This is a genomic window from Sediminicoccus sp. BL-A-41-H5, assembly GCF_050632405.1.
Taxonomy (GTDB): Bacteria; Pseudomonadota; Alphaproteobacteria; order Acetobacterales; family Acetobacteraceae; genus Roseococcus.
This window is the reverse complement of record NZ_CP192601.1, coordinates 4,387,070-4,440,951: the sequence shown is the minus strand read 5'-3', so window position 1 is coordinate 4,440,951 and position 53,882 is coordinate 4,387,070. Positions and strand designations below refer to the sequence as shown.

59 protein-coding genes, 1 tRNA gene and 1 pseudogene (2 of these 61 running past the window's edge) are annotated in these 53,882 nt (G+C 70.1%); 48 read left to right on the top strand and 13 right to left on the bottom strand.

Annotated elements, in window-relative coordinates; translation table 11 throughout:
• Positions 1–279, bottom strand: partial view of an NAD(P)H-hydrate dehydratase gene (locus ACQ860_RS21815; protein ID WP_431305412.1) — the 5' portion only. It extends 1,155 nt beyond the left edge of the window; 279 of the gene's 1,434 nt are visible here — the first part of the coding sequence; it begins with the start codon at positions 277–279; its stop codon lies off the left edge, out of view.
• 35 nt (positions 280–314) lie between these two features.
• Here ACQ860_RS21815 and ACQ860_RS21810 point away from each other — a divergent pair, with 35 nt between their 5' ends.
• Positions 315–1,631 (top strand): sulfite oxidase, encoded by a 1,317-nt coding sequence (locus tag ACQ860_RS21810; protein WP_431305411.1) that lies wholly within the window; start codon positions 315–317, stop codon positions 1,629–1,631.
• On the top strand, positions 1,631–1,963 hold the full coding sequence (locus tag ACQ860_RS21805; protein WP_431305410.1) for a hypothetical protein: 333 nt from the start codon (positions 1,631–1,633) through the stop codon (positions 1,961–1,963). Before ACQ860_RS21810 ends, ACQ860_RS21805 begins: the two co-directional genes overlap by 1 nt.
• A 40-nt stretch (positions 1,964–2,003) precedes the next feature.
• Here ACQ860_RS21805 and ACQ860_RS21800 read toward each other — a convergent pair whose 3' ends face one another.
• Complete coding sequence (locus tag ACQ860_RS21800; RefSeq protein ID WP_431305409.1) at positions 2,004–2,462, bottom strand: CBS domain-containing protein; 459 nt, start codon at positions 2,460–2,462, stop codon at positions 2,004–2,006.
• 140 nt (positions 2,463–2,602) lie between these two features.
• Between ACQ860_RS21800 and ACQ860_RS21795 the strand changes: the two genes are divergently transcribed.
• The 15 genes from ACQ860_RS21795 (at position 2,603) to ACQ860_RS21725 (ending at position 15,453) form a co-directional block, all read left to right on the top strand.
• Complete coding sequence (locus ACQ860_RS21795; protein ID WP_431305408.1) at positions 2,603–3,247, top strand: hypothetical protein; 645 nt, start codon at positions 2,603–2,605, stop codon at positions 3,245–3,247.
• Between the two features lie 112 nt (positions 3,248–3,359).
• Positions 3,360–4,001, top strand: coding sequence for a ParA family partition ATPase (parA, locus tag ACQ860_RS21790; protein ID WP_431305407.1), 642 nt, complete (start codon positions 3,360–3,362; stop codon positions 3,999–4,001).
• The gene (locus tag ACQ860_RS21785; RefSeq protein ID WP_431305802.1) at positions 4,001–4,456 is read left to right on the top strand and encodes a CopD family protein; all 456 of its coding nucleotides are present in this window, start codon (positions 4,001–4,003) and stop codon (positions 4,454–4,456) included. The genes parA and ACQ860_RS21785 overlap by 1 nt, the downstream gene beginning before the upstream one ends.
• Complete coding sequence (locus ACQ860_RS21780) at positions 4,453–4,881, top strand: GNAT family N-acetyltransferase (RefSeq protein ID WP_431305406.1); 429 nt, start codon at positions 4,453–4,455, stop codon at positions 4,879–4,881. The genes ACQ860_RS21785 and ACQ860_RS21780 overlap by 4 nt, the downstream gene beginning before the upstream one ends.
• Positions 4,882–5,150: 269 nt before the next feature.
• Positions 5,151–5,705 (top strand): dCTP deaminase, encoded by a 555-nt coding sequence (gene dcd / locus ACQ860_RS21775; protein WP_431305405.1) that lies wholly within the window; start codon positions 5,151–5,153, stop codon positions 5,703–5,705.
• A gap of 21 nt (positions 5,706–5,726) precedes the next feature.
• On the top strand, positions 5,727–6,530 hold the full coding sequence (locus tag ACQ860_RS21770; RefSeq protein ID WP_431305404.1) for an SDR family NAD(P)-dependent oxidoreductase: 804 nt from the start codon (positions 5,727–5,729) through the stop codon (positions 6,528–6,530).
• Positions 6,531–6,593: 63 nt separating this feature from the next.
• Positions 6,594–7,010 (top strand): hypothetical protein, encoded by a 417-nt coding sequence (locus ACQ860_RS21765; RefSeq protein ID WP_431305403.1) that lies wholly within the window; start codon positions 6,594–6,596, stop codon positions 7,008–7,010.
• Positions 7,011–7,013: 3 nt separating this feature from the next.
• Positions 7,014–8,240, top strand: a complete 1,227-nt coding sequence (locus tag ACQ860_RS21760; RefSeq protein ID WP_431305402.1) for an HlyD family secretion protein — start codon at positions 7,014–7,016, stop codon at positions 8,238–8,240.
• A gap of 122 nt (positions 8,241–8,362) precedes the next feature.
• Positions 8,363–9,625 carry a UDP-N-acetylglucosamine 1-carboxyvinyltransferase gene (gene murA, locus ACQ860_RS21755; protein WP_431305401.1) on the top strand — a complete coding sequence of 421 codons (1,263 nt, stop codon included), beginning with the start codon at positions 8,363–8,365 and terminating at the stop codon, positions 9,623–9,625.
• Between the two features lie 11 nt (positions 9,626–9,636).
• A complete protein-coding gene (gene hisG / locus ACQ860_RS21750) occupies positions 9,637–10,308 on the top strand; it encodes an ATP phosphoribosyltransferase (RefSeq protein ID WP_431305400.1) in 672 nt (223 codons plus the stop codon).
• A 64-nt stretch (positions 10,309–10,372) separates the two neighbouring features.
• Positions 10,373–11,659 (top strand): histidinol dehydrogenase, encoded by a 1,287-nt coding sequence (gene hisD, locus ACQ860_RS21745; protein ID WP_431305399.1) that lies wholly within the window; start codon positions 10,373–10,375, stop codon positions 11,657–11,659.
• Positions 11,660–11,761: 102 nt separating this feature from the next.
• Positions 11,762–12,130, top strand: a complete 369-nt coding sequence (locus tag ACQ860_RS21740) for a hypothetical protein (RefSeq protein WP_431305398.1) — start codon at positions 11,762–11,764, stop codon at positions 12,128–12,130.
• Positions 12,131–12,299: 169 nt separating this feature from the next.
• Positions 12,300–13,652 carry an NAD(P)H-dependent oxidoreductase gene (locus ACQ860_RS21735; protein ID WP_431305397.1) on the top strand — a complete coding sequence of 451 codons (1,353 nt, stop codon included), beginning with the start codon at positions 12,300–12,302 and terminating at the stop codon, positions 13,650–13,652.
• Between the two features lie 40 nt (positions 13,653–13,692).
• Positions 13,693–14,475, top strand: coding sequence for an SDR family NAD(P)-dependent oxidoreductase (locus ACQ860_RS21730; protein ID WP_431305396.1), 783 nt, complete (start codon positions 13,693–13,695; stop codon positions 14,473–14,475).
• A gap of 6 nt (positions 14,476–14,481) precedes the next feature.
• Positions 14,482–15,453, top strand: a complete 972-nt coding sequence (locus tag ACQ860_RS21725) for a Bug family tripartite tricarboxylate transporter substrate binding protein (protein ID WP_431305395.1) — start codon at positions 14,482–14,484, stop codon at positions 15,451–15,453.
• Between the two features lie 36 nt (positions 15,454–15,489).
• Here the strand turns inward: ACQ860_RS21725 and ACQ860_RS21720 are convergent, their stop codons facing one another.
• A complete protein-coding gene (locus ACQ860_RS21720) occupies positions 15,490–16,533 on the bottom strand; it encodes a C-terminal binding protein (protein WP_431305394.1) in 1,044 nt (347 codons plus the stop codon).
• Positions 16,534–16,660: 127 nt separating this feature from the next.
• Between ACQ860_RS21720 and ACQ860_RS21715 the strand changes: the two genes are divergently transcribed.
• A complete protein-coding gene (locus tag ACQ860_RS21715; protein WP_431305393.1) occupies positions 16,661–17,410 on the top strand; it encodes an SDR family oxidoreductase in 750 nt (249 codons plus the stop codon).
• Between the two features lie 233 nt (positions 17,411–17,643).
• On the opposite strand, the gene ACQ860_RS21710 is transcribed toward ACQ860_RS21715, so the two are convergent.
• On the bottom strand, positions 17,644–19,455 hold the full coding sequence (locus tag ACQ860_RS21710) for a gamma-glutamyltransferase family protein (protein ID WP_431305392.1): 1,812 nt from the start codon (positions 19,453–19,455) through the stop codon (positions 17,644–17,646).
• Between ACQ860_RS21710 and ACQ860_RS21705 the strand changes: the two genes are divergently transcribed.
• The 16 genes from ACQ860_RS21705 to gloA all read left to right on the top strand — a co-directional run bounded on the left by ACQ860_RS21705 (position 19,449) and on the right by gloA (position 34,085).
• On the top strand, positions 19,449–20,045 hold the full coding sequence (locus ACQ860_RS21705) for a phosphonate metabolism protein/1,5-bisphosphokinase (PRPP-forming) PhnN (RefSeq protein WP_431305391.1): 597 nt from the start codon (positions 19,449–19,451) through the stop codon (positions 20,043–20,045). The two genes, ACQ860_RS21710 and ACQ860_RS21705, sit on opposite strands and share 7 nt — an antisense overlap.
• A gap of 137 nt (positions 20,046–20,182) precedes the next feature.
• On the top strand, positions 20,183–20,971 hold the full coding sequence (gene rpsB, locus ACQ860_RS21700) for a 30S ribosomal protein S2 (RefSeq protein ID WP_318648045.1): 789 nt from the start codon (positions 20,183–20,185) through the stop codon (positions 20,969–20,971).
• Between the two features lie 24 nt (positions 20,972–20,995).
• Positions 20,996–21,907, top strand: coding sequence for a translation elongation factor Ts (tsf, locus tag ACQ860_RS21695; RefSeq protein WP_431305390.1), 912 nt, complete (start codon positions 20,996–20,998; stop codon positions 21,905–21,907).
• 137 nt (positions 21,908–22,044) lie between these two features.
• Positions 22,045–22,770, top strand: coding sequence for a UMP kinase (gene pyrH, locus ACQ860_RS21690; RefSeq protein ID WP_431305389.1), 726 nt, complete (start codon positions 22,045–22,047; stop codon positions 22,768–22,770).
• Between the two features lie 12 nt (positions 22,771–22,782).
• Positions 22,783–23,358: a ribosome recycling factor gene (frr, locus tag ACQ860_RS21685; protein ID WP_213612619.1), complete on the top strand. Its 576-nt coding sequence runs from the start codon at positions 22,783–22,785 to the stop codon at positions 23,356–23,358.
• On the top strand, positions 23,358–24,098 hold the full coding sequence (uppS, locus tag ACQ860_RS21680; protein WP_431305388.1) for a polyprenyl diphosphate synthase: 741 nt from the start codon (positions 23,358–23,360) through the stop codon (positions 24,096–24,098). The genes frr and uppS overlap by 1 nt, the downstream gene beginning before the upstream one ends.
• Positions 24,098–24,910, top strand: a complete 813-nt coding sequence (locus ACQ860_RS21675; protein ID WP_431305387.1) for a phosphatidate cytidylyltransferase — start codon at positions 24,098–24,100, stop codon at positions 24,908–24,910. The genes uppS and ACQ860_RS21675 overlap by 1 nt, the downstream gene beginning before the upstream one ends.
• A complete protein-coding gene (gene dxr, locus ACQ860_RS21670; RefSeq protein WP_431305386.1) occupies positions 24,901–26,085 on the top strand; it encodes a 1-deoxy-D-xylulose-5-phosphate reductoisomerase in 1,185 nt (394 codons plus the stop codon). Before ACQ860_RS21675 ends, dxr begins: the two co-directional genes overlap by 10 nt.
• Positions 26,086–26,097: 12 nt before the next feature.
• On the top strand, positions 26,098–27,213 hold the full coding sequence (gene rseP, locus ACQ860_RS21665; protein ID WP_431305385.1) for an RIP metalloprotease RseP: 1,116 nt from the start codon (positions 26,098–26,100) through the stop codon (positions 27,211–27,213).
• A gap of 95 nt (positions 27,214–27,308) precedes the next feature.
• Complete coding sequence (gene bamA / locus ACQ860_RS21660) at positions 27,309–29,636, top strand: outer membrane protein assembly factor BamA (protein ID WP_431305384.1); 2,328 nt, start codon at positions 27,309–27,311, stop codon at positions 29,634–29,636.
• Positions 29,637–29,657: 21 nt separating this feature from the next.
• Complete coding sequence (locus ACQ860_RS21655) at positions 29,658–30,437, top strand: OmpH family outer membrane protein (protein ID WP_431305383.1); 780 nt, start codon at positions 29,658–29,660, stop codon at positions 30,435–30,437.
• Between the two features lie 22 nt (positions 30,438–30,459).
• Positions 30,460–31,506 carry a UDP-3-O-(3-hydroxymyristoyl)glucosamine N-acyltransferase gene (lpxD, locus tag ACQ860_RS21650; protein WP_431305382.1) on the top strand — a complete coding sequence of 349 codons (1,047 nt, stop codon included), beginning with the start codon at positions 30,460–30,462 and terminating at the stop codon, positions 31,504–31,506.
• A complete protein-coding gene (fabZ, locus tag ACQ860_RS21645; RefSeq protein ID WP_431305381.1) occupies positions 31,506–31,982 on the top strand; it encodes a 3-hydroxyacyl-ACP dehydratase FabZ in 477 nt (158 codons plus the stop codon). The genes lpxD and fabZ overlap by 1 nt, the downstream gene beginning before the upstream one ends.
• Positions 31,979–32,833 carry an acyl-ACP--UDP-N-acetylglucosamine O-acyltransferase gene (gene lpxA, locus ACQ860_RS21640; protein ID WP_431305380.1) on the top strand — a complete coding sequence of 285 codons (855 nt, stop codon included), beginning with the start codon at positions 31,979–31,981 and terminating at the stop codon, positions 32,831–32,833. Before fabZ ends, lpxA begins: the two co-directional genes overlap by 4 nt.
• Positions 32,830–33,663, top strand: a complete 834-nt coding sequence (locus ACQ860_RS21635) for an LpxI family protein (RefSeq protein WP_431305379.1) — start codon at positions 32,830–32,832, stop codon at positions 33,661–33,663. Before lpxA ends, ACQ860_RS21635 begins: the two co-directional genes overlap by 4 nt.
• Before the next feature lie 26 nt (positions 33,664–33,689).
• A complete protein-coding gene (gene gloA, locus ACQ860_RS21630) occupies positions 33,690–34,085 on the top strand; it encodes a lactoylglutathione lyase (protein WP_431305378.1) in 396 nt (131 codons plus the stop codon).
• Positions 34,086–34,125: 40 nt separating this feature from the next.
• On the opposite strand, the gene ACQ860_RS21625 is transcribed toward gloA, so the two are convergent.
• Positions 34,126–34,827, bottom strand: coding sequence for a dienelactone hydrolase family protein (locus ACQ860_RS21625; protein ID WP_431305377.1), 702 nt, complete (start codon positions 34,825–34,827; stop codon positions 34,126–34,128).
• A gap of 49 nt (positions 34,828–34,876) precedes the next feature.
• Between ACQ860_RS21625 and ACQ860_RS21620 the strand changes: the two genes are divergently transcribed.
• From ACQ860_RS21620 to ACQ860_RS21610, 3 genes are read left to right on the top strand one after another with little or no spacing between them, the layout of a single operon-like run.
• Positions 34,877–35,167 (top strand): hypothetical protein, encoded by a 291-nt coding sequence (locus ACQ860_RS21620; RefSeq protein ID WP_431305376.1) that lies wholly within the window; start codon positions 34,877–34,879, stop codon positions 35,165–35,167.
• A complete protein-coding gene (locus tag ACQ860_RS21615) occupies positions 35,118–35,561 on the top strand; it encodes a DUF3047 domain-containing protein (RefSeq protein WP_431305375.1) in 444 nt (147 codons plus the stop codon). Before ACQ860_RS21620 ends, ACQ860_RS21615 begins: the two co-directional genes overlap by 50 nt.
• A gap of 8 nt (positions 35,562–35,569) precedes the next feature.
• Positions 35,570–36,067 carry a flavin reductase gene (locus ACQ860_RS21610; RefSeq protein ID WP_431305374.1) on the top strand — a complete coding sequence of 166 codons (498 nt, stop codon included), beginning with the start codon at positions 35,570–35,572 and terminating at the stop codon, positions 36,065–36,067.
• 64 nt (positions 36,068–36,131) lie between these two features.
• On the opposite strand, the gene ACQ860_RS21605 is transcribed toward ACQ860_RS21610, so the two are convergent.
• On the bottom strand, positions 36,132–37,694 hold the full coding sequence (locus ACQ860_RS21605; RefSeq protein WP_431305373.1) for a sulfatase-like hydrolase/transferase: 1,563 nt from the start codon (positions 37,692–37,694) through the stop codon (positions 36,132–36,134).
• A gap of 55 nt (positions 37,695–37,749) precedes the next feature.
• Here ACQ860_RS21605 and ACQ860_RS21600 point away from each other — a divergent pair, with 55 nt between their 5' ends.
• Positions 37,750–38,301 carry a carboxymuconolactone decarboxylase family protein gene (locus tag ACQ860_RS21600; protein WP_431305372.1) on the top strand — a complete coding sequence of 184 codons (552 nt, stop codon included), beginning with the start codon at positions 37,750–37,752 and terminating at the stop codon, positions 38,299–38,301.
• A 43-nt stretch (positions 38,302–38,344) separates the two neighbouring features.
• Positions 38,345–38,421, top strand: a tRNA-Arg gene (locus ACQ860_RS21595).
• 136 nt (positions 38,422–38,557) lie between these two features.
• Here the strand turns inward: ACQ860_RS21595 and ACQ860_RS21590 are convergent.
• Positions 38,558–40,963 (bottom strand): sensor histidine kinase, encoded by a 2,406-nt coding sequence (locus tag ACQ860_RS21590; protein WP_431305371.1) that lies wholly within the window; start codon positions 40,961–40,963, stop codon positions 38,558–38,560.
• 332 nt (positions 40,964–41,295) lie between these two features.
• Complete coding sequence (locus tag ACQ860_RS21585; protein WP_431305370.1) at positions 41,296–41,844, bottom strand: ferritin-like domain-containing protein; 549 nt, start codon at positions 41,842–41,844, stop codon at positions 41,296–41,298.
• Positions 41,845–41,989: 145 nt separating this feature from the next.
• On the opposite strand from ACQ860_RS21585, the gene ACQ860_RS21580 reads away from it, so the two are divergent.
• Together ACQ860_RS21580 and ACQ860_RS21575 are read left to right on the top strand one after the other, a co-directional pair.
• The gene (locus ACQ860_RS21580) at positions 41,990–42,292 is read left to right on the top strand and encodes a SemiSWEET family sugar transporter (RefSeq protein ID WP_431305369.1); all 303 of its coding nucleotides are present in this window, start codon (positions 41,990–41,992) and stop codon (positions 42,290–42,292) included.
• 126 nt (positions 42,293–42,418) lie between these two features.
• Positions 42,419–42,589 (top strand): DUF1328 domain-containing protein, encoded by a 171-nt coding sequence (locus ACQ860_RS21575; RefSeq protein ID WP_431305368.1) that lies wholly within the window; start codon positions 42,419–42,421, stop codon positions 42,587–42,589.
• 43 nt (positions 42,590–42,632) lie between these two features.
• On the opposite strand, the gene ACQ860_RS21570 is transcribed toward ACQ860_RS21575, so the two are convergent.
• Positions 42,633–43,520 carry a hypothetical protein gene (locus tag ACQ860_RS21570; protein WP_431305367.1) on the bottom strand — a complete coding sequence of 296 codons (888 nt, stop codon included), beginning with the start codon at positions 43,518–43,520 and terminating at the stop codon, positions 42,633–42,635.
• Between the two features lie 251 nt (positions 43,521–43,771).
• On the opposite strand from ACQ860_RS21570, the gene ACQ860_RS21565 reads away from it, so the two are divergent.
• From ACQ860_RS21565 to ACQ860_RS21540, 6 genes and pseudogenes are all read left to right on the top strand, one after another.
• The gene (locus tag ACQ860_RS21565) at positions 43,772–44,281 is read left to right on the top strand and encodes a sigma-70 family RNA polymerase sigma factor (RefSeq protein ID WP_431305366.1); all 510 of its coding nucleotides are present in this window, start codon (positions 43,772–43,774) and stop codon (positions 44,279–44,281) included.
• Positions 44,282–44,365: 84 nt separating this feature from the next.
• Positions 44,366–44,635 (top strand): annotated as a pseudogene (locus tag ACQ860_RS21560) (PRC-barrel domain-containing protein); the annotation flags it as partial.
• A 346-nt stretch (positions 44,636–44,981) separates the two neighbouring features.
• Positions 44,982–47,261: a UDP-galactopyranose mutase gene (gene glf / locus ACQ860_RS21555; protein WP_431305365.1), complete on the top strand. Its 2,280-nt coding sequence runs from the start codon at positions 44,982–44,984 to the stop codon at positions 47,259–47,261.
• Positions 47,262–47,271: 10 nt separating this feature from the next.
• Positions 47,272–48,354: a family 1 glycosylhydrolase gene (locus ACQ860_RS21550; protein WP_431305364.1), complete on the top strand. Its 1,083-nt coding sequence runs from the start codon at positions 47,272–47,274 to the stop codon at positions 48,352–48,354.
• An 11-nt stretch (positions 48,355–48,365) separates the two neighbouring features.
• Positions 48,366–49,031, top strand: coding sequence for a PIG-L deacetylase family protein (locus ACQ860_RS21545; RefSeq protein ID WP_431305363.1), 666 nt, complete (start codon positions 48,366–48,368; stop codon positions 49,029–49,031).
• Positions 49,028–49,603 (top strand): SAM-dependent methyltransferase, encoded by a 576-nt coding sequence (locus ACQ860_RS21540; protein ID WP_431305362.1) that lies wholly within the window; start codon positions 49,028–49,030, stop codon positions 49,601–49,603. Before ACQ860_RS21545 ends, ACQ860_RS21540 begins: the two co-directional genes overlap by 4 nt.
• 6 nt (positions 49,604–49,609) lie before the next feature.
• Here the strand turns inward: ACQ860_RS21540 and ACQ860_RS21535 are convergent, their stop codons facing one another.
• A complete protein-coding gene (locus ACQ860_RS21535) occupies positions 49,610–50,752 on the bottom strand; it encodes a glycosyltransferase (protein WP_431305361.1) in 1,143 nt (380 codons plus the stop codon).
• Positions 50,753–50,977: 225 nt separating this feature from the next.
• Between ACQ860_RS21535 and ACQ860_RS21530 the strand changes: the two genes are divergently transcribed.
• On the top strand, positions 50,978–52,243 hold the full coding sequence (locus ACQ860_RS21530; RefSeq protein ID WP_431305360.1) for a Zn-dependent hydrolase: 1,266 nt from the start codon (positions 50,978–50,980) through the stop codon (positions 52,241–52,243).
• 6 nt (positions 52,244–52,249) lie between these two features.
• Here ACQ860_RS21530 and ychF read toward each other — a convergent pair whose 3' ends face one another.
• The 3 genes in view from ychF to pth are tightly spaced (at most 24 nt apart) and all read right to left on the bottom strand, a layout consistent with a single transcriptional unit that may run on beyond the window.
• A complete protein-coding gene (gene ychF / locus ACQ860_RS21525; protein ID WP_431305359.1) occupies positions 52,250–53,344 on the bottom strand; it encodes a redox-regulated ATPase YchF in 1,095 nt (364 codons plus the stop codon).
• 24 nt (positions 53,345–53,368) lie between these two features.
• Positions 53,369–53,812 carry a hypothetical protein gene (locus ACQ860_RS21520; RefSeq protein ID WP_431305358.1) on the bottom strand — a complete coding sequence of 148 codons (444 nt, stop codon included), beginning with the start codon at positions 53,810–53,812 and terminating at the stop codon, positions 53,369–53,371.
• Positions 53,812–53,882 carry the final stretch of an aminoacyl-tRNA hydrolase gene (pth, locus tag ACQ860_RS21515; RefSeq protein WP_431305801.1) on the bottom strand. 502 nt of this gene lie beyond the right edge of the window, so the window shows 71 of its 573 coding nt (coding positions 503–573); its start codon lies beyond the right edge, outside the window; it ends in the stop codon at positions 53,812–53,814. The genes ACQ860_RS21520 and pth overlap by 1 nt, the downstream gene beginning before the upstream one ends.

The window sequence follows — 53,882 nt, the reverse complement described above, 5'->3', positions numbered from 1 at the left end:
TGCCAGCGCCGCATCGCCCCTGGGCGCGGCAAGCGCTGCGACGCCCACATCCCACCCTGCGCGCTCCAGCAACCGCGCGACCACATAGCCATCGCCGCCATTATTGCCGGGCCCGGCGAGCACCAGCACGCGGCAGGGCCGGAAGCGTCGGCCGATGGCCCATGCCACAGCGCGGCCGGCCGCCGCCATCAACGCCGGGCCATTCCCGGCCAGTCGGTCCGCCTCGGCCATTTCGGTGGGCGTCAGCAACTCCGGGGGGATTGCAGGCTTGAAAGACATGGCCGACATACTCGCTCAACAAAAGGAGGAATCACATGGTCCAGAGCCGGGAACGCTCGATCCAGGAACTCTATCGCGACGACCCCGAGCGGGCCGATGCACTGGCCTGGGGCCGGCGCGGTGTGCTGAAGGGCGCGGCGCTCGCCTCGATGGGTGCCGCGCTGGGCGCCTCCATCCCCTTCGCGCGGCACATGCCGGGCGGAATGCTTCCCGCCCTCTTCGCCCGCCCTGCTTCGGCCCAGCAGGCCCCGGCCGTCTTCCGCATGGAGGGCAAGGCGGAGCTCATCCTCCAGGGCGACCGCCCGCTGGTCGGCGAGACGCCCGAGCACATGCTGGATGAGGCGGTGACCAGCTACCGCTACTTCTTCGTCCGCAACAACGGCCAGATCCCCGAGCCGCTGACGACGGACCCCAATGCCTGGCGCTTCACGCTGGATGGCGAGGTGAACACGCCGCTGACCCTCACCGTGGGCGACCTGCGCGCGCGCTTCCCCAATGTCACGCGCCAGCTCCAGATGGAATGCGGCGGCAATGGCCGCGCCTTCTTCGCACCGCAGACGCGCGGCAACCAATGGGGCAATGGCGCGATCAGCAACGGCGAATGGACGGGCGTGCGCCTGCGCGACGTGCTGGCGGCGGCCGGGCTGAAGCCGGGTGGCGCCTATACAGGGCATTTCGGCGCGGACCCGCATCTCTCGGGTGCGACGGACCGCCAGGCGATCAGCCGCGGCATGCCCATCGCCAAGGCGATGGACGAGGACACGATCATCGCCTTCGCGCTGAACGGCCAGCCGCTGCCGCACATCCATGGCGCGCCGATCCGCCTCGTCACCCCGGGCTGGCCGGGCAGCCTCAGCCAGAAGTGGCTGACGCGCATCACCATCCTCGACAAGCCGCACACCGGGGCCGGCATGGGCGGCACCAGCTACCGCGTGCCGGTGCGCCCGATCGTGCCCGGCAGCAGCAACAACGGCGCCGATTTCGTGGACATGACGAGCATGCCCGTGCGCTCGATCCTCTCCTCGCACGCGCATGGCTCGCGCCTGCCCGCCGGCACCCGCAGCCTCGACCTGCGGGGCGCCGCCTGGGCCGGCGACCTGACGGTTCGCGCGGTGGATGTGAGCGTGGATTTCGGCGCGAGCTGGACCGCGATGCAGGTCGCCGCCCCCGCCAATCGCCACGCCTGGCAGCGCTGGCAGGGCCGCGTCGCGCTGCCGTCCGATGGGTATTTCGAGATCTGGTATCGCGCGACGGACAGCCAGGGGAAGATGCAGCCGCTGGCCGCCGCGAACTGGAACCCGCAGGGCTACGGCGCCAACCCGATCAGCCGTGCGGCGATCCTGGTCGGCTGATGCGGCGCTTCCTTCTCGTCGCCACCTGCCTGGCCGGCGCGACCCTGGCCCAGGCCGCCGATGCGCCGGGCGGCGAGGATCCCTCCATCCTGCCGGCCGGCCAAGGGCAGGAGGAGGTGTTCTACGCCTGCACCGCCTGCCACAGTACGGCGATCATCCGCCGCAGCCATTTCCCGCGCGAACAATGGGACGGGCTGATGGACTGGATGACGGAAAAACATGGGATGAACCCGCTGGAGGGCGCCGAACGCACCCTCATCGTGGATTACCTGACGCAGCATTTCGGCCCGCGCGCGGCACCGGCGCGCGGCCGCAATCCCTTCCTGAACTGAGCCCCGGCCGGGCGGCCCACCCCGCCCGGCGCCCTCCCCCTCAGGCGACGCGACCGAGCCCGTAGCCCCGGCCGATCACATAGGCCTGCAGCGATTCCACATCGCTCTGCTGGCTGTTGATGCGATAGCGGACAAGGTCGCGGATCGAGACGATCCCGCACAGCCGCCGCGCGCGATCCACCACGGGCAGATGCCGGAAATAGCCGGCATCCATGACTTCCATCGCCTCATCCACGGAGGTCTCGGCCGTCACCACCTCGACCTCGCGCGTCATCAGCGCGGAGACCGGCAGCGCGAGCAGGCCCGCGCCATGCTGCGTCAGGCCGCGCACCACGTCGCGCTCGCTGAGGATGCCGACGAGCGCGCCATCCGCATCGCAGACCACGACCGCGCCGATACGCTGCCTCGCGATGATCGCCGCCGCCTCCGTCACCAGGGAATCCGGGAGGACGGAAATCACGGAGGCGCCCTTCTGGCTAAGCACGGCACCGACGGTCATGGCTGAATCCTTGCGATGGAGGAACGACGACGGAGGCTATATCCGACTCCTTAGGTCAGAGATCAGGAATTTCATGAATCTGTCCAAGACTTCATGTTCCGCTCATACAACAGGCCGCGAAGCCGCCGGTAGCATCCCGCATGCCCCTGACCCTCGCCTGCCTGCACACCGCGGAGAGCAACGCCACCCTGTTCGAGACGGCAGCCGCGGCGCTGCCCGGCGGTGCCCTCGCCCTGACCCACCGCATCCGCCCCGATCTGCTGCGCGATCCCAGCCCCGCCACGCTGGACGAGGCAGCAGCCGTGCTCCGCGAACTGGCGCGGGGGGCCGACGCGGTCCTGCTCACCTGCTCCACCATCGGCGGGGCCGCTTCCCGCGCCCGGGATGCGGCCCGCCCCGTGCTGCGCGCCGATGCCGCCCTGGCCGAGGCCGCGACACGACGCGGCGGCCTGGTCGAGGTGCTCTTCGCCGCGCCCACCACCGAAGGCCCGACGCGCGCCATCTTCGAGGCGGCGGCGGCCCGGACCGGCGCCATCATCCGGCTGCATCTGGTGGAGGGGGCCTGGCCGCTTTTCCTCGCGGGCGAGACCGCGGCCTACCACGCCGCCATCGCCCAGGCGGCGCGTGGCCTGCCGGGGCGGGTGGTGCTGGCCCAGGCCTCCATGGCGGGTGCCGCCACGCTGATGGCCGAGGCGCCACCGCTCACCGTGCCGGCGATCAGCGTGATGGCGGCGGCGCGGGCCGCGCTCAAGGCGCGGGAGACGCGCCAGGGCGCGGTGCGATGAGGCGGGATCAGGCGCCCGGTTTGCGCCCCCCGCATTTTCCGGGCCGCGACGCGAAGCCGCATGGCCTGGAAATGCTCTAGAGTGCGCCTCCACGATTCGCCGGAGCGCTGGAATGGCCTTCATCATCGCCGTGGCTCAGCAGAAAGGGGGCGCGGGCAAATCCACCCTCGCCTCCAACCTCGCCGTCGCGCTGCTCCACGGCAACCGGCGCGTGGCGCTGCTCGACACCGACCCCCAGGCGAGCCTCTCGCGGTGGCATGCGCTGCGCCCGGCTACCGCGCCGCGCCTGATCTTCGACGCGCCCTCAGGCTGGCGCGTGACCGGCGCGCTGGACAGGCTGAAGCGCGAGGCCGATGTCATCGTGATGGACACACCGCCCCATGCCGACACCGACAGCCGCATCGCCATCCGCGGCGCCGATCTGGTGCTGATTCCGCTGCAGGCCTCCCTGCCCGATCTTTGGGCGAGCGAGGCGACCATCGCGCTGGCCGAGGCCGAGAAGCGCGCCCATCGCCTGGTGCTGAACCGCCTGCCCGCCTCGGGCCGGCTGCGGGACGTGGTGATGGAGGAGCTGGCGCGCCGCAAGGCGCCCGTCATGGCGCAGACGCTGGGCAACCGCTCGGCCTTCGCCGCCGCCTTCGCGCTGGGCCAGGGGGTGACGGAGAGTGCCGCGCGCAGCCCGGCGGCCGAGGAGATCCGTGCGCTGGCGGCGGCCATCGGCAAGCTCACCGCCGGCAAGGCGAAGGGGAAGTGATGGGCAACCTCGCCTTCGCGCTGCATGTCGTCTTCGCCGCCCTCTGGGTGGGCGGCATGGGCTTCGCCATCCTCGCACTCCGCCCCGCCCTCGCGGTGCTGGAGCCGCCCCAGCGCCTGGCGCTGATGGGCCGCGTCCACAAGCGCTTCTTCCTGGTCGTCTGGCATGCCATGCCGATCGTGCTGCTCACCGGCTATTGGCTGCTGTTCGGCCATTTTGGCGGCTTTCGCAGCGTGGGCTGGCATGTCCACCTGATGCACCTGACCGGCCTGCTGATGGCCGCGATCTACCTCGCCATCTTCTTCGGACCCTGGCGGGCGATGCGCGCGGCCCTGGCCGCCGGCGAGCTTCCCCGCGCCGCCGCCGCCAATGAGCGCATCCGCCAGCTCGTCACGGCCAATCTCCTGCTGGGCCTCTTCACGCTCGGCATCGCCGCCTGGGGGCGCCTCGGTTGACGCACAAGCTCACCATCCGTGACGACGATTATCCCGAGCTGGAGGCGGTCGCCGCCATCCAGCGCGGCCTGCACAGCTACAACCAGGAGCGCGGCGGCCCCTATGACCGCGAGCCGGTGACGGTCCTCGCGCGTGACGAGGAGGAGGTGGTGAAGGGCGGGCTGCTCGGCCTCACCTACTGGAACTGGCTGTTCATCGACTGGCTCTGGCTGGCGCAGGATCAGCGCGGCAAGGGCCTTGGCACCGAGTTGCTGGCCCGGGCCGAGGCGGTGGCCCGCGGCCGCGGCTGCACCGACGCCTATACCGACACCTTCAGCTTCCACGCGCCGCATTTCTGGACGCGCAATGGCTGGGTGGAGGCGGGGCGGCTGGACGGCATGCCGCCGGGCCATGCCCGCATCTGGTACCGCAAGCGCCTCGTCTGACCATGCGGGCCGGCCCCTGGGGGCTGGTCCTCGCCCGCCTTCCGCCCCATCTGGGGGGCATGCCGCAACAGCCGCGCCGCCCGGACCACGCCACCGCATGACCGACGACAAGGAAGCCCGCCGCGCCGCCGCGCTGCGGGCCAATCTCCGCAAGCGCAAGGCACAGCAGCGCGCTCGCGCGGAGGGCCAGGAACCCGCATCCGATGGACGCGAGGCCCCGAAGGAGGCTAGACCCCCCACCTCCCAGCCAGAGCCGAGGAAGCCCTGACATGCCCATCATGCCCGACCACTGGATCCGCCGCATGGCGACCGAGCACGGCATGATCTCGCCCTTCATCGAGGGCCAGAAGCGCGAGGGCGTGATCTCCTACGGCCTCTCCTCCTACGGCTACGACGCGCGCGCCGCCGACGAGTTCAAGGTCTTCACCAATGTGGACAACGCGGTGGTGGACCCGAAGGAATTCTCCGAGACCGGCTTCGTCACCCGCAAGGGCCCGGTCTGCATCATCCCGCCCAACTCCTTCGTGCTGACCCACACCATCGAGTGGTTCAAGGTGCCGCGCGACGTCCTCGTGATCTGCCTCGGCAAGTCCACCTATGCCCGCTGCGGCCTGATCGTGAACGTGACGCCGCTGGAGCCCGAATGGGAAGGCCAGGTCACCATCGAGATCAGCAACACGACGCCGCTGCCCGCCAAGGTCTATGCGAATGAAGGGATCTGCCAATTCCTCTTCCTGCAGGGCGCCGGCCCGCCCGAGGTGAGCTATGCCGACCGCGCGGGCAAGTACATGGGCCAGCGCGGCGTGGCCCTGCCCCGGCTCTAGGGAACGGAGCCGGAGGGAGGCGTGGCCCCCTATCCCTGGCGCAACCTGCTCATCACCGGCGCGGCTTCCGGCCTTGGCCGTGCGTTGGCCGAAGCCTGCGCGGCGCCGGGCATGACCCTGCATCTGGGCGATGTGGAACCTGACGGGCTGGCGGAGACAGCGGCGCTCTGCACCGGGCGCGGCGCCCATGTCATGACGGCGGTGGTCGATGTCTGCGATGCCCGGGCCATGGCCGCCTGGGTCACGGGCGCTCAGCCGCTCGACCTGGTCATCGCCAATGCCGGCGTGCTGGGCGAGATCGGCGCGCCTTTCGAATGCCCGGACCAGGCAAGGCGCATCATCGAGACCAACGTCATGGGCACGATCAACACCGCCCTTCCCGCCATCGCCGTCATGGCGGCGCAAGCCCCCGGGTCCGATGGCGTGCGCGGGCGCATCGCCGTCATCTCCTCCATCCTCGCCTTCGTCGCGGCCCCGATGGCGCCTGCCTATTCAGCCAGCAAATCCGCCCTCCAGGCCTGGGCGGAGGCGATGGACGGCAATGAGCGCGCCCGCGGCATCCGCATCCATGCGGTCGCGCCGGGCTATATCCGGACCGGGCTCAGCGCCGCCAACACCATGCCCATGCCGCTCATCATGCGCCCCGCCCGCGCCGCGCGGCTGACGCTGGAGGGCATCGCGGCCGGCCGGACCCGCATCTCCTTTCCCCGCCGGGTGCATTTCGGCATCCGGCTGGTGGGCGCCCTGCCGCCCGATCTGCGCAACGCGCTGATCAGACGGGTGCAGCGCTGGCATCTGAGGCGCCAGCGCTGCACGGCCGGCTGAACCGGACTTCCAGCGCCCGGGTGAGGGCCATAGGCTCGCGCGACAACCACAGAAAAGCCCCACATGAGCACGCCGCCAGCCATCCACCCGGCCGCCCCGCATCACCTGCCGATCTTCATCCCCGGCCCCGATGGCAGCGACGGGCTGATGTGGATCACGGCCGGCATCCTGCTCGTCTCGACCATCGCCTTCGGCCTGCTCTTCCTGCGCCTGCACACCCTGCCGGAGCGCATGGCGCACCGGACCCACAAGCTGCAATTCGAGATCGTGGCCGTGCTGGGCCTGCTGGCTCTCTTCACCCATGTCCACGCCTTCTGGGTGGCCGGGCTTCTGCTGGCGCTGATCGACATCCCGGACTTCCTGACCCCCATGCGCCGCATCGCGGGCTCCAGCGAGCGCATCGCGGGCCTGCCGCCAGGCGCCGGCAACGACCCCGGGGCGCGGCCGCAGGCGCAAGCCGCCAAGAAGCGGGGCCACTGAGCCATGCTGGAAATCCTGCTCTGCTCGATGGTCACGATCCTGCCGGACTACCTGTTCCGACGTTACGCGCAGGGCAAGCGCTTCGGGCATGAGATCACGCTCTTCTCGGTCTGGTTCGAACTGCGCTGGGGCATCGTCACCTGCCTGCTGCTGGCGATCAGCCTGATCACCGCCGTCTTCTACTTCCACCCGACCAGCGTGCATGTCAGCTCGGTCTTTCGCACCGTGCCGATCGTGCCGCAGATCAATGGCCGGGTCGCGGAGATCTATGTGCGCGGGAGCGAGGCGGTGGAGGCCGGCGCGCCGCTGTTTCGCCTGGCCGATGAAAGCCAGCGGACGGCGGTCGAGACCGCGCGGCGCGCCGTGGCGGAGGTGGATGCCGCCCGGCTGGTGGCCCAGGCCGACCTCGCCGCTTCCGAGGCCCGCATCCTCGAAGCTCAGGCCGCACTGCAGCAGACGGCCGATGAACTGGCGATGCGCCGTTCGCTCGGCGATGTCGCGGCCCGGCGCGAGGTCGAGCGGCTGCAGGTGACGGTGCGGCAGCGCGAGGCGGGGGTCGCCGCCGCCCAGGCGGCGCGCGAGGCGGTCGCCGCCCGCCTCTCGTACCAGTTGCCGGCGGAACGCGCCAGCGCGCTCGCCGCACTCGCCCAGGCCGAGGCGGAGCTGGACAAGACCATCGTGCGCGCCGGCGTCTCCGGCCGGGTCGAGCAGTTCCTGCTCCAGGTGGGCGATGTGGTGAACCCCTTCGCCCGGCCCGCCGGCGTGCTGGTGCCCGAGGATCTCGGCCAGCGCAGCCCGCGCCTGGCCGCCGGCTTCGGCCAGATCGAGGCGCGCGTGCTGCGCGTCGGCATGCTGGCGGAGGCGAGCTGCGCCTCGCTGCCCTGGACCATCATCCCGATGGTGGTGACGGGCGTGCAGCCCTTCGTCGCCAGCGGCCAGGTGCGCGGCGGCGACGTGCTGCTGGACGCCCAGCAATTCAGCCGGCCGGGGACCGTGCTGGCCATCCTGGAGCCGCTCTATCCGGGCGGGCTGGACCAGGTGATCCCGGGCAGCAACTGCTTCGCCAATGCCTATACCTCGAACCACGAGGCGCTGAGCGACCCGGCGACCGGCACCTTGCAGGCCGTGGCGCTCCACGCCATCGACGCGGTCGGGCTGGTACATGCTATCCTTTTGCGAATTCAGACCCTTATGCTCCCCTTCAAGGCCCTGGTACTCTCAGGCCACTGACCGCTGGGCCAAGGCCCCCTGGGCGGGGGGCGGGCCATGCTCAGGGCGCGGTTGTCTTGGGCGGGGGGTGGTGGCAGATGGTCCCCGGTCAGCACGGGCTTTCAGGTTAGGCAGAGATCGAGATGGACCGGATTCGCATCCGCGGCGGCGTGAAGCTGAACGGCACCGTGCCGGTCTCGGGCGCCAAGAACGCGACCCTGCCCCTCATGGCCGCCGCCCTGCTCTGCGACGGGCCGCTGACGCTCACCAATGCGCCGGACCTCGCCGACATCGCCACCATGAGGGCGCTGCTGGTCCAGCACGGGCTGACCGTGGAGCATGACCGGCAGGCCCGCACGCTGAAGCTCGGCGGGGCCGCGACCAACCTTGAGGCGCCCTACGACATCGTTCGCAAGATGCGTGCCTCGGTCCTCGTGCTGGGGCCCCTGCTCGCCCGCTACGGCCAGGCCCGCGTCTCGCTGCCCGGCGGCTGCGCCATCGGCACGCGGCCGGTGGATCTGCACATCAAGGGGCTGGAGCAGCTCGGCGCCGAGATCGAGATCAATGCCGGCTATATCGAGGCGCGCGCGCCCCAGGGCAGGCTGCGCGGGGCCAAGATCATCTTCCCCCAGGTCAGCGTCGGCGCCACCGAGAACCTGCTGATGGCCGCCTGCCTGGCCGAGGGCGAGACCGAGCTGGTCAACGCCGCGCGCGAGCCCGAGATCAGCGACCTCGCCATGTGCCTGATGCGGATGGGCGCGCGCATCGAGGGCATCGGCACCGGCACGCTGCGCATCGAGGGCGGCGCGACGCTGATGTCAGCGACGCACCCCATCGTGCCCGACCGGATCGAGGCCGGCACCTATGCCTGTGCCGCCGCCATCACCGGTGGCACGCTGCACCTGCAGGGCGCGAAGATGGAGCATTTGGGCGCCGTCGCCCGCGTGCTGCGCGATGCCGGGGTGGATGTGGCGGAAACCCATAGCGGCCTCACCGTCAGCCGGCTGAACGGCCTGCGCGGCGTGGATGTCGTGACGGAACCCTTCCCCGGCTTCGCCACCGACATGCAGGCCCAGTTCATGGCGCTGATGTGCGTGGCCGAAGGCGCCTCGATGATCACCGAGACCATCTTCGAGAACCGCTTCATGCATGTGCCTGAGCTGATGCGCATGGGGGCCCGCATCAACTTCCATGGCACCTCCGCCATCATCCGCGGCGTGCCGAAGCTGGCCGGCGCGCCGGTGATGGCGACCGATCTGCGCGCCTCGGTCAGCCTGATCCTGGCCGGCCTCGCCGCCGAGGGGGAGACCATCGTGAACCGCGTCTATCACCTCGACCGCGGCTATGAGCATGTCGAGCAGAAGCTGGCGGCCGTCGGCGCCGACATCGCGCGGCTGCCGGCGTGATGGACATGCCCATGCCGCTGACCGCGAACGAGACCGGGACCGGCCTGATCCTGGCCCTGCCGAAGGGCCGCATCCTGAAGGAGCTGCGGCCCGTCCTGGCCAGCGCCGGCATCGTGCCGGCCTCGGATTTCCTCGACGAGGACAGCCGCCGCCTGCGCTTCGAGACCAACGACCCCATGCTGGACGTGGTGCGGGTCCGCCCCTTCGACGTCGCCACCTTCGTGGCCCATGGCGGCGCGCAGATCGGCGTCTGCGGCGGCGATGTGCTGATGGAATACGACACGGACCAGATCTACGCGCCGCTCGACCTCGGCCTGGGCCGCTGCCGCGTCTCGGTGGCCGAACAGGCCGTGACGGCGGGGCAGGATGACCCGTCCCGCTGGTCGCGCATCCGGGTCGCCACCAAATACCCGAACATCGCGCGCCGCCACTTCTCCGCACGCGGCGTGCAGGCGGAGGTGGTGCATCTGAACGGCGCGATGGAACTGGCGCCCTCCCTCGGGCTCTCCCGCGTCATCGTGGACCTGGTACAGACCGGCTCGACCCTGAAGGCGAACGGCCTCGTCGAGACGGAAGTCATCGCGCATGTCACCTCGCGCCTCATCGTGAACCGCACGGCACTGAAGACGCGGCCAGAGGAGATCGCGGGGTGGATTGCGCGGTTTCGCGCCGCCCTCACGTAACACCCAGGGGCGCTGCCCCTGGACCCCGCCAAAGGCCCAAGCCTTTGGAAACCATGAGTGAACCATGCAAATCATCAACACGCGCGATGCCGGGTTTGAGGCCGCCTTCACCGCCATCCTCGAAGACGGGCGCGACACGACCACGCGCGTGGACGCCGCCGTCGCGGACATCATCCAGCAGGTGCGCGCCGAGGGCGACGCCGCCCTGCTGCGCCTGACCGCGCGCTTCGACGGCTGGTCGCCGGCCGACACCACCGCGCTGCACGTGACCGCGGCCGAAATGGACGCCGCCATCGCCAGCATCGAACCCACGCTGCTGGCAGCCCTGGACCTCGCCGCGCAACGCATCGAAGCCTTCCACCGCGCGCAACTCCCGGCCGACCTCGTCCTCCCCGGCGCGGATGGCGTCGCTCTCGGCCTGCGCTGGAACGCGCTCGATGCCGTGGGCCTCTACGTGCCGGGCGGCAAGGCGGCCTACCCCTCCTCCGTGCTGATGAACGCCATTCCCGCGCGCGTGGCCGGCGTCGCACGCCTCGCCATGGTGGTGCCCACGCCGGGCGGCGCGCTGAACCCGCTGGTGCTGGCCGCCGCGCGCCGCGCGGGCGTGACGGAGGTCTGGCGCATCGGCGGCGCGCAGGCGGTGGCCGCACTCGCCTGGGGCACGGCCAGCATCGCCCCGGTGGACCGTGTCGTCGGCCCTGGCAATGCCTATGTGGCCGAGGCCAAGCGCCAGGTCTTCGGCCGCGTCGGTATCGATTCCATCGCCGGCCCCTCCGAGGTGCTGATCCTCGCCGACGCCACGAACAACCCCGCCCATGTGGCGATGGACCTGATGGCCCAGGCCGAGCATGACGAGGCTGCGCAATCCATCCTCATCACGGATGACGCGGGCTTCGCCGAAGCCGTGGCGCGCGAGGTGGAAAAGGCGCTGGAAACCCTGCCCCGCCGCGCCATCGCGGGCGAGAGCTGGGCCAGGCACGGCGCCATCATCCTGGTGCGCGCGTGGGAGGAGGCGGTGGGCCTCACCAATCGCCTCGCGCCCGAGCACCTGCAGATCATGACGGCCGACCCGCAGGCGCTCTTCGCCCGCATCCGCCACGCGGGTGCCGCCTTCCTCGGCCGCCACACGCCGGAGGCGATCGGCGATTACGTGGCCGGCCCCAACCACGTCCTGCCCACCGGCCGCACCAGCCGCTTCGCCTCGGGCCTCTCGGTCTTCGATTTCCTGAAGCGCACCACCTGGGTGGAAGCGGATGCGGCGGGCCTCGCCGCCATCGGCCCGGCCGCGGTGAAACTGGCCGAGGCCGAGGGCCTGGGCGCCCATGCGGCGAGTGTCGCGATCCGGCTGTGAAAGGCCACTCCGGCCGTCGGTCGGAACCGATGGCACCGATCGGGAGCGCCGATTGGGCAGGCCGGACACATGCCATAGGATGGAGGGCGGAGGAGATCATCCATGATCCGCAACGCCCTGCTCACCGCATCCGCACTGGCCATCCCGGCCCTGGCCTTGGCGCCCGCCGCCCAGAGCCAGCGCCCTGCCTTCATCCTCTATTGCGTGGAACTCCAGACCAGCTGGCCCGCCAATATCGTGATGGAAACGCGCGACGCCGCCGGCGCCTGGAGCCAGATCTCCTACGTCACCACGGATCCCGGCCGGCGATGCCAGCCCGCGCCGCACGACGCGACCCAGGTGCGCTTCACCATCCGCAGCAATATCAGCGGCCCCATGCGCATGGCCTGCCAGGTCACGGCACCGGGCGACCGGGCCGTCACGCTCCAGGTCACGGGCTCGCAGGAAAACCCCGCCTGCGTGCTGCGGTAGGGCGTGATGCGTTGAGGCGGAAGCGCCGAGACACTGAATCAACCTCTCGGCCAAAAGCCGGACCGCGCGAAGGGAACGCATGTGAACGCCGCGCGGTCCAGCAGCCGGCTTGCCTCCGGGGCTGCAGCATGGCTGTCTTCGGCGCCGGATTTGAACAGGTGTCGCGTCCATGAACCTCTCTCGCCTTCTCGCCGCCCGCGCGGCAGCCGGAAAGCCCATCACGGTCGGCGTCATCGGCGCGGGCAAGTTCGGCGCCATGTTCCTTGCCATGGCCGCGCGCTCGGCCGGCATCCATGTGGCGGTGATCGCCGACCTCGCGCCTGCCAAGGCGCGCGAGAACCTGACGCGCATCGGTTGGGAGGCGGAGCGCTCCGCCGCCGCCAGCCTGGACGCGGCGCTGGCCTCCGGCGCCACCTTCGTCACCGAGAACGCGGCGCTGGTGAATGACCCGCGCATCGAGGTGGTGGTGGAATCCACCGGCAATCCGGCAGCCGGCATCCGCCACGCGCTGGCCGCCATCGCCGCCCGCCAGCACATCGTCATGGTGAATGTCGAGGCCGATGTGCTGGCTGGCCCGCTGCTGGCCGCCAAGGCAGCCGAGGCGGGCGTCGTCTATTCCATGGCCTATGGCGACCAGCCGGCTTTGGTGTGCGAGATGGTGGATACGATCCGCGCGATGGGCCTGCCCGTCATCGCCGCCGGCAAGGGCACGAAATACCTGCCCGTCTTCCACGCCTCCACGCCCGAGACGGTCTGGGGCCATTACGGGCTGACGCCGGAGCAGGCGAAGGCCGGCGGCATGAACCCGCAGATGTTCAACTCCTTCCTCGACGGCACGAAGTCGAGCATCGAGATGGCGGCCATCGCCAATGCGACCGGCCTTCTCCCGCCCGAGGATGGCCTGGCCTTCCCGCCCTGCGGCGTGCAGGACCTGCCGCATATCCTGCGCCCCGCGGCCCAGGGCGGCATCCTGCCGCAGAAGGGCATGGTGGAAGTGATCAGCAGCCTGGAGCGCGATTCGCGACAGGTGGTGGGCGACCTGCGCTGGGGCGTCTATGCGGTGTTCGAGGGCGAGACCGACTACGTCCGCCGCTGCTTCTCCGAGTATGGCGTGCACACCGACAGCACGGGCCATTACGCGGCGCTCTGGCGCCCCTATCACCTGATCGGGCTCGAACTCGCCGTCTCCGTCGCCTCCGTCGCGCTGCGGCGCGAACCCACGGGCCTGAGCGAGGCCTGGCGCGGCGATGCGGTGGCGACCGCCAAGCGCCCGCTCAAGGCCGGCGAGGTCCTGGATGGCGAGGGCGGCGCCATGGTCTGGGGCAAGTGCATTCCCGCCGCGCGCAGCCTGGCCGAGAATGCGCTGCCCATCGGCCTCGCCCATGGGGTGAAGCTGCTGCGCGACATCCCCGAGGGCGCGGTGCTGCGCCAATCCGACGTGGCGCTGGACGCGACGCAGGATGCGGTGCGGCTCCGGCACGAGATGGAAAGCCAGGGCCGCCCCCTGTTGGCCGCCGAATAGGCCCGCTACGCTTCCCCCAAGCCAAGGGAAGGAAATCCGCATGAAGAACCTGTTCGACCTGACCGGAAAGGTCGCCATCGTCACCGGCGGCAGCCGCGGCATCGGCCGCGCCATCTGCGAACGCCTGGCACAGCACGGTGCCAAGGTGGTGGTCAGTTCCCGCAAGCTCGATGCCTGCCAGGAGGTGGTGGACGGCATCACGGCGCAGGGCGGCACCGCGATGGCGGTGGCCTGCAACATCGGCCGCAAGCCCGAGCTCCAGGCGTTGGTGGATGCGACCGTCGCTGCCTATGGCCAGGTGGACATCCTGGTCTGCAACGCGGCGGTGAACCCCTATTTCGGCCCCTCGCAGGACATTCCGGACGAGGCCTATGACCGCATCATGAACTCCAATGTCCGGAGCAACCTCTGGCTCTGCCAGATGGCGATCCCGGGCATGGCGGAGCGCGGCGGCGGCTCGGTCATCATCGTGAGTTCGATCGGCGGCTTCCGCGGCTCGCCGCGCCTGGGCATCTATGGCGTCTCCAAGGCCGCCGACATGCAGCTGGCCCGCGCGCTCGCCACCGAATGGGGCCCGCGCGGCGTGCGCGTGAACGCCATCGCCCCCGGCCTGGTGCGCACCGATTTCGCCCGCGCGCTCTGGGAGGACCCGGTGAACCTCAAGAAGCGCACGCGCGACACGCCGCTGCTGCGCATCGGCGAGCCGGACGAGATCGCCGGCGCCGCCGTGTTCCTGGCCAGCGCGGCATCGGGCTTCATGACCGGGCAGAGCATGGTGATCGATGGCGGCGTGCTGGCCGGCCCGCCGCTCGTCGAGGACTGAGCGGCCATGGCATCGCAGACCCGGCGCGCGGCGCTCGCGCTGCCCGGCCTGCTTGCCGTGCCCGCCCTGCGCGCGCAGGAGGCCTGGCCCAACCGCCCGCTCCGCCTTGTGGTGCCCTATGCGCCAGGCGGTGTCACCGACCAGCTCGGCCGGTTCATCGCCGAACGGCTCTCGCGCGTACTGGGCCAGCCCGTCGTCGTGGAGAATCGGGCGGGGGCCAACACCATCATCGGCACCCAGGCCGTGGCCCAGGCCGCCGGGGATGGCACCACGCTGCTGATGGCGTCTGGCGCCAGCATGGTGCTGAACCCGCTGCTCTATCGCCGCCTGCCCTATGATGCCGAGCGCGACCTGACGCTGCTGGCCGCGATGGTCGAGACGCCGCTGCTCATGGTGGTGCCGCCCTCGCTGCCGGCCGCGAACCTCGGCGAGTTCGTGGCACTCGCCCGGCAGCGGCGGCTGAACGTCGCGACCGTCGGCGTGGGCAATCCCATCCACCTCGCGGCGGAACTGTTTCGGAGTGCCGCCGGAATCGAGCTGGAAAACGTCGTCTATCCCGGCAGTGCGCCGGCGCTGACAGCGCTGATGGCGGGCGATGTGCAGGTGATGTTCGACGTGATCCTGACGGCCCTGCCCCTGGTGCAGGGAGGGCGGCTGCGCGCGCTGGCCGTCACCACGCGAAGCCGCGTGCCCGTGCTGCCGCAAGTGCCCAGCGTCGCGGAAATGGGCTTCCCGGATTACGAGGCGACCACCTGGTTCGGCGTGGCCGCGCCGCGTTCCACGCCGCAGCCCATCCAGGCCCGGCTGCGCGAGGCGCTGTCCGTGGTGCAGCGCGATCCGGCCTTCCAGGAACGCTTCGGGGGCCTCGGCCTGCTGATCCAGCCCATCCGCGACGAGGCCGCCCTCACCCGCATGATCGAGGGTGAGAATCGGCGCTGGTCGCAGATCATCCAGGCGCGCGGGATCGTCCTGGACTGAGAGGTGATCCGGCCACGCCGGATCACCCTCAATACCTCAGCTGTTCGGGCCGCGCCCGAGACCGACCGGCTGCCAGCGCTGCAGCTTCGTGGTCTGTAGCACGGCCGGGTTCACGCAGCTCATCGGCCATTTGCCCTGCAGCACCAGCGAGAGCTCGCTGCCCACGCGGCGCTTGCGCGCCTCGTCGAAGCGCGCCGAGGCCGAAGCCGTGTGCGCCGAGAGGATCACATTTTCCATGCCGAGGATCGGGTTGTTGTGGGAGGGCGGCTCGACCTCGAGCACGTCGAGCCCCGCATAGGCGATCCAGCCCTCGCTCAGCGCCTTGATCAGCGCCGCCTCGTCCACCGTGGGACCACGGCCGACATTGAGGAAGATCGCGCTCTTCTTCATCAGGCGGAAGTGCTTCTCCTGCAGCATCTTGTTGCACTCCGGCCGGGCCGGCGCGTGCATCGAAACGAAGTCGGACTGGCTCATCACCTCGTTCAGCGTCGCCGGCAGAACGCCGTGCTCGCTCATCAGCGTCTCATCGAGGAACGGGTCATAGGCAATCATGCGCAGGCCGAAGGGGGCGGCGCGCTTCGCCACCGCGCGGGCCACGCGGCCGAAGCTGATGAAGCCCAGCGTCTGGCCCATCAGGCGCGGGATCTGGAGCAGCGCCGGGCGGCCTTCCTTCCAGCGATGCTCGCGCACCATGCGGTCCTGCTCGATGGCGCGGCGGAAAGTCGCCAGCAGCAGCATCATGCAGTGGTCCGCCACCTCCTCGATGAAGGTGTCCGGCACGTTGGTCACGGGGATGCCCGCGCGCGTCGCGGCCTTCACATCCACGCTGTCCACGCCGACGGAGCCCAGGCTGATCACCTTGCAGTTCTTCAGCGCGCCGATGATCTCGGCGGTGATGGGAATGCCCTTGGCGTAGATCGCATCCGCCGTCGAAGCGGCAGCGATGAAGCCGGCCGTATCCGTGGGAGCCTCCACGATCTCGGCGTCGAGGCCGGCGAGCGCCTCCATCTCGAGCTCGTAGCCGCCCCCGGCGGTGGTGAAACTGGCGCCCGCGGGCGTCACGATGCGGAACTTCGCCATTGGCGTTGGCCTCCCTCTCTTGTGCGGCAAGCCAAGCATGCGTCCTGGCACCCGGCAAGGCCGCGGGCTTGCCAGCGCATCCGCTTGGGGCAGACTGGCCGCAACCAAGTCCAGGGAGGAAGGTCCAATGACAAAGGTCGCATGGGTGACGGGTGCCGGCAGCGGCATCGGCGAGGCCGCCGCCATCGCACTGGCCGAGATGGGCATGACGGTCGTGCTGACCGGCCGCACCAAGGCCAAGCTCGACGCCGTCGCCGCGCGCATCAAGGCGATGGGCGGCACCGCGCATGTAAAGGCCGCCGACATGGGCAAGGCCGCCGCCGTGCAGAAGGTGGCGGACTTCATCCAGCAGAAGCTCGGGCGCCTCGACGTTATGGTGAACAATGCCGGCGTGAACATCACAGAACGCCGCTGGAGCAACCTCTCGGCCGAAGGCGTGAAGGAGCTGGTGGACGGCAACCTCACCTCCGCCTTCCACGGCGTGCTGGCGGCGCTGCCCATCATGCGTGCGCAAAAGGACGGCCTCTTCATCCACACCGCCTCGATGGCCGGCCGCTTCGTCAGCCCGCTCAGCGGCGCCGGCTACACCGCCAGCAAGCACGGCGTCGTCGCCATGAGCCATTCGTTGAACATGGAGGAATGCGCCAACGGCATCCGCAGCACCGTGATGTGCCCGGGCGAGGTCCGCACGCCGATCCTCGACAAGCGCCCCAACAAGCTCAGCGAGAAGGAACTCGCCGAGATGGTGCAGCCGGAAGACTGCGGCGCGCTGATCAAGTTCCTCGCCAGCCAACCGCCACATGTGTGCATCAACGAAGTGCTGATCACGCCGACGCGCAACCGTAGCTACCTCGCGCAGATGCAGCGCAAGCTGTGATGCGGTGATGCGCCCTGGGGAGGACGCTGTGTCCTCCCCAGACCCCACCTGCCAAGGGCCGCAAGGCCCTTGGAACCCAGGACTGGGCCATTGGAGGGAGGGGGGCACGGCGCACCAGCGTCACGCGCACGCCCGCGACGCCCCTCCCTCCCAAGGCCAACTCACGGCGGGTCCAGGCGCGCCACGCCCCTGGCGGGAGGGTCCGGGAGGGCAGCGCCCTCCCGGGGAAAGCGTCACCGCCCCACGGCATAGCCCTGCATGCCGCGCGGGTTGGCGCCGGCGAAAATCTGGCCGTCTGCTTCGCGGCGGGCGCCGGTGAGGCGGCCTTCGCTCCACTCCCCGCCCATTTCGGCGCGGTGGCCGCGGGCCCGGAGCGCGGAGAGGACTTCGGGGGCGAAGCGGCCTTCAAGGACGAGCTTCCCCGGCTTGGCGCCACGCGGCCAGAAGCTGCTGACCCAGTGTTCCGAGTGGAAGGCCGGCAGGTCGATCGCTTCCTGGATGTTGAAGCCATGCGCCAGCATGCGGGTGAGCATGATCGGCTGCCACTGATCCTGCTGCTCGCCGCCGGGCGTGCCGAAGCTCATCCAGGGCTTGCCCTCGCGCAGCACGAGGGAGGGCGAGAGGGTGGTGCGCGGCCGCTTGCCGGGCTTCAGGCCATTGGGCAGCGTCTCGTCCAGCCAGAACATCTGGCAGCGCGTGCCGAGGCAGAAGCCGAGCTCCGGGATGGCGGGCGAGGATTGCAGCCAGCCGGCGGAAGGCGTGGCGCTCACGAAATTGCCGTCGCGGTCGATCACGTCCACATGGCAGGTGTCGCCGCCCGCGGCGCCAAGGCGCGAGACGGTGGGCTCGCCCGTGCCGGCGGCCATGGCCATTTCCTCGGCGCGGCGCACGGCGGCGGCGTAGTCCACGCCGCGCACGGGCAGGCCATCCGGGTGGCCGGGGCGGAATTCGAGCGAGGCGTCATCGCCGATCAGCTTGCGGCGCAGCGCGGCGTATTCCGGCGAGAGCAGCGTCTTCAGCGGCACGTCCACGAAGTTCGGGTCGCCGTAGAAGGCCTCGCGGTCGGCGAAGGCGAGCTTCATGGCCTCGGTCACGTGATGCACGTAGTCCTCGCCCACCGGGTCCATGGCGGCGAGGTCGTAGCCCGCCAGAAGCGCCAGCGTCTGCAGCATGGCCGGGCCCTGGCTCCATGCGCCGCACTTCAGGACGGTGGTGCCGCGATAATCGAGGCGCACCGCCTCCTCAATGCCGGCGCGCCACTGGGACATGTCATGCGCGGTGATGACGCCGGCATGGCGCTGGCCGGAGGTGTCCATCGCGGGCTGGCGGGCGAAACGCTCTACGGCCTCGGCCACGAATCCGGAATACCAGGCGCGCCGCGCCGCCTCGATCTCCATCTCGCGCGAGCGGCCGGGGGCCTCGGCCTCGCGCAGCACGCGCTCATAGGTGTCGGCCAGCGTCGGGTTCGCGTAGAGCTGGCCGGGCTGCGGGCCGCCATTGCGGAGCCACAGCGCGGCGGAGGTGGTCCATTCCGCCTCGAAGAGCGGGCGGACGGTGGCGACGGTCTGGCAGATGCGCGCGACCATGTGCGCGCCGTTGCGGGCATAGCCGATGGCATAGGCCAGCACGTCGCGCAGCCGCCAGGTGCCGTGATTCTGCAACATGGTGGCCCAGGCGTCGAAGGCGCCGGGGATGGGCGCGGGCAGGAAGCCCGTGCCCGGCATGATGTCGAGGCCGAGCTTGTTGGCGATGAGGTCCACGGTGAGGCCACCCGGCGCCGGGCCCTGGCCGCAGATGACAATTTCGCGACCCTGCTTGGCATCGTGCAGGATGATGGGACAATCACCGCCGGGGCCGTTCAGGTGCGGCTCCACGATCTGCAGGGTGAAGCCGGCGGCGGCCGCGGCGTCGAAGGCATTACCGCCGCGCTCGAGCACGGCCATGCCGACCTGGCTCGCCAGCCAATGCGTGGTGGCGACCGCGCCGAAGGTGCCGGCGATCTCGGGGCGGGTGGTGAACATGGGGAAGACCTTTTCGGATGCCATCTGATCTGGCGGCGATTGCGGGCATCGGTCAACCGGGCTGGGTGGCACTTGCCGGCCCCTCGGGCGCGGGCAAGGACACGCTGCTGGAGGCGGTACGGGCGGAGCTGGTGGATGACCCCCGCTTCCATTTCGCGCGCCGCAGCATCACCCGCCCCGAGGTCGCGGGCGGCGAGGCGCATGAGGCGCTGACGCCCGAGGGCTATCAGGCGGCGCTGGCATCGGGCGCCTTCGTGTTGCACTGGCGCGCCCATGGCCTGGGCTACGGCATCCGGCATGCGGAAGCGCCGGGAGACCGCGTGGTGGTGCTCAGCGTCTCCCGCTCGGTGCTGCTCCAGGCGGCGGCTCTGCGCCCGCTCACCGTGATCGAGGTGACCGCCCCCCCGGCCCTGCTTGCGGCGCGCCTCGCCGCGCGCGGGCGCGAGGATGCGGCGGCCATCGCGGCCCGGCTGGCGCGGGAGGTGCCGCTTCCGGAGGGGCTCGACATGCTGCGCGTCACCAATGACGGGCCGGTGGAGCACGGTGCGGCGCGGCTCAGATCCGCGCTGGAAGCGGTGGCCGCTTCTTGCCTTCCGGGCGGTTTTCGGCCATAGGCCAGCCACCGCAGGGCATGGGCCCCGCGGAAATCCACACGCGGTGCTCCCTTCCTCACGGCAGGGTCCGGTCTCGGCTCACTCCCGAGGTTTGCACCGCGGAGGCTCAACCGGACTGATTCGGAAGGAAGTTCGACATGGCGATGCCAGAAGTTTCCCTGCGCCAGCTGCTCGAGGCGGGCGTGCATTTCGGCCACCACACGCGGCGCTGGAACCCGCGGATGGCGCCCTACATCTTCGGCGTGCGCAACCAGGTCCACATCCTGGACCTGCAGCAGACCGTGCCCATGCTGGAGCGCGCGCTGCGCACGGTGCGTGACACGGTGGCCGGCGGCGGCCGCGTGCTCTTCGTCGGCACCAAGAAGGCGGCGGCCGAGTATGTGGCGGAAGCCGCGACGCGCTGCGGCCAGTACTATGTGAACCACCGCTGGCTCGGCGGCATGCTGACCAACTGGAAGACCATCACGGGCTCGATCAAGCGCCTGAAGGAAATGGACGCGCGCCTGCAGGGCGACATCCAGGGCCTGACCAAGAAGGAAATCCTGATGCTCACGCGCGAGCGCGACAAGCTCGACCGCGCGCTGGGCGGCATCCGGGAGATGGGCGGCCTGCCCGACATGATCTTCGTGATCGACGTCGTGAAGGAGAAGCTCGCCATCCAGGAAGCCAATACGCTGGGCATTCCCGTCGTGGCCGTGGTGGACAGCAACTGCGATCCTACCGGCGTGACCTTCCCGATCCCGGGCAATGATGACGCGATCCGCGCCATCAACCTCTATTGCGACCTGATCGCAGCCGCCGTGTTCGACGGCATCTCGGCCGAGATGCAGGCCTCGGGCCGTGACGTCGGCGCGCTGGCCGAGCCGGTGGCCGAGGAAGTGGCCATCGAGGTCGCCGCCGAAGAAGCCCCCGCGGCCCAGGCCTGAGCGACCGCAAGAAGGAGCAAGAAGATGGCTGAAATCACGGCTGCCCTGGTTCGGGACCTTCGCGAAGCGACGGGTGCCGGCATGATGGATTGCAAGAAGGCGCTGGTGGAGAGCGGTGGCGACATCGAGGCCGCGATCGACTGGCTGCGCAAGAAGGGCCTCTCCGCCGCGGCGAAGAAGTCCGGCCGCGTGGCCGCCGAGGGCCTGGTGGGCGTCGCCTCCGGCCCGCACGTCGCCGCGATGGTGGAAGTGAATGCCGAGACGGATTTCGTCGCGCGCAATGAGAGCTTCCAGAACTTCGTGGCCGAGGTGGCGGGCCTCGCGCTCTCCGTCGGCGACGACGTCGAGGCGCTGAAGGCCGCGACCTATCCGGGCACGCAGCACAGCACCCAGGAAGAGCTGACCAAGCTCATCGCGACCATCGGCGAGAACATGACGATCCGCCGCGCCAGCGTGCTGCGCGTCAGCAAGGGTGCGGTCGCCACCTACATGCACAACGCGGTTAAGCCGGGCCTCGGCAAGATCGGCGTGCTCGTTGCCCTCGAGGGCGAGAACGAGATGCAGGTGATGGAGACCCTGGGTCGCCAGATCGGCATGCACGTGGCGGCCACCCGCCCGGCTGCGCTGGACATCAGCGCGGTCGAGCCGTCCGCGCTGGAGCGCGAGAAGGCCGTGCTGACCGAGCAGGCGCAGGCCTCCGGCAAGCCGCCCGCGGTCATCGAGAAGATGGTCGAGGGCCGGATCCGCAAGTTCTACGAGGAAGTGGTCCTTCTGGAGCAGGTCTGGGTGCATGACGGCGAAAGCCGCGTGAAGGCCGTCGTGGACAAGCTGGGCCTGAAGCTGACCGGCTTCACCCGCTTCCAGCTCGGCGAGGGGATCGAGAAGCAGGTCTCCGACTTCGCGGCCGAAGTGGCTGCCACCGCCGGCGTTTCGTAAAGGCGAATGGCGGGCCGGGCGATCAGCCCCGGCCCGCCCCTTTTTCGGCGGGCCCGACCATCCGGCGGCCGCGAGCGCTTGCGGCGACCCGCCCCCCTGCTATCGTCGCACCAACCGCCAAGGAACCGTCCCCCACCATGAGCGAACCGCCCCGCTATAAGCGCGTCCTGCTGAAGGTCTCGGGCGAGGCCCTGATGGGCGACCGCGCCTATGGCCTCGACGTCACGACCGTGAAGGCCATCGCGCAGGACATCAAGGGCGTGGTGGATCTCGGCGTCGAGGTCGCGCTGGTGATCGGCGGCGGCAACATCTTCCGCGGCATCGCGGGGGCCGCGACGGGCATGGACCGCGCCCAGGCCGACTACATGGGCATGCTCGCCACCGTGATGAACGCGCTCGGCATGCAATCCGCCCTTGAGAAGATCGGCGTGCAGACGCGGGTGCAATCCGCCATCGAGATGAGTTCGATCTGCGAGCCCTATATCCGCCGCCGCGCCATGCGCCACATGGAGAAGGGTCGCGTCGTGATCTTCGCGGCCGGCACCGGCAATCCCTTCTTCACGACCGACACGGCGGCGGCGCTGCGCGCGGCCGAGATGGGCTGCCAGGCTCTGTTCAAGGGCACCCAGGTGGACGGGGTCTATGACAGCGATCCGCGCAAGAACCCCGATGCCTCGCGCTACACCACGCTGAGCTACCTCGAGATGCTCTCGCGCGACCTGGCCGTGATGGATGCGGCCGCGATCTCGGTCGCGCGCGAGAATCATTTGCCGATCGTCGTCTTCAACATCCACGAACCCGGCGCCTTCACCGCCGTGATCCGCGGCGAAGGCCGCTTTACCACCGTCACCGACACGCCCTGAAAGTCACACATCATGGCCGCTCCCCCACCTGACCGACAGGTCCTGAAGACCGATCTGGTGCGCCGCATGGATGGCGCGATCGACACGCTGAAGAAGGAGTTCAGCGGGTTGCGCACCGGCCGCGCCAGCCCCTCGCTGCTGGAGCCCATCCGCGTCGAGGCCTATGGCAACAACCAGCCGCTCTCCCAGGTGGGCAATGTCTCGGTCGCCGGCCCCTCCATGCTGCAGGTGCAGGTCTGGGACCGCTCGGTGGTGAAGGCGGTCGAGATCGCCATCCGCGATTCCGGCCTGGGCCTGAACCCGCAATCCGAGGGCCAGACCATCCGCGTGATGCTGCCGCCGCTGACCGAGCAGCGCCGCAATGAGCTGGCCAAGACCGCGTCCAAGTATTCCGAGGGTGCGAAGGTCGCGATCCGCGGCGTGCGCCGTGACGGCATGGAGCAGATCCAGGCCTGGAAAAAGAAGTCCGAGATCGGCGAGGACGACGCCAAGCGCTGGTCCGACGAGGTCCAGAAGCTGACGGACGAATATGTGAAGAAGATCGATGTCCTCCTCGCCGAGAAGGAAAAGGACATCAAGACCGTTTGATGAGCGCGCACCCGGCTCCAGTGGCGGGCGCGGGGGCGGAGACGCCCCGGCATGTCGCCATCATCATGGATGGCAACCGCCGCTGGGCCCAGGCGCGTGGGCTTCCCGTCGCTCTCGGCCATCGTGCCGGGGCGGATGCGGCGCGCCGCGCGATCGAGGCCGCGATCCGCGCCGGCGTGTCCTGGCTGACCCTCTTCGCCTTCTCGTCCGAGAACTGGTCCCGCCCCGCGGATGAGGTGCAGGAACTCACCCTGCTGCTGCGCCACTACCTTCGGGCCGAGGTGAACCAGCTCACCAAGGAAGGGGTCAGGCTGCGCGTCATCGGCGACCGCGCGCGCTTCGGCGAGGAGACGCAGAAGGCCATGCTGGCGGCCGAGGAAGTGACGGCCAGCGGCCAGCGCCTCAACCTCACCATGGCCATTTCCTACGGCGCGCGGGCCGAGATCCTGGCCGCCGCCCGCGCCGTGGCCAGCGCGGCCCAACGCGGCGAGCTGGACCCCGCGCAACTGGACGAGGCGCGTTTGGAGCAGCACCTCTACACCGCCGGCATGCCCGACCCGGACCTGATCATCCGCACCTCGGGCGAGCAGCGCATCTCCAACTTCCTGCTCTGGCAGGCTGCCTATGCCGAGCTGATCTTCCAGCCCGTGCTCTGGCCCGATTTCGGGATCGAGGATTTCAACGCGGCGCTGGCCGCCTATGCCGCGCGGGAGCGGCGCTTCGGCGCGCGCACCGGCTGATGGCCCAGCTCGCGGACCTGCGCGCGCGCGTCCTGACCGCCTCCGTCATCGCGCCCGCGGCCCTCTTCTGCATGTGGGTGGGCGGTGTCTGGTGGTCGGCGCTGATGCTGCTCTGCGTGCTGGGACTCGGCTGGGAATGGGTGCGGCTCTGCGGGGGGCGCTCACGCCGGCTGCCGGGTATGCTGGTGCTGCCGCCGGTGCTGCTCGGCGCGCTCTGCGCCGCGCTGAACTGGCCGCTTGCCGGCCTCGCGGTTGTGGCGCTGGGCGCCGTGGTCGCTTGGCGGATGGCCGGTGCCCTGCCCGCGCATTGGTTGGGTTTCGGCGTGCTCTATATCGGCGTCGCCGGCATAGCGCTCCTGGAGTTGCGGCATGACGGGGCGGCCGGCCGTGGCAATGTGCTGTTCCTGTTCCTCGTCGTCTGGGCCTCCGACATCTCGGCCTATTTCACCGGCCGCTTCCTGGGCGGGCCCAAGCTCGCGCCGCGCATCTCGCCCAACAAGACGTGGTCGGGCGCGCTGGGCGGGCTGCTCGGCGCCATGCTGGTGGGGCTGGGGGCGGCGCTGGCGCTGGGCGGGCCCGCACCCCTGGGCGTCATCGCGGCGGTGGCTGTGCTCTTGGGCCTTGCCACCCAGTCGGGCGACATGTTTGAGAGTTGGATCAAGCGGCGCTTCGGCGTGAAGGATTCGTCCGGGCTCCTGCCCGGACATGGCGGGCTGCTCGACCGGCTGGACGGCGTGATGGCCGCCGCCCCGGTCGCGGCCCTGATCGGCCTGGCCTCCGGGCCGGGGGTTCATGTGTGGAGATGGGTGTGACGGAGACTTCGGCGCGCAGCGTCACCGTGCTCGGCAGCACGGGTTCGATCGGGCGCAGCACCATGGCGCTGCTGGATGCGGCCGCCCCTGGCCAGTTCCGGGTGCGCGCGCTGGTGGCGGGCCGTGATGTCACGACGCTCGTCGCCCAGGCTCGCGCCCATCGCGCCGAACTCGCCGTGGTCGCGGATGAAACCTGCCATGCCGCCCTGAAGGAGGCGCTTTCCGGCACGGGCATCGAGACCGCCGCCGGCGCCCAGGCGGTGATCGAGGCTGCCTCCCGCCCGGCCGACTGGACCATGGCCGCCATCGTCGGCGCCGTCGGCCTCAAGAGCACCATGGCCGCACTCAAGCGCGGCGGCACGCTGGCGCTCGCCAACAAGGAGAGCCTGGTCTGCGCGGGGCAACTTGTCCTCGACATGGCGACGCGGCACGGCGCGACCCTTCTGCCGGTCGATTCCGAGCACAACGCCATCTTCCAGGCGCTCGACCCGCGCGATCCGCGGGTGATCGAGAAGATCATCCTCACCGCCTCGGGTGGCCCCTTCCGCGACTGGCCGCTGGCCCAGATGCGCATGGCCACGCCCGAACAGGCGGTGCGCCACCCGGTCTGGTCCATGGGGGCCAAGATCAGCGTGGACAGCGCCACCATGTTCAACAAGGGGCTGGAGCTGATCGAGGCCGCCCGCCTCTTCCCCGTGCCGGCCGAGCGGATCGAGGTGCTGGTGCATCGCCAATCCACCGTCCATGGCATGGTGCAGTACAGTGACGGCTCGCTCCTGGCGCAGCTGGGCTCCCCCGACATGCGCACGCCGATCGCCCATTGCCTCGCCTGGCCCGCGCGGATGGATGTGGACGTGCCACGCCTCGACCTTGCGGCCCTGGGCCGGCTCGATTTCGAGGCGCCGGACCCGGAGCGCTTCCCTGCGCTCCGCCTCGCGCGCGAGGCGCTGGCCGCCGAGGGCGGCGCACCCTGCGCCTTGAACGCGGCGAATGAGGTGGCGGTCAGCCTCTTTCTCGAGAAGCGGCTGGGATTCCTCGATATTGCGGCCGTGGTCGAGGAGACCATGGCCGCCCTGGCAGGCCGCGACGTGCCCGACCTCGACACCGTGCTGGAATTGGACCGCGCCGCACGCCACATCGCATCGGAGCTGGCCGCCCATCGCGCGGCCGCCTGACGGGAGCTGACCTTGCTGGATTTCCTGCCCGACGCCGTGCGGACCGTGATCGCCTTCCTGGTGGTCCTGGGCGTGCTGATCTTCTTCCACGAGCTGGGCCACTATGCCGCCGCGCGCTGGCGCCGGGTGCATGTGGATGCCTTCAGCATCGGTTTCGGCCGCGCCCTGCTGCGCTGGACCGACAAGCGCGGCACGGAATGGCGCCTCGCCTGGATTCCGCTGGGCGGCTACGTGAAGCTGCACGGCCAGTCGCCGCTGGATGACACGCCGGAGGCCGAGCGCGTGCCGGAGCGCGAGGGCGAGACCTTCCACAACAAGCCGGTGCGGGACCGCGCCATCATCGTGGCCGCGGGGCCGGTCGCCAATTTCGTGCTGGCCGCCCTGCTTTTCGCGGGCCTTTTCGCCACGCATGGCGTGCCGCGCGGGCTGGCCACCATTTCCGCCGTGGTGCCCGCTTCGGCCGCCGAGCGCGCCGGGCTGCAGCCGGGCGACGTGGTTCTCTCCCTCGACGGCCAGCGCATCACCCGCTTCGACCAGGTGCAGCGCCACATCCAGCCCCGCGCCGGACAAGAGGTGCAGGTGCGGGTGGACCGTGACGGGCGCGAACTGACCCTGACCGCCGTGCCCGCCGCGCAGGCGCGGGGCGATGGCGCCCCGGTGGGCGTGCTCGGCATCCAGGGCGGGCGGGCCCAGTTCGAGCGGCTGGGCCCGCTGGACGCCCTCTGGGCCGGTACGGTGCAGACCGCCGACGTCAGCTGGCAAACGCTGGTCGGCATCGGCGAGATGTTCGCCGGCACCCGCAGCCCGAAGGAGCTGGGCGGGCCCATCCGAATCGCCGAGGTCTCGGGCGAGGCCGCGACGCTCGGCATCGTGCCGCTCGTGAACCTGATGGCGCTGCTCTCGGTGAGCCTGGCCTTGCTGAACCTTTTCCCGATTCCCCTGCTGGATGGCGGGCACCTGATGTTCTATGCGGCGGAAGCGATACGTGGGCGGCCGCTGCCGCCCCGCGCGCTCGAATTCGGCTTCCGCGCCGGTTTCGCCGTGCTGATCGGACTTTTTCTGTTTGCAACCTGGAATGATATCGCCCATGGCGGCATCGGCCGCTGGGTCGCGGGGTGGATCGGATGAAGAAGACGAAACTCCCGGGGTGGCGGCTCCAGGCGCCTGAGGCTATGGTCCGGCCGCTTTTCCGTGGCCGAAACAGGGTGGGTTCCCGTTTGACAATGAAACTGCATCCGATCCTGCTCGTGGCGGCCGGCCTTACGGTCCTGGCGCCGGTGCCCTCCGAGGCGCAGAACCGCCCGCGCAACATCCCCGCACGCGCCGAAGCGCCGGGCGGCGTGATCACGGCCGTCGAGATCCGCGGCAACCAGCGCATCGAGATCGACACGATCCGGAGCTACATGCTGCTCGCCCCGGGCGACCAGTATGACAATGACCGCGCCGACCGCTCGCTGCGCAGCCTCTTCGCGACCGGCCTGTTCCGGGATGTGAACATCGCGCGCGACGGCTCGCGCCTGATCGTGACGGTGGCCGAGAATCCGCTGGTCAACCGCGTCGCCTTCGAGGGCAACCGCCGCGTCTCCGACGACAATCTGCGCCCTGAGGTGCAGCTGCGCCCGCGCGCCGTCTTCACCAGCCAGCTCGTCCAGGGCGACCGGCAGCGCATCCTCGACCTCTATGCCCGCCGCGGCCGCTTCGCCGCGCGCGTCGAGCCCAAGATCATCGAGCTCGACCAGAACCGCGTGGATGTGGTCTTCGAGATCACCGAGGGCGACGCCGCGCTGGTGGCGCGCGTGAACTTCGTGGGCAACCGCGCCTATTCCGACGCGCGCCTGGCCGACGTCATCTCGACCAAGGAGCAGGCCTGGTATCGCTTCCTCTCCTCCTCCGACACCTTCGATCCGGACCGCCTGAACTTCGACCGCGAGCTGCTGCGCCGCTACTACCTGCGCACCGGCTATGCCGACATCCAGGTGGGTACCGCGACGGCGGAGCTGGCGCCGGACCGCAGCGGCTTCTTCCTGACCTATAATGTCAATGAAGGCCCGCGCTACACCTTCGGCACGGTCGAGATCACCTCGGCCTTCCCGAACCTGAACCCGGCCGACCTGCAGCGTTTCCTCGAGATCAGCCCGGGCACCGTCTACAATGGTGACGCAGTGGAGCGCAGCGCCCAGGCCATCGCCGACGGCGCCAACCTGCGCGGCTTCCCCTTCGTGGACGTGCAGCCGCGAATCACGCGCGACACCGAGAACAACACGATCAACATCACCTTCGCGGTGAACGAGGCGCCGCGCGTCTTCGTCGAGCGCATCGACATCAACGGCAACACCCGCACGCAGGACCGCGTGATCCGCCGTGAATTCCGCCTGGCCGAGGGCGACGCCTTCAACGCCGCCCAGGTCCGCCGCTCGCGCGAGCGGCTGCGCAACCTCGGCTACTTCTCCGACGTGCAGATCACCAACTCGCCCGGCTCCGCGCCGGACCGCACGATCCTGAACACGCAGGTGGTGGAGCGCGCGACGGGTGAGGTGAGCATCGGCGGCGGCTACTCGACGGATGCCGGCTTCCTGGCCGATGTGGGCCTGCGCGAGCGCAACCTCTCGGGCACCGGCATTGATGCGCGCATCAATGCCACGCTCGCCCAGCGCCGGAGCCAGCTTGACCTCTCGGCCACCAACCCGCAATTCATGGACCGTAACCTCGCGGTCGGCGCGGACCTTTTCTACATCCAGCGAAACCTGCAGAACATCTCGCAGTTCAGCGAGCGGCGCGGCGGCTTCGCGGTGCGCGCGGGCTACGAGTTCAACGAGCGCCTGCGGCAATCCTGGTCGTACAGCCTGATCAACCGCGAAGTTTACAACATCCAGCCGGGCGCCTCGATCTACATCCAGGAGCAGGCCGGCACCACGCTGCTCAGCCAGGTCAGCCAGACCATCGCCTATGACACGCGCGACAACCTGATCGAGCCGCGGCGCGGCTACATCATGCGCCTCGGCACGGATTTCGCGGGCCTGGGCGGTGATGTCGCCTTCTTCCGCGCGCGACTGGACGGCGCGCTCTTCCTGCCCTTCGAGCAGGTCTTCGGCCATCCGGACTACGTGCTCAGCATCTCGGGCAGCCTCGGCTACATCGAGCCCTGGAACGGCAACGGGAACCAGGAGCGCATCGTGGACCGCTTCTTCCTGGGCGGCGAGAACCTGCGCGGCTTCGCGCTGGCCGGCGCCGGCCCGCGCGACCTGACGACCAATGACGCGCTGGGCGGCCGCCGCCTCTGGACGCAGAGCACCGAGATGCGCTTCCCGCTTCCCGGCATCCCGTCCGAGGTCGGGCTCCTGGGCCGCGCCTTCGTGGATGTGGGCGCGCTGTGGGACACGGTGCAGGGCCCGAACATCGGCACCAGCTCCTCGCCGCGCGTCGGCACGGGTGTGGGCATCTCCTGGCGCAGCCCCTTCGGGCTGATCAACATCGACCTCGCGCAGGCGGTCGTGAAGCAATCCTACGACCAGACCCAGGTATTCCGTTTCGGCTTCGGGACGCGCTTCTGAGCGCGCAGACAGGTACACGACATGACATCCTTCCGCACCGCGCTCGCCTTGGCGCTCCTGGCGTCCAGCCCTGCCCTGGCGCAGCAGAACCAGGAGTGGTTCGTCCCCGGCCAGGGCGGGCAGCGCCCGCAAGGCCAGCAGCAGCAGCAGCAGCAGCAGCAGCAGCGCCCCCCGCAGCAGCAGCAGCAGGGCCAGCGCCCGCCGCAGGGCCAGCCGGCGCAGCGCCCGGCCGCCCTCCCCCCCGGCTCGCCGCCGCCGACGGCCGTGATCGGCATCGTGGACATCCCCGAGATCCAGCGCCTCTCGACCGCCTTCAATCAGGTCCGTGAAGAGATCGAGCGCCGTCGCACCCGCCTGAACGACGACCTGCAGCGCGAGCAGAATGGCTGGCGCGAGGCGCAGCAGGCGCTCTCCGTGCAGCGCACGCAGATGACGCCGGACCAGATCCGCGCCCGCGAGCGTGAGCTGCAGGATCGCATCACGGACAGCCAGCGCATCTTCCGCAACCGCAGCCAGGCGATTGAGCAGGCAGCCCAGCAATCTCTGATGCAGATCGAGGAGGCGCTCGCCGGCGTGGTGCGCCAGGTCGCCGCCAGCCGCTCGGTCAATATCGTGGTGCCGCGTCCGCTCGTCATTATGAACGACCCCGGCTTCGACCTGACGGAGGAGGTGGCGCAGCAGTTCAACCGCACGCTGCGCCAGGTGACCATCGCCCCCGATTCCGACGGCGCCAACCCGCCCGCCCCGCCGACGCCGCCCGCCCGCCCGGCCGCGCCCGCGCAGCAGCCCCGCCGCAACTGAGTTCCGGCGGCACGGGCCCCGCATGGCGGACGAACGACGATTCCTCGGGCCACCGCGCCGCACGCCGCTCGCCGCCATCCTGGCGGCCGCCGGCGGTGACGGCGGCGGCGGCGCAGCGGGGCGCGTCTTCGAGGGCGTCGCCCCTCTGGATACGGCAAGCCCCGCTCAGGTGAGCTTCTGCGAGGGGCGCGCCTACAAGGATGCGCTGGAGCAGACCTCTGCCGGGCTTGTCCTCGTCGCGCCCGATCTCGCGGGGTTCGTGCCGGCCGGCAGCATCGCCGTCATCTGCCGCGACGCCGCGCTGGCCTTCGGCCGCGTCGCGGCGCTCTTCCACCCGGTGCCGCCGCCGAGCGGGCAGATCCACCCCTCGGCCATCATCCACCCTGACGCCGTGATCGGCGAGGGCACGGAGATCGGCGCGGGCACGGTGATCTGCGCCGGGGCGGAGATCGGCCGCAACTGCCGCATCGGCCCGCTCGTGCTCCTCGGCGAGAGGGTCGTGCTGGGGGATGAGTGTATCATCCACAGCCATTGCAGCGTGACGCATGCGGTGCTCGGCCGTGGCGTGGTGCTGCATCCGGGCGCGCGCATCGGCCAGGAGGGGTTCGGCTTCAACACCACCGCCGATGGCCGTTTCATCACCGCGCCGCAACTCGGTCTCGTCCGCCTGGGCGATGCGGTGGAGATAGGCGCCAACAGCTGCGTGGATCGCGCGGCGCTCGGCGAAACCGTGCTCGGCCCCGGTACGCGTATCGATAACCTCGTGCAGATCGGCCACAATGTGCGCACCGGGCGCGGCTGCGTGCTCGTCTCGCAGGTCGGCGTCTCTGGCTCGACCACACTGGGCGATTATGTGATGGCGGGCGGCCAGGCCGGCATCACCGGCCACCTGAAGATCGGCAGCAAGGCGCGCATCGGCGCGCAGGCCGGCGTGATGAATGACGTGCCGCCGGGGATCGAGGTGCTCGGCTCTCCCGCCGCCCCCAAGAAGGAGGCCATCCGCGCCATGTTGGTCCTGAAGCGCCTCGGCAGCGATTCCCGCCCCGCGGCCAAGCAAAAACCGGAGTGATGGAGATGGATGAGGCCGCCCCGCCCAGCCCCGCGATCGAGAGCTACAACATCGCGCAGATCATGCGCGCCATCCCGCACCGCTACCCCTTCCTGCTGATTGATCGCGTGGTGGACATCGTGCTGGGCGAGTCGGCCGTCGGCGTGAAGAACGTCTCGATCAACGAGAGCTTCTTCCAGGGCCACTTCCCCACAGAGCCGGTGATGCCGGGCGTGCTGCTGATCGAGAGCATGGCGCAGACCGCCGCCGTCCTCGTCGTCGCGACGCTGGGCCCCGATGCCGAGGGCAAGCTTGTCTATTTCATGTCCATCGAGGGCGCGAAGTTCCGCCGGCCCGTGGTGCCCGGAGACCAGGTGATGGTGCATGTCACGAAGGTGCAACGCCGGGCGAATGTCTGGAAATTCTCCGGCGAGGCCCGCGTCAACGGGCAGGTCGTGGCCGAGGCGACCTACGCCGCCATGATCCGGGACCGGTGAGCCCCGTGGACCGCATCTCCGGCACGGCGCAGATTCATCCCTCCGCGATCATCGAGCCCGGCGCCCGCATCGGCGCCGGCTGCCGCATCGGCCCCTATTGCGTCATCGGCGCCTCGGTCGTGCTGGAGGAGGGCGCGGAGCTCGCCTCCCACGTCGTGATCGAGGGAATGACGACGATCGGCGCCGAGGCGAAGCTCTCTCCCTTCGCCTCCGTCGGCCTGCCGCCGCAGGACCTGAAGTACAAGGGCGAGCCGACCGGCGTCGTCGTTGGGCCACGCAGCCAGCTGCGCGAGCATGTGACCGTGCATCGTGGCAGCGTGGGCGGCCAGGGCATGACGCGCATCGGTGCCGATTGCCTGCTCATGGCCTGCAGCCATGTCGGCCATGACAGCCGCCTGGGCGATCGCGTGATCCTGGCCAACAACGTCATGCTGGGCGGCCATGTGCAGGTGGGCGAGCAGTGCTTCCTGGGCGGCGGCTCGGCGATCCATCAGATGGTGCGCGTGGGGCGGCATGCGATGGTGGGCGGCCTCGCCGGCGTCACCAACGACATCCCGCCCTTCGGCAATGTCTTCGGCCTGCCGGCGCGCCTGGTCGGCCTGAATGTGGTGGGCCTGCGCCGCCGCGGCTTCTCGCGCGAGAACCTGCATGCGCTGCGCTCGGCCTTCCGGCTGCTGTTCCGCGACCCCGGCACCTTCGCCGCGCGCATGGACGCGGCCGAGCAACGCTTCGCGGGCGATGCGCTGGTGGGAGAGGTGCTGGCCTTCCTGCGTTCCGAGGACCGCAAGCGCGAGCTGATCCGCCCCGGCCGCATGGCCGCCGAACTGGGCGGTGACGAGGAAGAGGTGTGAAGCTCGGCCTGGTCGCCGGCGGCGGCCCCTTCCCCGCGCGCGTGGCCGCCGCCGCGGTGGCCCGCGGGCATGAGGTCTTCGTCGTCCTCCTGCGCGACTTCCACGATGATCCGGGCCTGCGCGCCTTCCCCCACATGGAGGAGCGCGTGGGCGCGGGCGGCGCCATCATCCAGCGGCTGCGGGCCGAGGGTATCACGCATCTCGTCCTCTGCGGCCGAGCGAAGCGCCTTTCGCCGCTCACGCTCTGGCCCGATGCCTGGATGGCCAAGGTGATCGCGCGCCTGGGCAAGGCCGTGTTCGCCGGCGACGACACGCTGCTGCGCAACTTCATCGGCATCCTGGGCGAGGAAGGTTTCGAGGTGGTGGCGCCGCAATCGCTGCTGCCCTCCAGCACCGCCGAGCCCGGCCTGCTGGCCGGTGAGGCCCCGGATGAATTGGCGCGGACCGACATCCTGCGCGGGATCGGCGTGCTGCGCGCCCTGGCCGACCAGGATGTCGGCCAGTCCATCGTGGTGCAGCAGGGGCTGGTGCTGGGCATCGAGGCCGTGGAAGGCACGGATGCTCTGCTGGCGCGCGCGGCCTCCCTGCGGCGCGAGGGTCCCGGCGGCGTGCTAGTGAAGCTCGCCAAGCCGCAGCAGGAACTGCGGGTGGATGCGCCGGTTGTGGGCTCCATCACCGTGCGCCACGCGGCCGAGGCGGGGCTGCGCGGCATCGCCATCGAGGCGGGCCGCACCATATTGGCCGACAGCGAAGGCCTGGTGGCCGAAGCCCGCAAGCAGGGCCTCTTCGTCATCGCGGTCGAGCCCGAGAATTTCGCGCGCTCAGCCTGAGCACGCCCGGATCCAGGAGAGAGACGATGGACCATTCCTTCCGCTACCTGCACACCATGCTGCGCGTGGGCGATCTCGATCGCAGCGTGGCCTTCTACACCACGCATCTCGGCATGAAGGAGCTGCGACGGAATGACGTGCCGGACGGCAAGTACACCCTCGTCTTCCTCGGCTATGGCGACGAGAAGAGCGAGACGGTGCTGGAGCTGACCTACAATTACGGCGTCAGCAGCTATGAGATGGGCGGCGCCTTCGGGCACCTCGCCATCGGCGTGCCCGACATCTACGGCGTCTGCGAGACGATGCGCGCGGCGGGCGTGAAGATCACGCGCGAGCCGGGGCCGGTGAAGTTCGGCACCACGCTGATCGCCTTCATCGAGGATCCGGACGGCTACAAGATCGAGCTGATCCAGCGGAAGTAGCCGGCTCGCCGGCCCGGCACAGGCCGGGCCGGCGCCACGCTCAGAGGTACTTCACCAGGAACTCCGCCGTGCGGCCATTGGCGATGGTGGCCGCGCGCGCATCCCAGGCATGGCCGCCCATGCGGGCGAAGGCATGGTCCACGCCCGGATAGACATGGCAGGTCACTTTCGGATGCCCGGCCAGACCCTCCAGGATCGCCTTCTGCGCCGCCGGCGGCACGAACTTGTCGAGCTCCGCGATGTGCATGAGCAGCGGGCCGCGCATCCCAGGCGCATCGCCCAGCATCCCCTCGATGCCCACGCCGTAATAGCTGACATTGCAATCCGCATCGGTATGCGCCGCCGTCTTGAAGGCCATCCGCCCGCCCAGGCAGAAGCCCATGGTGCCGACCTTGCCATTGGCGCCCGGCAGCTTGCGCGCGGCGGCGATGGTGGCCTTCAGATCCTCGAGCCCCTTCTCCTGGTCGAAGCCGTTGAACAGCGCGAAGGCGCGGTCCCATTGCGCCTGGCCGGCATCGGGGTCGAGCTGGACGCCGGGCTCCTGGCGCCAGAAGAGATCGGGCGCCACGGCGATGAAGCCCATATCGGCCACCCAGGCCGAGAGCGCCTGCATCGCGGCGTTGATGCCGAAGATCTCCTGGATCATGACCACAACACCCGTGGGCTGCTGTGTCTTCGGGGTCACAACGAGGCAGTCAAATGAACCGCTGCCGTCGGTTGCGGCGATCTTGATGGTGGACATGGCGTCATCTCCCTTGGCGCAAACCTCGATGGCCGCCATGTAACCGAGGATGGATCGCCGCGCCATGCTCGCCTCCGTGACCCTGGGTCTCGCCGCCCCCACCGTCGCGCGGGCGACGACGGAGCCTGGGCTCGCGGCCGCGGGCTGGACGCATGGCGAGTATGACGGCATCCGCCCCGCCAGTTTCCGCAGCCTGCCCGATGGGGTCGCGATCGAGGGCCAGGGGGCAGGCAGCTTCGTCTGGCGCCGAGTTCGAGGGCGCGGCCGCCTGCCTCACCTGGCGCTGGCGCGTGGATGCCGCCCCGCCGCCGACCGACCTCACGCGTCGCGGCGGCGATGACAGGGCGGTGGCCATCGCGGTCGGGTTCCAGGGCTGGCCCAGCCGCTCCACCGTCTGGCAGCGCATGCAGCATGGCGTGGCGCAGGCCCGCGCCGGCAGCCATGCCCTGCCGCGCAGCGTGCTGATCTACGCCTGGGGCGGCACGGGGCAGGAGCCGGAGCACTTCTACAGCCCCTGGCTTTCCGGCCTCGGCAAGGTGCGCATCCTCCGCACCGCCAGCGCGCCGACGGGCCGCTGGTACGAGGAGCGCGTGGATCTGGCGCGCGACTGGCGCGAGGCCTTCATCGGGGACCCGCCGCCTTTGCAGGAAATCGCCATCGGCACGGATGCCGACGATACACAGAGCCGAATTTCCGCCATGGTGGAGCGGATCCGCTTCACGCGCTGCGCCTAGGAGACAGCATGCCCATCGAACGCAAGGAATTCCGCGATGCCATGGCGCGGTTGCCGGCCGCGGTGAACATCGTCACCACGGATGGCCCGGCTGGCCTGGGCGGCTTCACCGCCAGCGCGGTCTGCAGCGTGACCGACAGCCCGCCCACGCTGCTGGTCTGCATGAACCGGAGCGTCTCCTCCTGCGAGGCCTTCCGGCAGAACGGCGTGCTGGCCGTGAACACGCTGCATGGCGACCACCAGGACCTCTCCACAATCTTCGCCGGCTTCACGGGGGTGGATGGGCCCAGCCGCTTCAACTCGGGCTCCTGGCGCAAGCTGCACACCGGGGCGCCGGTGCTGGAGGACGCGCTGGTCGCATTTGATGCGCGCATCACCGATGTGGTCGAGAAGGGCACGCATCTGGTGCTCTTCGCCGAGATCGAGGCGATCCGCACGGCCGAGGGCGTGGAGGCCGCGCTGCTCTATTTCGCGCGGGATTATCACCTGGTGGGGAAGGCGGCGTAGAGCCTGATCGCCTTTGGTGGAAGGACCAAAGGCGTGAATCAGTCCCTCAGGAAGGGCTGGCGCCTCACCACTCGCCATAGAACACGCCGGCCGCCTTGTGCCGGTCGGTGCGGAATTCCGCCTCGGCCCAGGTCAGTGTCGTGCGGCATTTGAGGCCGGTGGCCCAGGCGAGCAGCTTCTCGCGCATCGCGGCCCGCACCGTCTCAAGCGCCGGGTCGGCGCCGAGGTCGAAATACTCCTCCGGATCGGCCGTCAGGTCGTAGAGTTGGGGCCGCAGCCCGCTGGTCCAATGGATGTATTTCCAGCGCGCATCGCGGATCATGAAGGCGCGATGCTGGCCGGTCGGCAGGCCCAGGCGCCGGCGCGCGCCGCGGAAGGTCCAGTCCAGCTCGCTCACCACGCAATCCCGCCATTCCCTCGCGGTGCCGCGAGTCAGATCGAGCAGCGAGCGGCCCTCCAGCACATGTGGCTGCGCCTCGAGCCCCATCGCGTCGAGGATGGTGGGGACGACATCAATGGCCTCCACGAAGCGTTCCTCCACCGTGCCGCGCGTGGCGTCCGCCGCCTCGGAGGGGTCGTAGACCAGGAAGGGCACGCGCTGGATGCAGTCGTGGAAGAGTTCCTTTTCGCCGAGCCAGTGGTCGCCCAGGTAGTCGCCATGGTCGCTGGTGAAGATCACTAGGGTGTCGCGCCAGCGCCCCGTCTCCTCCAGCAGCGCCCAGAGGCGGCCGAGATGCGCGTCGATCTGGGCGATCAGCCCCTGATAGGCCGGGCGAACGGTGGCGATACAGTCATCGCGCTGGAAGCTCTGCGCCACTTCCTCGTTCTGGAATTCGCGCAGCATGGGGTGGATGTCGGGCGCGCGCTCGGCCTCGTGGCGCTGCACCGGCAGGCATTGCTCCGGCTTGTACAGCGCATGGTAGGGCGCGGGCGCGATATAGGGCCAGTGCGGCTTCACATAGGAGAGGTGCAGCACCCAGGGATTCTCGCTCTGCGCGCGGATGAAGCGCAGCGCCTGGTCGGTGGTGTAGGCGGTCTCGCTATGCTCCTCGCGCACGCGGGCGGGATGCCGGGCATGGCGCATCTTCCAGCCGTTCAGCACCTCGCCCTCGGGGCTCTCGACCGCGATGACGTGCTCCGTCCAGGGGTCGGGGCTGTCATAGCCCTGGGCACGGAGCCAATGGGCATAGGCGCTGTCGGTCTCGGCGTGGTGGCCGTCATGGCGGTCCACCAGGGTGAACCAGCCCTCGCGCAGCAGGACCGCGAGCTCGTCCTGCCCGTCCAGCAGCAGGCGCTTCATGCCATGCGCGTCGGGCAGCATATGCGTCTTGCCGGCCAGCGCCAGCGTGCGGCCGGCCTGGCGCAGGTGCCAGCCCAGCGTCACCTCGCCCACGCCGAGCGGCACGCGGTTATGCGTCGCGCCATGGCTCGCGACATAGCGGCCCGTGTAGAAGCTCATGCGCGAGGGGCCGCAGATGCCCGACTGCACATAGGCCTGGTTGAAGCGGACCCCGCGCGCGGCCAGGGCATCCATGTTCGGCGTCTTCAGGAAGGGATGGCCGGCGCAGCCCAGATGATCCCAGCGCAGCTGGTCGCACATGATGAAGAGGACGTTTTTCGCGGGCATTGGCGTTTTCCTGGGACGCGGTCATCCTAGCGTGAACAACGCCTGAGGAAACGCCATGCCCCGCTTCACCGAACTCACCCCCGAAATGATGACCGAGCGCCAGCGCGCGGTGGCGGACGCCATCGGCGCCGGCGCGCGCGGCGGGCTGCGCGGTCCCTTCCCCGCCTGGCTGCACAGCCCGGACATGGCCGATGCGCTGCAGCGCGCCGGCCGCTTCATGCGCTGGGGCAGCAGCTTCCCCGCGCGCCTCTCCGAACTCGCGATCCTCATCACCGCCAAGCGCTACCGCGCGCGCTACGAGTGGTTCGCGCACCACCCGCTCGCCCTGGAAGGCGGGCTGAAGCCCGAAATCGCCGAGGCCGTGCGCCTCGGCCAGCCGCCGCAGGGCATGGCGGCGGACGAGGCGGCCGTGCATCGCTTCTGCACCGAGCTGCACGCGGATGGCGATGTGACCGACGCCGCCTTCGACACGGCCAAGGCGATGTTTGGCGAGACGGGCGTGGTCGAATTGCTGGGCATCTGCGGCTACTACACGGCGGTGGGGCTCACGCTGAACGTGGCCCGCGTGCCACTGCCGGACGGCACGCCCGACCCCTTCGCCGAGTGAGGCTTCCAAGCCGCCCTGGCTTCGGCTAGGAAGGCTTCGGCGTGGACCCGTAGCTCAGCTGGATAGAGCGCTGCCCTCCGAAGGCAGAGGTCGATGGTTCGAATCCATTCGGGTCCGCCAATCCTTCCCAAGAATCAGGCGGCTGCACGCCGCGGGATTGGCGTGCCAAGGTGGCGCATAGGTCGCGCTGGACTCGTTTCCCGTGCCTGGCCCAGGCGCGCGGCGGCCGCGAGGTCCATCCGGTGCAGGCGGAGGATCAGCGCGCGCGCGGCGCCTCACTGGCGGGATGAGCGGGAAAAATGATGTCGCAGACCAGCCCCGTCGCCTCCCAGCGGCGGGTGACGCGCCCTCCCAGCTGGTCCTGGAAGATGGAGTCGATCAGCCGCGTGCCGAAGCCGGCATGCTCCGGCGGGCCCGGCAGATGGGGCGTGGCCAGCTCCCGCCAGGTGATCCGGACCTCCCCGCCCTGCTGGCTCCAGCGCAGCTCAAGCCGGCCGCTGGGCTGGCTCAGGGCGCCATACTTCGCGGCGTTGGTCGCCAACTCGTGCAGCGCCATGGAGAGCGGCTGCACGCGGTCCATTTCGATCTGGATGTCGGGCCCCTCGAGCAGGATCTCCGCCGTCGTGGGACCGCGGAAGGGCGCCAGCTCCTCCTCCGCCACCTGGCGGAGCGCGGCGCCGCGCCAGCGCTGGCGGCCGAGCAGCCCCATGGTCCGCGCCAGCGCGCCGACGCGGCCTTCCAGCGCCTCCCGCAACGCCGGGACGCTGGGCGCCTCCGTCATCCTGAGCAGGCTCATCACGACGGCCAGCGCGTTCTTCGCCCGGTGCTCCACCTCATGCGCGAGCATGGCGGCGCGCTCCTCGGCCTGCTTGCGGTCGGTCGCGTCATAGGCGACGCCGAGCAGGCGAGACGCCCCATTGCCGGGGGCGGGCAGCAACCTGGCCCGCGCGACGATCCAGACGGTCTCGCCCTCGCCTTCCGGACCGGGGCGGCTGATGCGGAATTCGGTGCGGAGCAGGCCTGAGGAGAGGGCGGCCGCGAGCTCCTGCAGAACGCGGCGACGATCCGGCTTGTGGATGCGGCGCAGCGCGGCGACGAGGCGCGGCCGCCCCTCCTCGGCGCCAAAGCCCCAGAGCCGCATCATGACGGCAGACCAGCTCAGCCCGCCGCCATCGGGCTGCCATTCCCAGGTGCCGATGCCCAGCGCCTCCTGCGCCAGGCGCAGCCGCGCGTCGCTCTCCGCCAGCGCCTGCTCCGTCCGGCGCAGCGGCGTGATGTCCACATGCGCGCCGCGCATCATCACCGCGCGCCCCTGGGCGTCCCGCTCGATCTCGCCGCGCGCGGCGATCCAGCGGATGGCGCCGTCGGGCAGGATGATGCGGTAGGATTGCGCATAGGCGGTGGCGCCGCTGTCATCCGCGACGGCATCCCGCAGCACGGCCTCGGCGCGCGAACGGTCATCCGGATGCAGCCGCCGGGCCCAGTCGGCATGCGTTTCGCGCATCGCCTCCGGCGGCAATCCGTGGATCTCGAGATACTCACGCGAGCGGATGTTCACACCCGAGCGGAGGTCATATTCGAAGGTGCCGACCAGGCCCACGCGATGGGCGCGGGTCAGGCGATCCAGGTTCGCCTCCACCGCCGCCGCGAGGCGGGCATTGACCCGGCCCAGCCGCATCTGGTCCGTCCGTACCTGAAGGCTGAGCGCCAGCAGCCCGATGGTGGCGGGAATGCCGAACATGAGGTGGCCCGCCATGGCGCCGCGCCACTGCGCACGCAGTTCGGCCTCGCGCCGCCGGCTGGTGGCGTAGACGGCGAAGCCGTCGAGCCGCCGGGCCGCCGCGAGGCCCGCCTCGACGCCAGCCAGATCGAGCGCGTGGTAGATCGCGAAGCTGGCGCCCTCGGCCACCATCCGGTGGTAGCCGCTGCGCGGATGCACGGGCGGCAGCACCGTCTGCTGCCCCGTGCTGCGCGTCAGCACATGCCCGTCGGGCCGCACCAGCGCCAGCGTATCGGCGACCGGCCCGGCGACGCGGCGGAAGCCGTCGGCCAGCGCGTCGGGGCGGATGGTCACGACGACGACCCCCGGCGCGGTGCCCTGGCCCACGCCACTGCGCGGGCGGCTGATGGCGAAGTTGAGCTGCGTGTCGAAAGGACCGAAGAAGGGGCGGCTCACCAGGATCTCGCCCGGCGGGCCGCCGGCCAACTCGGTGAAGGCGGCGGCCGCCGGAAGCTCCGCCCGCGGCACCGGGAAAGCCTGGGAGGAGAGCAGCGGCACACCCGCGCCATCCAGCACGAAGACGGCGTGGCTGCGCAGCACCTCGGCCACCAGGCGTTGCAGCTTCTGGTGCAGCTCACCTTCGCGCGCGCGAATCTCGTCATCCGAAAGCCCGCGCAACGCGTCATCCGCACGGCCGGCCAGGGCGGTAAAACTCTCCAGCGCGCGCTCGGCATATTCGGCGCCGGCTTCGGCGGCGCGGCCGAGTTCCGCCTCGGCGCTGGCGCGCAACCCGCGCCACTCCAGCAGCCCGGCCATGACGAGCATCATGAAGGGCACCAGGAGGACCGCGAGCGGCAGATACCGCGCGAGGCGCGGCAGCGGCGGGGCCGGCTCCGTCGTGGCGGAGGCCGGAAGGGCCTGGGCACTGGCCTGTGTCTGCAATGCTGCTCCTCGCGCTGCTGGGCGAGTCATGGGATTTGCAACGAAGTCACCGAAAATACGTTCAAGTAAAAATATACCAATATCAAAAACAAAAAGTCTTTATTTTCCCCCTCTTCAAGAGGACCACGAATACTTTCTGCGATGCAAGTCCAAATGGACAAGGAAAGGCATTGGCTCGGCCATTGCATACCGGCCAGCAACCGGATGGACAGGCACCAGACGGGCGCCACAGGGCTGAGGGGCGGCGCAGCAAAGGGGCCAGCCGGGACTGACCCCTGCTGGCCCCTGGATGACCGGCGCCGGGCGCGCCCCGTGTGGCGCGCTTCGACGCGTCAGGCGGAACGGCGCCGCCGGGGGGCGGGCATCGGCATCGCCTCCTCTTCCTCCGCGCCCTCACGCAGCGCAGTGCCCATCAACTCCTTCTGGGTCAGCGTGGTGAGCCGCACATCCGTCGCCTTCTCCTCGGCCAGGATGCCCTTGAGGAGACTGGCCACCTCATCCTCGCCCAGCGCCTGCGCGAGCGCGATATCCGTGCCATAGGCCGCGATCTCGTAATGCTCGATGCGCTGCATGCCGGCGACGATGACGAGGTCGAGCAGCGGGCCCTTCTCATGTTCGGCCGCCGCTTCCGTCGCTTCCTCGACCAGCCCCTTCATGGCCATGCAGGTCTTGCGCCCCGCCTTGGCCTTGAGCAGGCCAAGCGCCTCCTCCACCCGCGCGATCTGCTCCGTGGTCTGCTGGATGTGCTCCTCGATGCCCATCTTGAGCGAAGGCGAGGTGGCGAGGCGCGCGGATTTCTTCATGCAGGCCAGTGCCTGCCTCTCTGCGCTATGGGCATCCTTCAACTCCTCGACGAGGAGCTCGCGCACTTCCTGTTCCATGATGATCTTCCCCTGGGGTCCATGCCGCGGGAACGTCATCTCCGGCGGACAGTTGCGCACGCACCGCAAAAAGACCGCCCGCGGCGCTGGAACCACGGGCGCAGCGCGCCGTTGCGTCCGGATGGAACCGGGGGCGCGTGGACGGATGATGGAATGGAGCGATGTGGTGGCGGCATCGGCGGGCCTCGCCTCGATCGTCAGCTTCACGCCGCAGGCCTGGAAGGTGATCCGCACGCGCGATACGTCGAGCCTCTCGGCCGCCACCTTCGCCATCACCGTGGTGGGCTTCGGGCTGTGGTTCACCTACGGGCTGATGCTGGGGGCCTGGGCCATCATCGTCACCAATGCCGTCTGCGGCACGCTGGCGGGCTTCATCCTCGTGATGAAGCTGCTGCCGCCCCGAAGCAAGGCGGCCGTGGCCGAGGCGCTGGATCCGCGGGAGGGGTGACGCCGGATCCCCACTTTGCATCCCCCCTTCCGGCGCCGCGTTGTCCCGCTATCCCCCGCACAAGCCGGGCGGGCGGATTCAACACGAGGGCCGCGAGCGCGCGGCCCGGGGAAGGAGAAACCCGTCATGGATGTGATTTCCTGGATCATCACGCTGGTCGTCATCGCGGTCATCGCCGGGGCGCTGGGCTTCGGCGGCGTGGCCAGCGCCGCCAGCGGGGGTGCCAGCATCCTCTTCTGGGCGCTGATCATTTTCGTGCTGGCGGCGCTTGTCGTCGGTGTGGCACGCCGCAACTGAATCAAGGAACCCGCCCCCCGCAAGGGGGGCGGGTTCGTCCGTTTCAGGCGCGCAGCGCGTCGCGCCGGCGGGCCAGTGCCACCCGCCCCGGATGCGTGCCGGAACGCGCGCCCAGCACCGCCGCGCCCAGCCCCAGCAGCAGCGCCGCGAACGCCCAGAAGGCGCCGATGGCCGTGGTCCGCGCCGCCGCATCGGCCGTGCGCCGCGCCGCCTCCTCCGCGCGCTGCAGCGCGGACTGCACGGCGGCTTCCGTCTCGTTGATGCGCGTCGCCGCCTCGGGCTGCGGAATGCCCGCGATGCCCGCGACCAGCATCTCGAGCGGCGCGCGGTCCTGCGGGACCCATTGCCCCTCACGCATGCGGCGGAGGAAGATCTGGCTCGCTTCCGCCATCGCCTCCTCGCGCGGTGTCGCCGCCGGATCGCCCCGGCCGAAGAGGCGGCCGCGCAGGCCCTCCAGCGCGTTCTCCGGCGTCAGCGCCGGCACGGCCGAGCCCACGGCATTGGCCGCGCCGCCCGCCGCCGCGCCCACGCCGCGCACCCCGGCCGCGATGCCCCCGCTCATCGCCGAGCCGAGGAGAGCCGCCGCCAGCAGCGTCGCCACTCCCCAGACGGCCAGGCCATGCAGCGCGGAATCCGTCATATCCCAGCTATGCGCGAGGCGGGCAGCCGCGAGCGCGCCGAGATAGAGCGAGATGCCGGTGCTGAGCGCCAGCCAGATGCCGGTGCCGACCGCCATGCTCTGCGCCGTCGGCGTCTCGCGCGTCAGCGTCTCGATGAGGCTCGCCGCCGTGGCGAGGCCCAATGTGTTCAGCATCGTCCCAAGGCTGACCGCGACGACCGCGCCCACCATGATGGCCCCCCAGCTCACATTCGGGTGGATGCGGGTCTCGGCGACCCTCCCGCCCGCATAGTCTTCCGCAGATGTGCTCATTGCCGATCCTCCGTGCGGTCGCAGGCCCGATGCCTGACGTCCCTGACCGAACCGCAACGGCGCAGGCGGGTTTCCGCTGCAACGGCGGCGCAGGCGATTTGCACGGGGCCGCATGCGTGGCGCGTTTGCGTTTGGCCGCTTACGCGGCGGGTTTGCTTGGCCGCATGCGCGGCGGGTTTGCTTGGCCGCATGCGCGGCGGGGGCAACCACGAAAACACCGGCACGTTGACCTTGCGCCAGGGAGCGGGCGCATGGCCTTCGAGGACGAGTTGCTGCTGCTGATTCCGAAGCTGCGCGGGTATGCCCGGCAACTGGTGCGCGACCGCCACGACGCCGACGACCTGGTGCAGGATGTGGTGGTGCGCGCGCTGGGGGCGAAGGATCGCTTCGAACTCGGCACCAACATGCGCGCCTGGCTCTTCACCATCCTGCGCAACCGCTTCTACAACAAATACGCGCCTAGCCGGGGCCAGACCGTCTCGATCGAGGCCGCGCCGCCGGTGGTGCTGCGCGTCGAGCCGTCGCAGGACTGGGCCATCACCCATCTCGAGTTGCGCCGCGCCTTCGCGCTCCTGCCCGCGCCGCACCGGGACGTGCTGCTGCTGAGCGCCGGCGCAGAACTGTCCTACGAGGAGATCGGCCAGATCATCGGCTGCGCCGTCGGCACGGTGAAGAGCCGGGTGTTTCGCGCGCGCCGGGAACTGGCCGCACTGATGGAGCGCCCGACCCGGCCCGCCTGGCACGAGGCCGCCGAGGATTGACGCCGAATTCGCGGCCGATGACGCAACCGTGCCATCCCGCGCCGGTTGTCCCCCTCTCAACAAGTCAAGCATGGGAGACGCAGGATGAGCACGACAGAGTCCCTCGGAAGCGGCGGGCAGTCCACGAACCGCGACCTGATTTCCTCCGACCGCGTGGAGGGAACCAATGTCTACGACCGGGCCGGCAACCACCTCGGCTCCATCGAGAGCCTCATGATCACCAAGGTGGAGGGCAGGGTCGCCTATGCCGTGCTGTCCTTCGGCGGCTTCCTCGGCCTCGGCTCCGAGCATTTCCCCGTCCCCTGGTCCGAATTGTCCTATAGCCCGGAGCAGGGCGGCTACGTCGTCTCGCTCACCGAGGAGCGGCTCCGTGGATCGCCACTATGGCAGCGGCGGCACCGGCCTTGGCGAAGATCTGCTGACCGGCCCGCGCGGCTATCGCTGAGGCGATTTGGCGTGCAGGCGCGGCGCGGCGCGGAAGCGCTCCGCGCCGCGCGGCGTTTCAGCGCAAAATTTCTCGATTTTACTGAGGTTTCTGCCTTCGGTGGCCGCGACGGCGAAACCCGGGACGTTTCACGGCGTTACGGGAAGACGAGCCAGCCTCGCCCCCGCCCTGCTCTGCCTCGCGTCGCTTGCCCGGCGCCTCGCACGCCGGGAGGAGGCGCGGCCGGCGCAACCCGAAGCGTGGAACCCAAAGATCATGGCCTTCGACAGCTCCTCCCTCACGAAGTTCCCGACGCCGGAGGCGACTGCGCCACTGATCTGCTTCTCCCACCTGCGCTGGAACTCCGTCTTCCAGCGGCCGCACCAGATCATGTCGCGCTTCGCACGGCAGCGCCCGACCTGGTTCTTCGAGGAGCCGCTGGCGCATGACCGCGCCATGCTGAGCACCACCATCTGCCGCAAGACGGGCGTGCATGTGGTGACGCCCCTGCTGCCAGACCCGCACGACACGGAGGCGCTGGCGCGCCTGCTGGACCAGCTGCTTGCCAAGACCGGGCGCACGGCCGCCTGGTACTACACGCCGCTCGCGCGGAAATTCTCGGCGCATGTGAACTGGCGCTGCGTCGCCTTCGATTGCATGGACGAGCTCTCCGCCTTCCGCTTCGCATCGCCCGAGCTGAAGCTGCTGGAAAGCGAGCTGATGCGCGCGGCGGATGTCGTATTCGCCGGGGGCGCGAGCCTCTATGAGGCGCGAAAGGATCGCCACGACAACATCCACTGCCTCCCGAGCGGCGTGGACCTCGCGCATTTCATGGCCGCGCGCGTGCCGCTGGCCGAGCCCGAGGACCAGGCGCGGCTGCCGCGGCCCGTGCTCGGCTATTTCGGCGTGATCGACGAGCGGCTGGACCTCGACCTCATCGCCGGCATCGCGCGCCTGCGGACCGATTGGCAGATCGTCATGATCGGCCCCCTGGCCAAGCTGAGCGCGGAGGAACTGCCCAGGGCGCACAACATCCATTGGCTGGGCCCGCGCGAATACGCCGACCTGCCAGCCTATCTCTCGCACTGGAATCTGGCGCTGATGCCCTTCGCGCTGAACGAGGCGACACGCTTCATCAGCCCCACCAAGGCGCCCGAGTATCTCGCCGGCGGCAAGCGGGTCGTCTCGACCCCCATCACCGATGTGGTGCGCCGCTTCGAGGGAATCACCGCCGTCACCATCGCGCGTGATGCGGAAGGCTTCGTCGCGGCGGCAGCGGCCGCGATGCGCGAGGGCGATGACAGCGACTTTGTCGCTGTGGATGACCTGCTCGCGACCATCTCCTGGGACGGCATCCATGACCGGATGGCCGCACTGCTCTCGGCCGCCGAGATGCGGCGCATGGCAGCCCCCGTGGTGCACATGCGCGCCGCCGCCATCGCCGACACGCTGGTGGTGGGTGCGGGCTTCGCCGGTGCGGTGATGGCAGAGCGCCTCGCCGCCTCCGGGCAGAAGGTGATGGTGGTGGACCGTCGCCCGCATCTGGGTGGCAATGCCTACGACGAGCATGATGATGCGGGTCTCCTGGTGCATCGCTATGGCCCGCACATCTTCCACACCAACAGCGACGACGTGCTGCGCTATCTCTCGCGCTTCACGGCCTGGCGGCCCTATGAGCATCGCGTGCTCTCGCTCACCGAGCGCGGGCTGGTGCCGATGCCAATCAACCGGACCACGCTGAACCGCATGTTCGGCCTGCACCTCGCCGATGAGGCGACGACGCAGGAGTTCCTGGCGAGCCTCGCCGAAGAAGTGGGCGAGGTGCGCTCCGCGCGGGATTTCGTCGTCTCCTCGGTGGGGCGGAAGCTCTATGAGGCGTTGTTCCGCGGCTACACCGTGAAGCAATGGGGCGTGGACCCGGCCGAGCTCGATCGCTCCGTCACGGCGCGGGTGCCCACGCGCATATCGGCCGATGATCGCTATTTCCTGGATCGCCACCAATGCATGCCCGCCGCCGGCTACACCCGGATGTTCGAGAACATGCTGGACCACCCGAACATCGTCTTCGTGCCCTCGACCGATCACGTGGACGTGCCGCGCGCGCGCTTCCGCCACACGGTCTTCACCGGGCCGGTGGATGCGTACTTCAACCATCGCTTCGGCGAGCTGCCCTATCGCTCGCTGATCTTCGAGCATGAGACGCGCGACGTGGAATTCGCGCAGCCGGTGGCGACCATCAACTACCCCGCACTGGACACGCCCTACACCCGCTGCACCGAGTTCAAGCACATCACCGGCCAGAGCCATCGCCGCACCAGCCTGTGCCGCGAGCGTTCCTCGGCGGAGGGCGAACCCTACTATCCGGTGCCGAACGCGGCGAACCAGGCGCTCTACAAGCGCTACGAGGCGCTGGCGGACCAGGAGCGCGACGTCACCTTCCTCGGCCGTCTCGGCACCTACCGCTATCTGAACATGGACCAGGTGGTGGGACAGGCGCTCACGGCGGCGCGGCGCCTCACACAGCGCACGCTCGCCGGCATGCGGGCCGCGGAGTAGGGGCCGCCGCGTGATCGAGGATTTCGTCTGGGGTGGCTTCGAGGGCGCCAGCCATCGTCGCCACGACGGAAGGCGCGTGGATTCGGTGGCAGCCACGCAGCATGACCGCTGGGCCATGCTGGACCACGCGATCCTGCGCGCGCTTGGCTTACGCTGCGCGCGGGAATCGCTTCGCTGGCACCTGATCGAGCGCCGGCCGGGCGAGTACGACTTCCGCTCGGCCTTGCAGCAGGTGCGCGGCGCGCGCGCTTCCGGTGTGCGCGTGGTCTGGGGCCTCTGCCATTGGGGCGTGCCGGACCACCTGGACGTGATGTCGCCGGATTTCCCGCGCGCGCTCGCGCGCTTTACCCGCGCCTGCGTGCGGATGCTGCGCAGCGAGGGGGCCGAGATCGCCGGCTGGGTGCCGGTGAACGAGATGGCCTTCTGGGCCTGGGCCGGCGGGCACAAGGGCGGCTTCGCGCCCTACCTCGTCAATCGCGGTGACGAGTTGAAGCGCCAGCTCGTCCGCGCCCACCTCGCCGCCGTCGCGGCGCTGCGCGAGGAGGGCGCGACAGAGCCCGTTCTGGTGTGCGAGCCGCTGATATGGGTCGTCCCGCGCGAGGGTCGCGACGAGGAGGCTGCCGCGCAAGCCGAGGTGGAGGCGTCCCTCGCCGCGGTGGACCATATTCTGGAAGAGGACGCCTCAGCCGTGGATGTCGTCGGCTTCAACTACTATCCGCACAACCAATGGACGCTGCTGCGCCGCACCGTGCCGCGCGGCCATGCCGCCTATCGCCCCTTGCGCGAATTGCTGCGCGATGCCGGCCGCCGCTTCCGCCGCCCCCTCGTCATCAGCGAGACGGGCGCCGAGGACCCCATGGGCGACGAATGGCTCGGCTACATCGCGCAGGAGAGCCAGGCGGCACTGGACATGGGCGTCGAGCTGCAGGCGGTCTGCGTCTATCCGATCATGGATTATCCGGGCTGGGACGACGGCCGGCATTGCCCCTGCGGACCGATCGGCCAGCGCGGGGGCCGTCGCTTCGTGCGGTCTGGGCAGCGGCTCGCGCTTGAGAAGCTCGGCGCCCTGCGTGCGCCCTCGCCCGTGCGATGAGGCCCCCTGGGATGAGACGCTGTGCCCTGCTGCGCGGCGCGCTGATCCTGGCGCCGCATCCGGATGACGAGACGCTGGGCTGCGGCGGCCTGATCGCGGAGCTGGCGCGGCGGCGGCGGCCCTTGCTGGTCGTGATCGCGACGGATGGCGCGGCCTCGCATCCGGGCTCGCCTGCGTGGCCCGCGCAGCGCCGTGCGGCGCTGCGGCGGCGGGAGGCGGCTTCGGCGGTCCGGCGCCTGGGTGGTGCGCGGCGGCATATGCGCTTCCTGGCATTTCCGGATGGGGCCATGCCGATGGCGGGGCATGCCCTGCGCGAGGCGGCGAGACGTCTCTCGGGTTGGATGTCGCGGCTGCGGCTGCACAACCTCGTGGCGCCGTCGCAGGCCGATGCACACCCGGATCACAGGGCCTGCCGTGCGCTGGCTCGCCTCATGTGCCGGCGGCGTCGGCTTTCGCTGCTGGAATATGTGGTCTGGGGCACCTTGCCGCTGGGCGTCCGCTGCCGCCTGCCCGTCCTGCGGCACGCGGCGCGGCGGAGCGCGGCGCTGGAGCGACATCACTCGCAACTCGGGCGTGGGCCAGGCGGCCTCGGTCCCGGCTTCGTCGTGCCGCCCGAGCTTCGCAGGATGACGCGTCGCGGCACCGAATTCTTCCTCCTCGCAGGGCGCACCGCATGACAGGATCCACCCCGCCCAGCCATTTCGACAGGCTCTATCGCGCGAGCGGCGATCCATGGCAGCTCTCGACCAGCGCCTATGAGGCCGCCAAATATGCGGCCACGCTCCAGGCGTTGCCGCGGGCGCGCTATGCCGCGGCGCTGGAGGTCGGCTGCTCCATCGGCACCTTGACGGAGCGCCTTGCAACCCGCTGCGACGCGGTGCTGGGCGTGGATTTCGTCGAGGGGGCGCTCGTCACGGCGCGCGCGCGCTGCGCGCATCTGCCCGGCCTGCGCTTCGAGCGCCGCGCGATCCCCGCCGAATGGCCCAAAGGCCGCTTCGACCTGATCATGCTCTCCGAGGTGCTGTACTTCCTCTCCGTCGAGGACCTGCACGCCATCGCGCAACACTGCGGTTCCGCTCTCATGCCGGGCGGCACGGTGATGCTGGTGAATTGGCGCGGCCCCAATGACGGCACCATGGCGGGCGATGCGGCGGCGCTGACGCTGCTGCAGGCGCTGCCCGCCGGCTGGCGTTGCCAGAATGCGGCGCTGCTGCCGCAATACCGGATCGACCTGGCGGAGGGGCCCTGAGCGGCCTCAGACCAGGCTTTCCTCCACCAGCGGCTCGGGAGGCTCGACGCCAAGGCGTCGCAGCAGCCGCGCCGCCAGCACCGTCTGCCGGTCCAGTCGCGTGATCGCGAGCCGGCACTCGCGCAAGGCAGGGCTCGCCTGGAGCAAGCGCTCCCAGGTTTCCCCGAAGTCGCCCGGGGCCAGAAGCGGCCCGACCGCCTGCGGGTCGAGCCCGAGCCGACGCGCGATCCGCGCGGCGCGGAGACGCGTGGGGTCGGTGCGCAGGGCCTGGCGCAGGCGCATGCGGCGCAGCCCGTGGCACAGCGGCTCCAGCGCCGCGTCGCACCAGGGATCCTCGGTCGCGCTGCGACGGCGAAGTACGTCAGCCATGCCGCCCGCCGCACGCCCCTCGGTCCGTGCGGAGACGAGCACGCGGGAATCCTCGGCGTGGCGGATGCGGGCATTCACCCGCTCCAACGCGCGGAAGAAGGCGCGATCCTCGGCCACAGGCACGGGCGGGATGCCGCCGGCGCGGTGAAAGGCATCAACGGTCACGCCGAAATTCGCACCCCAGTGGCCCGCATGGCGCGGCCAGGGGTCCCAGGGGACGGGATCCAACAGGCTCGCGATGCGGTCATGCAGCCGCGCCAGATACGCCTCCTTCCGGGAGCGCAGACGGACGGAGGGCGGCAGAGTGCCGGCCTCGATGACGATGCGCCCGGCCACCGCATCGGCGCCGGCGCGAAAATGCGCCTGCATCCGCAGGACCCAGTCATCCGCCGGTTGCGCATCGGCGTCGGTCGCCAGCAGCAGGAAGTCCGGCTTGGCCGAGAGGGTCGCGGCGCGCTCCATGGCACGGCGGCGGGCGTGGCCGGCATTGCGGTTCTGCGGCGCGAGCAGCGCCTCCTCGACGATCAGGCGAAAGGGCAACCGGCGTGCCATGCCGCGGGCCAGCGCCGCCGTGCCGTCGGTGCAGTTGTTGGCGTAGACCAGCACGGCGAAATCCGGCGCGTTGCGCTGATGCGCGAGTGCGGTCAGGCAGCGCGGCAGCAGCACCGCCTCGTCATGCGCGGGAATGGCGATCGCCAAGGCCAGTTGGGGCACGACCGGCAGCACAGGCATGCCCTCGCACCCCGCCTCAGGGGGCGTTCCGGCATCCGGGCTGGTCATCGCATCCCTCGCTCCATCAGGCCGATGCCTCTTCTGGGCCATGATCGTGGCGGTTCTGTCCGCCTTCCAGCGCGGCCAGGACAAGGCTTCCATGCGCCCAGGAACGGGCTGAGGCCCGGGTTTTCGGCCCGCTTGCGCTCGATGCATGAAGTCGTCTCGCGGCGCAGAACCCGTTGCACGCCGCGCGTGGTTGCGGCCCCGGCCCGCGCGGGGAAAGATGGCGTCATGGCCACGAACCTCCGCCCCGACATCGCCCTCGCCCAACGCCTGTTCGACGCGCTCCGCGAGAAGACCTTCGACGGCGTCGGCGTTACGCGCGAGGCCTATGGGCGCGGCGAAGAGATCGCCCATGCGCTCGTCCGTGCCGAGGCCGAGAAGCTCGGCCTCGAGATCAGCGTGGACTTCGCGGGCAACATGTACATGACGCTGCCGGGCACGGATCGGAGCCTGCCGCGCATCATGCTGGGCAGCCACCTCGATTCCGTCCCACAGGGCGGCAATTACGATGGTGCGGCCGGCGTGCTCTGCGGCATGGCGGTGGTGGCTGGGATGCGCCAGGCTGCCTTCACGCCGACGCGCGACGTGACGGTGATGGCGATCCGCGCCGAGGAGGGCGGCGCCTGGTTCAACGGCTTCCCCGGCAGCCGCGGCGCGCTGGGCAGCTTCCCGCCCGAGAACCTCTCGATCCTGCGGCCCGACACCGGCCTCTCGCTGGAGCACCACATACGAGAGCTGGGCTTCGACCCGGACGCGCTGCGTGAGGGCCGCCGGTACATCGAGCCCGAGACGGTCGCCGCCTATGTGGAGCTGCATATCGAGCAGGGCCCTGTGCTGGATGCAGAGGAGATCCCGATGGGCCTCGTCACCGCGCTGCCCGGCAATCGCCGCGTGCGGCGCGGGATGGTGCGTGGCGAGTGGAACCATTCGGGCGCGACACCCCGCGCCTATCGCCACGATGCGGCGCTGGCGCTGGCGGAATTCGCGCATCGGCTGGACCTGTTCTGGGCCAGCGTGGAGGCGGAGGGCGTGCCGCTCGTCATCACCTTCTGCACCATCGAGACGAGCGACCAAGCGGGCTTCGGCAAGGTGCCGGGCGAGATCAGCTTCAGCCTCGACGTGCGCGCGCCGGAAATCGCGACGCTGGATCGCGCCTATGCCGAGATCGACCGCCTGACGGCCGCGATCAGCGCCGCGCGCGGTGTCAGCTTCGCGCTGGAGGGCCGGCAGGCCAGCGTGCCGACGCCGATGGATGCGACGCTGCGCGAGGCGCTGCGCCAATCGGCCGAGGCCATGGGAATCCCGCACAAAATCATGCCCTCCGGCGGCGGGCATGACGCGGCGGCCTTCGCCCAGGCCGGCATTCCCGCCGCCATGGTCTTCGTGCGCAACCAGAATGGCAGCCACACGCCGCTCGAGGACATGCGGATGGAGGATTTCGCCGCCGCCACCGCCGCCATCACCCATTGGTGCGCGAAGGCGGCGGCTGCCTGAACCGTCTCAGACGTTGAAGCGGAACAGCATCACGTCGCCATCGCGGACGACGTATCCCTTGCCCTCGACGCGCATCTTGCCGGCTTCCTTGGCGCCCTGCTCGCCATTCAGCGCGATGTAGTCGTCATAGCCGATGGTCTCGGCCGCGATGAAGCCTCGCTCGAAATCGCCATGGATCACGCCCGCCGCCTGCGGCGCCGTCATGCCGCGGATGATGGTCCAGGCGCGCGTCTCCTTGGGCCCCACCGTGAAATAGGTGATGAGGCCGAGCAGCCCGTAGCCCGCGCGGATCACGCGATCGAGGCCGCTGTCGGAAAGCCCCAGCGTCTCCAGAAACTCGCCGCGATCGGCTTCCGCCATCTGCGCGATTTCGGCCTCGATGGCCGCCGAAACGACGACGGCGCTGGCCTTCTCGCGCGCCGCGAACTCCAGCACGCGCTGGCTGTGCGCATTGCCGGTGGCGGCCGAGCCTTCCTCGACATTGCAGACATAGAGCACGGGCTTGGTGGTCATCAGGCCGAGGCGCTTGGCCGCCTCCTCCTCGCCCTTGGGCACGGCGGTGCGGGCGGCGCGGCCGGCCTGCAGCGCGGGCAGCAGGGCTTCCACGAGGGCGAGTTGCGCCTGCGCCTCCTTGTCATTGCCGCGCGCCTTCTTCTGCAGCGCGGGCACGCGCTTCTCCAGGCTGTCGAGGTCGGCGAGCATCAGCTCGGTCTCGATCGTCTCCATGTCACGCAGCGGGTCCACGCTGCCCTCGACATGGGTCACGTCGCCATCCTCGAAGCAGCGCAGCACATGGACGATGGCGTCCACCTCTCGGATATTGCCGAGGAATTGGTTGCCCAGCCCCTCGCCCTTGGAGGCGCCGCGCACCAGGCCCGCGATATCCACGAATTCAAGGCTGGTCGGGATGATCTTCTGACTCTTGCCGATGGCGGCGAGCTTGGAGAGGCGCTCATCCGGCACGGCCACACGGCCAATATTGGGCTCGATGGTGCAGAAGGGATAATTCGCCGCCTGCGCCGCCACCGTCTGCGTCAGCGCGTTGAACAGGGTGGACTTGCCGACATTGGGCAGGCCCACGATTCCACAATTGAAGCCCATTGCATCCGTTCCGTCTGAAAGATGTCAGGCCAGCAGGCTGGCCAGTTCCTGCACGCGCACCGAGGCCGCGATGCGGGCCGAGGCGTCATCCGTGGGCAGGGAAAGGGCCGCTGCGCGCAGCAGCGGGATCAGCACGCCTGGGGGCAGCCCGGCGCGCTTGGTGGCGTTGCCCAGCGCAGTGGCGATCTCGGCCGCCGTGCCGCCGGGGGCCAGGAGGTCGGCCGCTTCCAGGAGCAGGGCCGCGCGGCTCGCGGCCTCGGCCGCCGCCTGGGCGACCGCCTTGCCGCGGCGGATGTCGCTGATCGGGCCCGGCTCGCCCGCGCGGGGCAGGCAAGCGGTGAGGCCGGCCGCAGCCTGCGCCTCGGTCGCCGCGAATTGCCGCAGCGCCTGGGCGATGGCGGCGGCCGCGTTCAGCAGATCCTCGGGGCCGGGGCCACCGAAGAATTCCTCAACCACCATCGGTTCCATCAGGGCTTCTCCTGGGTGAGCAGCGCCACCCGCGTCATGAAATCGGCCGGCTTGCCCTCGGCCAGCAGGG

Excerpts from the sequence above, each read along its gene's own strand:
- ACQ860_RS21810 (WP_431305411.1), top strand. The coding sequence starts at position 315 with ATGGTCCAGAGCCGGGAACGCTCGATCCAGGAACTCTATCGCGACGAC.
- ACQ860_RS21805 (WP_431305410.1), top strand. The coding sequence starts at position 1,631 with ATGCGGCGCTTCCTTCTCGTCGCCACCTGCCTGGCCGGCGCGACCCTG.
- ACQ860_RS21800 (WP_431305409.1), bottom strand. The coding sequence starts at position 2,462 with ATGACCGTCGGTGCCGTGCTTAGCCAGAAGGGCGCCTCCGTGATTTCC.
- ACQ860_RS21795 (WP_431305408.1), top strand. The coding sequence starts at position 2,603 with ATGCCCCTGACCCTCGCCTGCCTGCACACCGCGGAGAGCAACGCCACC.
- parA (WP_431305407.1), top strand. The coding sequence starts at position 3,360 with ATGGCCTTCATCATCGCCGTGGCTCAGCAGAAAGGGGGCGCGGGCAAA.
- ACQ860_RS21785 (WP_431305802.1), top strand. The coding sequence starts at position 4,001 with ATGGGCAACCTCGCCTTCGCGCTGCATGTCGTCTTCGCCGCCCTCTGG.
- dcd (WP_431305405.1), top strand. The coding sequence starts at position 5,151 with ATGCCCATCATGCCCGACCACTGGATCCGCCGCATGGCGACCGAGCAC.
- ACQ860_RS21765 (WP_431305403.1), top strand. The coding sequence starts at position 6,594 with ATGAGCACGCCGCCAGCCATCCACCCGGCCGCCCCGCATCACCTGCCG.
- ACQ860_RS21760 (WP_431305402.1), top strand. The coding sequence starts at position 7,014 with ATGCTGGAAATCCTGCTCTGCTCGATGGTCACGATCCTGCCGGACTAC.
- murA (WP_431305401.1), top strand. The coding sequence starts at position 8,363 with ATGGACCGGATTCGCATCCGCGGCGGCGTGAAGCTGAACGGCACCGTG.
- hisG (WP_431305400.1), top strand. The coding sequence starts at position 9,637 with ATGCCGCTGACCGCGAACGAGACCGGGACCGGCCTGATCCTGGCCCTG.
- hisD (WP_431305399.1), top strand. The coding sequence starts at position 10,373 with ATGCAAATCATCAACACGCGCGATGCCGGGTTTGAGGCCGCCTTCACC.
- ACQ860_RS21740 (WP_431305398.1), top strand. The coding sequence starts at position 11,762 with ATGATCCGCAACGCCCTGCTCACCGCATCCGCACTGGCCATCCCGGCC.
- ACQ860_RS21735 (WP_431305397.1), top strand. The coding sequence starts at position 12,300 with ATGAACCTCTCTCGCCTTCTCGCCGCCCGCGCGGCAGCCGGAAAGCCC.
- ACQ860_RS21730 (WP_431305396.1), top strand. The coding sequence starts at position 13,693 with ATGAAGAACCTGTTCGACCTGACCGGAAAGGTCGCCATCGTCACCGGC.
- ACQ860_RS21725 (WP_431305395.1), top strand. The coding sequence starts at position 14,482 with ATGGCATCGCAGACCCGGCGCGCGGCGCTCGCGCTGCCCGGCCTGCTT.
- ACQ860_RS21720 (WP_431305394.1), bottom strand. The coding sequence starts at position 16,533 with ATGGCGAAGTTCCGCATCGTGACGCCCGCGGGCGCCAGTTTCACCACC.
- ACQ860_RS21715 (WP_431305393.1), top strand. The coding sequence starts at position 16,661 with ATGACAAAGGTCGCATGGGTGACGGGTGCCGGCAGCGGCATCGGCGAG.
- ACQ860_RS21705 (WP_431305391.1), top strand. The coding sequence starts at position 19,449 with ATGCCATCTGATCTGGCGGCGATTGCGGGCATCGGTCAACCGGGCTGG.
- ACQ860_RS21710 (WP_431305392.1), bottom strand. The coding sequence starts at position 19,455 with ATGGCATCCGAAAAGGTCTTCCCCATGTTCACCACCCGCCCCGAGATC.
- rpsB (WP_318648045.1), top strand. The coding sequence starts at position 20,183 with ATGGCGATGCCAGAAGTTTCCCTGCGCCAGCTGCTCGAGGCGGGCGTG.
- tsf (WP_431305390.1), top strand. The coding sequence starts at position 20,996 with ATGGCTGAAATCACGGCTGCCCTGGTTCGGGACCTTCGCGAAGCGACG.
- pyrH (WP_431305389.1), top strand. The coding sequence starts at position 22,045 with ATGAGCGAACCGCCCCGCTATAAGCGCGTCCTGCTGAAGGTCTCGGGC.
- frr (WP_213612619.1), top strand. The coding sequence starts at position 22,783 with ATGGCCGCTCCCCCACCTGACCGACAGGTCCTGAAGACCGATCTGGTG.
- uppS (WP_431305388.1), top strand. The coding sequence starts at position 23,358 with ATGAGCGCGCACCCGGCTCCAGTGGCGGGCGCGGGGGCGGAGACGCCC.
- ACQ860_RS21675 (WP_431305387.1), top strand. The coding sequence starts at position 24,098 with ATGGCCCAGCTCGCGGACCTGCGCGCGCGCGTCCTGACCGCCTCCGTC.
- dxr (WP_431305386.1), top strand. The coding sequence starts at position 24,901 with ATGGGTGTGACGGAGACTTCGGCGCGCAGCGTCACCGTGCTCGGCAGC.
- bamA (WP_431305384.1), top strand. The coding sequence starts at position 27,309 with ATGAAACTGCATCCGATCCTGCTCGTGGCGGCCGGCCTTACGGTCCTG.
- ACQ860_RS21655 (WP_431305383.1), top strand. The coding sequence starts at position 29,658 with ATGACATCCTTCCGCACCGCGCTCGCCTTGGCGCTCCTGGCGTCCAGC.
- lpxD (WP_431305382.1), top strand. The coding sequence starts at position 30,460 with ATGGCGGACGAACGACGATTCCTCGGGCCACCGCGCCGCACGCCGCTC.
- fabZ (WP_431305381.1), top strand. The coding sequence starts at position 31,506 with ATGGAGATGGATGAGGCCGCCCCGCCCAGCCCCGCGATCGAGAGCTAC.
- gloA (WP_431305378.1), top strand. The coding sequence starts at position 33,690 with ATGGACCATTCCTTCCGCTACCTGCACACCATGCTGCGCGTGGGCGAT.
- ACQ860_RS21625 (WP_431305377.1), bottom strand. The coding sequence starts at position 34,827 with ATGTCCACCATCAAGATCGCCGCAACCGACGGCAGCGGTTCATTTGAC.
- ACQ860_RS21620 (WP_431305376.1), top strand. The coding sequence starts at position 34,877 with ATGGATCGCCGCGCCATGCTCGCCTCCGTGACCCTGGGTCTCGCCGCC.
- ACQ860_RS21610 (WP_431305374.1), top strand. The coding sequence starts at position 35,570 with ATGCCCATCGAACGCAAGGAATTCCGCGATGCCATGGCGCGGTTGCCG.
- ACQ860_RS21605 (WP_431305373.1), bottom strand. The coding sequence starts at position 37,694 with ATGCCCGCGAAAAACGTCCTCTTCATCATGTGCGACCAGCTGCGCTGG.
- ACQ860_RS21600 (WP_431305372.1), top strand. The coding sequence starts at position 37,750 with ATGCCCCGCTTCACCGAACTCACCCCCGAAATGATGACCGAGCGCCAG.
- ACQ860_RS21585 (WP_431305370.1), bottom strand. The coding sequence starts at position 41,844 with ATGGAACAGGAAGTGCGCGAGCTCCTCGTCGAGGAGTTGAAGGATGCC.
- ACQ860_RS21580 (WP_431305369.1), top strand. The coding sequence starts at position 41,990 with ATGATGGAATGGAGCGATGTGGTGGCGGCATCGGCGGGCCTCGCCTCG.
- ACQ860_RS21575 (WP_431305368.1), top strand. The coding sequence starts at position 42,419 with ATGGATGTGATTTCCTGGATCATCACGCTGGTCGTCATCGCGGTCATC.
- ACQ860_RS21570 (WP_431305367.1), bottom strand. The coding sequence starts at position 43,520 with ATGAGCACATCTGCGGAAGACTATGCGGGCGGGAGGGTCGCCGAGACC.
- ACQ860_RS21565 (WP_431305366.1), top strand. The coding sequence starts at position 43,772 with ATGGCCTTCGAGGACGAGTTGCTGCTGCTGATTCCGAAGCTGCGCGGG.
- glf (WP_431305365.1), top strand. The coding sequence starts at position 44,982 with ATGGCCTTCGACAGCTCCTCCCTCACGAAGTTCCCGACGCCGGAGGCG.
- ACQ860_RS21545 (WP_431305363.1), top strand. The coding sequence starts at position 48,366 with ATGAGACGCTGTGCCCTGCTGCGCGGCGCGCTGATCCTGGCGCCGCAT.
- ACQ860_RS21540 (WP_431305362.1), top strand. The coding sequence starts at position 49,028 with ATGACAGGATCCACCCCGCCCAGCCATTTCGACAGGCTCTATCGCGCG.
- ACQ860_RS21535 (WP_431305361.1), bottom strand. The coding sequence starts at position 50,752 with ATGACCAGCCCGGATGCCGGAACGCCCCCTGAGGCGGGGTGCGAGGGC.
- ACQ860_RS21530 (WP_431305360.1), top strand. The coding sequence starts at position 50,978 with ATGGCCACGAACCTCCGCCCCGACATCGCCCTCGCCCAACGCCTGTTC.
- ychF (WP_431305359.1), bottom strand. The coding sequence starts at position 53,344 with ATGGGCTTCAATTGTGGAATCGTGGGCCTGCCCAATGTCGGCAAGTCC.
- ACQ860_RS21520 (WP_431305358.1), bottom strand. The coding sequence starts at position 53,812 with ATGGAACCGATGGTGGTTGAGGAATTCTTCGGTGGCCCCGGCCCCGAG.